The organism is Nocardioides sp. ChNu-99 (assembly GCF_029493445.1).
Lineage (GTDB): Bacteria > Actinomycetota > Actinomycetes > Propionibacteriales > Nocardioidaceae > Nocardioides.
The window spans coordinates 1-57,671 of record NZ_JAHWBL010000001.1 but is presented as its reverse complement, the minus strand read 5'-3'; the positions used below and the strand labels follow the sequence as shown (position 1 = coordinate 57,671).

At 74.2% G+C, this 57,671-nt stretch carries 48 protein-coding genes, 3 tRNA genes and 1 pseudogene; 44 read left to right on the top strand and 8 right to left on the bottom strand.

Translation table 11 applies throughout. From position 1 onward, the window contains the following. Positions 1 to 87: 87 nt before the first annotated feature. Together mptB and KK617_RS00255 are read left to right on the top strand one after the other, a co-directional pair. A complete protein-coding gene (mptB, locus tag KK617_RS00260; RefSeq protein ID WP_277497377.1) occupies positions 88 to 1,533 on the top strand; it encodes a polyprenol phosphomannose-dependent alpha 1,6 mannosyltransferase MptB in 1,446 nt (481 codons plus the stop codon). 204 nt (positions 1,534 to 1,737) lie between these two features. Beyond that, positions 1,738 to 3,375 (top strand): HAMP domain-containing sensor histidine kinase, encoded by a 1,638-nt coding sequence (locus KK617_RS00255; RefSeq protein ID WP_277497376.1) that lies wholly within the window; start codon positions 1,738 to 1,740, stop codon positions 3,373 to 3,375. Between the two features lie 29 nt (positions 3,376 to 3,404). On the opposite strand, the gene KK617_RS00250 is transcribed toward KK617_RS00255, so the two are convergent. Together KK617_RS00250 and KK617_RS00245 are read right to left on the bottom strand one after the other, a co-directional pair. Continuing rightward, entirely contained in the window at positions 3,405 to 4,112 is a 708-nt protein-coding gene (locus KK617_RS00250) for a hypothetical protein (protein ID WP_277497375.1), read from the bottom strand. A 68-nt stretch (positions 4,113 to 4,180) separates the two neighbouring features. Next, entirely contained in the window at positions 4,181 to 5,305 is a 1,125-nt protein-coding gene (locus KK617_RS00245; protein ID WP_277497374.1) for a glycosyltransferase, read from the bottom strand. A 120-nt stretch (positions 5,306 to 5,425) separates the two neighbouring features. Between KK617_RS00245 and KK617_RS00240 the strand changes: the two genes are divergently transcribed. Together KK617_RS00240 and KK617_RS00235 are read left to right on the top strand one after the other, a co-directional pair. Further along, a complete protein-coding gene (locus tag KK617_RS00240; RefSeq protein ID WP_277497373.1) occupies positions 5,426 to 6,430 on the top strand; it encodes a pirin family protein in 1,005 nt (334 codons plus the stop codon). Continuing rightward, a complete protein-coding gene (locus KK617_RS00235) occupies positions 6,427 to 7,077 on the top strand; it encodes a DNA-3-methyladenine glycosylase I (protein WP_277497372.1) in 651 nt (216 codons plus the stop codon). Before KK617_RS00240 ends, KK617_RS00235 begins: the two co-directional genes overlap by 4 nt. Here the strand turns inward: KK617_RS00235 and KK617_RS00230 are convergent. Further along, a complete protein-coding gene (locus KK617_RS00230) occupies positions 7,062 to 7,421 on the bottom strand; it encodes a hypothetical protein (protein ID WP_277497371.1) in 360 nt (119 codons plus the stop codon). The genes KK617_RS00235 and KK617_RS00230 overlap by 16 nt on opposite strands. A 70-nt stretch (positions 7,422 to 7,491) precedes the next feature. Between KK617_RS00230 and KK617_RS00225 the strand changes: the two genes are divergently transcribed. The 3 genes from KK617_RS00225 to KK617_RS00215 are packed head-to-tail and all read left to right on the top strand — an operon-like array spanning position 7,492 to position 10,107. Then, positions 7,492 to 7,920, top strand: coding sequence for a CidA/LrgA family protein (locus KK617_RS00225; protein WP_277497370.1), 429 nt, complete (start codon positions 7,492 to 7,494; stop codon positions 7,918 to 7,920). Then, a complete protein-coding gene (locus KK617_RS00220; protein ID WP_277497369.1) occupies positions 7,917 to 8,645 on the top strand; it encodes an LrgB family protein in 729 nt (242 codons plus the stop codon). The genes KK617_RS00225 and KK617_RS00220 overlap by 4 nt, the downstream gene beginning before the upstream one ends. A gap of 58 nt (positions 8,646 to 8,703) precedes the next feature. Continuing rightward, entirely contained in the window at positions 8,704 to 10,107 is a 1,404-nt protein-coding gene (locus KK617_RS00215; protein WP_277497368.1) for an amidase, read from the top strand. A gap of 12 nt (positions 10,108 to 10,119) precedes the next feature. Here the strand turns inward: KK617_RS00215 and KK617_RS00210 are convergent, their stop codons facing one another. Both KK617_RS00210 and KK617_RS00205 read right to left on the bottom strand, forming a co-directional pair. Then, entirely contained in the window at positions 10,120 to 11,442 is a 1,323-nt protein-coding gene (locus KK617_RS00210; protein ID WP_277497367.1) for a glycerate kinase, read from the bottom strand. Next, the gene (locus KK617_RS00205; protein ID WP_277497366.1) at positions 11,439 to 12,575 is read right to left on the bottom strand and encodes a LacI family DNA-binding transcriptional regulator; all 1,137 of its coding nucleotides are present in this window, start codon (positions 12,573 to 12,575) and stop codon (positions 11,439 to 11,441) included. Before KK617_RS00205 ends, KK617_RS00210 begins: the two co-directional genes overlap by 4 nt. Before the next feature lie 125 nt (positions 12,576 to 12,700). Between KK617_RS00205 and KK617_RS00200 the strand changes: the two genes are divergently transcribed. From KK617_RS00200 to KK617_RS00125, 16 genes are all read left to right on the top strand, one after another. After that, on the top strand, positions 12,701 to 13,948 hold the full coding sequence (locus tag KK617_RS00200) for an amino acid ABC transporter substrate-binding protein (protein WP_277497365.1): 1,248 nt from the start codon (positions 12,701 to 12,703) through the stop codon (positions 13,946 to 13,948). A gap of 7 nt (positions 13,949 to 13,955) precedes the next feature. Then, positions 13,956 to 14,840 (top strand): branched-chain amino acid ABC transporter permease, encoded by an 885-nt coding sequence (locus tag KK617_RS00195; RefSeq protein WP_277497364.1) that lies wholly within the window; start codon positions 13,956 to 13,958, stop codon positions 14,838 to 14,840. After that, positions 14,824 to 16,041: a branched-chain amino acid ABC transporter permease gene (locus tag KK617_RS00190; protein ID WP_277497363.1), complete on the top strand. Its 1,218-nt coding sequence runs from the start codon at positions 14,824 to 14,826 to the stop codon at positions 16,039 to 16,041. Before KK617_RS00195 ends, KK617_RS00190 begins: the two co-directional genes overlap by 17 nt. Further along, positions 16,038 to 16,817, top strand: coding sequence for an ABC transporter ATP-binding protein (locus tag KK617_RS00185; RefSeq protein WP_277497362.1), 780 nt, complete (start codon positions 16,038 to 16,040; stop codon positions 16,815 to 16,817). The genes KK617_RS00190 and KK617_RS00185 overlap by 4 nt, the downstream gene beginning before the upstream one ends. After that, on the top strand, positions 16,810 to 17,613 hold the full coding sequence (locus KK617_RS00180) for an ABC transporter ATP-binding protein (protein WP_277497361.1): 804 nt from the start codon (positions 16,810 to 16,812) through the stop codon (positions 17,611 to 17,613). Before KK617_RS00185 ends, KK617_RS00180 begins: the two co-directional genes overlap by 8 nt. Before the next feature lie 31 nt (positions 17,614 to 17,644). Then, positions 17,645 to 18,805 carry a Gfo/Idh/MocA family oxidoreductase gene (locus KK617_RS00175; RefSeq protein ID WP_277497359.1) on the top strand — a complete coding sequence of 387 codons (1,161 nt, stop codon included), beginning with the start codon at positions 17,645 to 17,647 and terminating at the stop codon, positions 18,803 to 18,805. Beyond that, positions 18,802 to 20,025 (top strand): dihydrodipicolinate synthase family protein, encoded by a 1,224-nt coding sequence (locus KK617_RS00170; RefSeq protein ID WP_277497358.1) that lies wholly within the window; start codon positions 18,802 to 18,804, stop codon positions 20,023 to 20,025. Before KK617_RS00175 ends, KK617_RS00170 begins: the two co-directional genes overlap by 4 nt. Next, positions 20,022 to 20,930 (top strand): sugar phosphate isomerase/epimerase family protein, encoded by a 909-nt coding sequence (locus tag KK617_RS00165; protein ID WP_277497357.1) that lies wholly within the window; start codon positions 20,022 to 20,024, stop codon positions 20,928 to 20,930. Before KK617_RS00170 ends, KK617_RS00165 begins: the two co-directional genes overlap by 4 nt. Before the next feature lie 55 nt (positions 20,931 to 20,985). Next, a complete protein-coding gene (locus tag KK617_RS00160) occupies positions 20,986 to 21,705 on the top strand; it encodes a hypothetical protein (protein WP_277497356.1) in 720 nt (239 codons plus the stop codon). 153 nt (positions 21,706 to 21,858) lie between these two features. Beyond that, positions 21,859 to 24,171, top strand: coding sequence for a PQQ-dependent sugar dehydrogenase (locus KK617_RS00155; protein ID WP_277497355.1), 2,313 nt, complete (start codon positions 21,859 to 21,861; stop codon positions 24,169 to 24,171). Positions 24,172 to 24,352: 181 nt separating this feature from the next. Beyond that, positions 24,353 to 24,425, top strand: a tRNA-Thr gene (locus KK617_RS00150). A 59-nt stretch (positions 24,426 to 24,484) separates the two neighbouring features. Further along, a tRNA-Met gene (locus KK617_RS00145) sits at positions 24,485 to 24,558 on the top strand. A 51-nt stretch (positions 24,559 to 24,609) separates the two neighbouring features. Continuing rightward, positions 24,610 to 24,780, top strand: coding sequence for a 50S ribosomal protein L33 (rpmG, locus tag KK617_RS00140; RefSeq protein WP_277497354.1), 171 nt, complete (start codon positions 24,610 to 24,612; stop codon positions 24,778 to 24,780). Positions 24,781 to 24,879: 99 nt separating this feature from the next. Continuing rightward, the gene (locus tag KK617_RS00135) at positions 24,880 to 25,284 is read left to right on the top strand and encodes a MaoC family dehydratase N-terminal domain-containing protein (protein WP_277497353.1); all 405 of its coding nucleotides are present in this window, start codon (positions 24,880 to 24,882) and stop codon (positions 25,282 to 25,284) included. A 20-nt stretch (positions 25,285 to 25,304) separates the two neighbouring features. Beyond that, the gene (locus tag KK617_RS00130) at positions 25,305 to 25,697 is read left to right on the top strand and encodes a MaoC/PaaZ C-terminal domain-containing protein (protein WP_277497504.1); all 393 of its coding nucleotides are present in this window, start codon (positions 25,305 to 25,307) and stop codon (positions 25,695 to 25,697) included. Between the two features lie 4 nt (positions 25,698 to 25,701). Continuing rightward, complete coding sequence (locus tag KK617_RS00125; RefSeq protein ID WP_277497503.1) at positions 25,702 to 26,799, top strand: UDP-N-acetylmuramate dehydrogenase; 1,098 nt, start codon at positions 25,702 to 25,704, stop codon at positions 26,797 to 26,799. Here the strand turns inward: KK617_RS00125 and KK617_RS00120 are convergent. Then, positions 26,796 to 27,851, bottom strand: coding sequence for an adenosine deaminase (locus KK617_RS00120; RefSeq protein ID WP_277497352.1), 1,056 nt, complete (start codon positions 27,849 to 27,851; stop codon positions 26,796 to 26,798). The two genes, KK617_RS00125 and KK617_RS00120, sit on opposite strands and share 4 nt — an antisense overlap. Before the next feature lie 149 nt (positions 27,852 to 28,000). Here KK617_RS00120 and KK617_RS00115 point away from each other — a divergent pair. The 12 genes from KK617_RS00115 to KK617_RS00060 all read left to right on the top strand — a co-directional run bounded on the left by KK617_RS00115 (position 28,001) and on the right by KK617_RS00060 (position 43,215). Then, a tRNA-Trp gene (locus KK617_RS00115) sits at positions 28,001 to 28,073 on the top strand. Positions 28,074 to 28,137: 64 nt separating this feature from the next. After that, entirely contained in the window at positions 28,138 to 28,398 is a 261-nt protein-coding gene (gene secE / locus KK617_RS00110; protein WP_346812509.1) for a preprotein translocase subunit SecE, read from the top strand. Between the two features lie 57 nt (positions 28,399 to 28,455). After that, complete coding sequence (gene nusG / locus KK617_RS00105; protein ID WP_277497351.1) at positions 28,456 to 29,298, top strand: transcription termination/antitermination protein NusG; 843 nt, start codon at positions 28,456 to 28,458, stop codon at positions 29,296 to 29,298. 109 nt (positions 29,299 to 29,407) lie between these two features. Continuing rightward, on the top strand, positions 29,408 to 29,836 hold the full coding sequence (rplK, locus tag KK617_RS00100; RefSeq protein ID WP_277497350.1) for a 50S ribosomal protein L11: 429 nt from the start codon (positions 29,408 to 29,410) through the stop codon (positions 29,834 to 29,836). 103 nt (positions 29,837 to 29,939) lie between these two features. Then, positions 29,940 to 30,653, top strand: coding sequence for a 50S ribosomal protein L1 (gene rplA, locus KK617_RS00095; protein WP_277497349.1), 714 nt, complete (start codon positions 29,940 to 29,942; stop codon positions 30,651 to 30,653). A gap of 352 nt (positions 30,654 to 31,005) precedes the next feature. Further along, positions 31,006 to 31,632, top strand: a complete 627-nt coding sequence (gene rplJ / locus KK617_RS00090; RefSeq protein ID WP_277497348.1) for a 50S ribosomal protein L10 — start codon at positions 31,006 to 31,008, stop codon at positions 31,630 to 31,632. 78 nt (positions 31,633 to 31,710) lie between these two features. Continuing rightward, positions 31,711 to 32,097 carry a 50S ribosomal protein L7/L12 gene (rplL, locus tag KK617_RS00085; RefSeq protein ID WP_277497347.1) on the top strand — a complete coding sequence of 129 codons (387 nt, stop codon included), beginning with the start codon at positions 31,711 to 31,713 and terminating at the stop codon, positions 32,095 to 32,097. A 229-nt stretch (positions 32,098 to 32,326) separates the two neighbouring features. Next, complete coding sequence (locus tag KK617_RS00080) at positions 32,327 to 33,277, top strand: ABC transporter ATP-binding protein (RefSeq protein WP_277497346.1); 951 nt, start codon at positions 32,327 to 32,329, stop codon at positions 33,275 to 33,277. A 250-nt stretch (positions 33,278 to 33,527) separates the two neighbouring features. Continuing rightward, positions 33,528 to 37,037 (top strand): DNA-directed RNA polymerase subunit beta, encoded by a 3,510-nt coding sequence (rpoB, locus tag KK617_RS00075; RefSeq protein WP_277497345.1) that lies wholly within the window; start codon positions 33,528 to 33,530, stop codon positions 37,035 to 37,037. Positions 37,038 to 37,122: 85 nt separating this feature from the next. Further along, a complete protein-coding gene (locus KK617_RS00070) occupies positions 37,123 to 41,019 on the top strand; it encodes a DNA-directed RNA polymerase subunit beta' (RefSeq protein WP_277497344.1) in 3,897 nt (1,298 codons plus the stop codon). A gap of 86 nt (positions 41,020 to 41,105) precedes the next feature. After that, positions 41,106 to 42,380 (top strand): geranylgeranyl reductase family protein, encoded by a 1,275-nt coding sequence (locus KK617_RS00065; protein WP_277497343.1) that lies wholly within the window; start codon positions 41,106 to 41,108, stop codon positions 42,378 to 42,380. Positions 42,381 to 42,426: 46 nt separating this feature from the next. Beyond that, a complete protein-coding gene (locus KK617_RS00060; protein ID WP_277497342.1) occupies positions 42,427 to 43,215 on the top strand; it encodes a lysophospholipid acyltransferase family protein in 789 nt (262 codons plus the stop codon). Here the strand turns inward: KK617_RS00060 and KK617_RS00055 are convergent. Continuing rightward, a complete protein-coding gene (locus KK617_RS00055; RefSeq protein ID WP_277497341.1) occupies positions 43,139 to 44,242 on the bottom strand; it encodes an acyltransferase family protein in 1,104 nt (367 codons plus the stop codon). The two genes, KK617_RS00060 and KK617_RS00055, sit on opposite strands and share 77 nt — an antisense overlap. A gap of 110 nt (positions 44,243 to 44,352) precedes the next feature. Between KK617_RS00055 and KK617_RS00050 the strand changes: the two genes are divergently transcribed. After that, a complete protein-coding gene (locus KK617_RS00050) occupies positions 44,353 to 45,258 on the top strand; it encodes an NUDIX domain-containing protein (RefSeq protein WP_277497340.1) in 906 nt (301 codons plus the stop codon). 59 nt (positions 45,259 to 45,317) lie between these two features. After that, on the top strand, positions 45,318 to 46,637 hold the full coding sequence (locus KK617_RS00045; protein ID WP_277497339.1) for a hydroxyacid-oxoacid transhydrogenase: 1,320 nt from the start codon (positions 45,318 to 45,320) through the stop codon (positions 46,635 to 46,637). Positions 46,638 to 46,697: 60 nt separating this feature from the next. Here KK617_RS00045 and KK617_RS00040 read toward each other — a convergent pair whose 3' ends face one another. Continuing rightward, complete coding sequence (locus KK617_RS00040) at positions 46,698 to 47,396, bottom strand: hypothetical protein (protein WP_277497338.1); 699 nt, start codon at positions 47,394 to 47,396, stop codon at positions 46,698 to 46,700. Between the two features lie 137 nt (positions 47,397 to 47,533). Here KK617_RS00040 and KK617_RS00035 point away from each other — a divergent pair, with 137 nt between their 5' ends. From KK617_RS00035 to KK617_RS00005, 7 genes and pseudogenes are all read left to right on the top strand, one after another. Then, a complete protein-coding gene (locus tag KK617_RS00035) occupies positions 47,534 to 50,419 on the top strand; it encodes an FAD-binding and (Fe-S)-binding domain-containing protein (RefSeq protein WP_277497337.1) in 2,886 nt (961 codons plus the stop codon). A 93-nt stretch (positions 50,420 to 50,512) separates the two neighbouring features. Continuing rightward, positions 50,513 to 51,637, top strand: coding sequence for an NADH:flavin oxidoreductase/NADH oxidase (locus KK617_RS00030; protein WP_277497501.1), 1,125 nt, complete (start codon positions 50,513 to 50,515; stop codon positions 51,635 to 51,637). Between the two features lie 143 nt (positions 51,638 to 51,780). Further along, a complete protein-coding gene (locus tag KK617_RS00025) occupies positions 51,781 to 53,007 on the top strand; it encodes an SAM-dependent methyltransferase (RefSeq protein ID WP_277497336.1) in 1,227 nt (408 codons plus the stop codon). Positions 53,008 to 53,012: 5 nt separating this feature from the next. After that, the gene (locus tag KK617_RS00020; protein ID WP_277497335.1) at positions 53,013 to 54,101 is read left to right on the top strand and encodes a hypothetical protein; all 1,089 of its coding nucleotides are present in this window, start codon (positions 53,013 to 53,015) and stop codon (positions 54,099 to 54,101) included. Next, positions 54,098 to 55,309: a winged helix DNA-binding domain-containing protein gene (locus KK617_RS00015; protein ID WP_277497334.1), complete on the top strand. Its 1,212-nt coding sequence runs from the start codon at positions 54,098 to 54,100 to the stop codon at positions 55,307 to 55,309. Before KK617_RS00020 ends, KK617_RS00015 begins: the two co-directional genes overlap by 4 nt. Then, complete coding sequence (locus tag KK617_RS00010) at positions 55,302 to 56,048, top strand: TIGR03936 family radical SAM-associated protein (protein ID WP_277497333.1); 747 nt, start codon at positions 55,302 to 55,304, stop codon at positions 56,046 to 56,048. Before KK617_RS00015 ends, KK617_RS00010 begins: the two co-directional genes overlap by 8 nt. Positions 56,049 to 56,294: 246 nt before the next feature. Further along, positions 56,295 to 57,671 (top strand): annotated as a pseudogene (locus KK617_RS00005) (hypothetical protein); the annotation flags it as partial.

Genomic DNA, 57,671 nt, shown 5'->3' with positions numbered 1-57,671 from the left:
CACGGGTCCCCGGGCGTTCACCGGACCGTCGTCCCGGGGTCGGTCCGGGGTCGGCCCGGCGTGCCCGGCCCGGCCTAGGTTCCGCCTGTGCTGTCGCGAGGAGTGGTGGGCTCGGTGCTCGTCCTGCTGGGCGGCTTCGTGGTCTCCACCCTCCCCGCCTCCTCGCCCGTCATGGAGCTGGACCTGCTCGCCGGCCTGCGGAGCACCATGACCGGCCGGATGGTCGGTCTCGCCGTGGTGATGGCCGGTCTCGGCCTGCTGGGCGCCGCCTGGCTCTCGCTGTGCCGCTCGGTGGTGCACGACGCGAGCGCCGAGGCGCTGGGGCACGTGCGGTGGTGCACCTTCCTGTGGTGCGCGCCCCTGCTGCTCGCCCCGCCGCTGTTCAGCCGCGACGGCTGGTCCTACGCGGCGCAGGGGATGCTCACGCACGTCGACGCGTCGCCGTACTCCCACGGCCCGGCGGTGCTCGCCGGCTCCGTCGTCGAGGCGGTGGACCCGCGCTGGATGGGCACGGTGACGCCGTACGGGCCCCTGCCGCTCGCCATCGGCGACGTGGCCGCGGGGGTGACCGGCAACCCGTGGATGCTCGTCGTGGTGCACCGGGTCGCGGCGCTGGCCGGCCTGGCGATGCTGGCGTGGGCCGTGCCCCGCATGGCCCGCTGGACGGGCGTGAACCCGGCCCTGGCCACGGCGGTCGTCATCGCCTCGCCGCTCATGATGGCCAACGGCGCGGGCGGCCTGCACAACGACCTGCTGATGGTGGGCCTCATGGCCGCGGCCCTCGTGGTCGCCGCCGAGCGCTCCTGGGTGCTGGGCGCCGTGCTCGGCGGCCTCGCCGCCGCGGTCAAGGTGCCCGGCGGCCTCGTCTGCATCGCGGTCGCGCTCGTCGCCCTGCCCGCCGCCGCCTCGATGGGCCGGCGGCTGCGGCGCCTCGCGGCCGTCGGGGTGCTCTCGCTCGGCACCCTCGTCGCGCTCGGCCTGGTGTGGGGCGTCGGTCTCGGCTGGGTCGAGGCGCTCACCGTGCCCGGCAGCGTCAACACGCCCCTGTCGCTGCCCACGGTGGTCGGCGGCGTCCTCGACGACCTCGCCGGCCTGGCCGGCCTCGGCACCGATCCCGCCACGTTCCTCGAGCTCACCCGCCTCGCCGGCAACGTCCTCGCGGTCGGGTACGCCGGGTGGGTCGCCCTGCGCTGGCCGACCGGCGACCGCGCCCGGGCGGTCGCGGCGACGACGGCCGTCATGGGCGTGCTCGTGCTGCTCAGCCCCGTGGTGCACCTGTGGTACTTCCTGTGGGTCGTGCCGTTCCTGGCCGCCCTGCGCCTGCACCGCCTCGGCGCGGTCGGGCTCGTCGCCGTGAGCGTCATCGGGGGCGTCGTCGCGCCGCTGGACTCGTCGCTGCACGGCGCCTACCTCGCCATCGTGATGGGCTCGATGATCGCGACCGCGATCGTCGGCGTCCTCTTCCTCACGTCCCGGGCTCGTGACCGGGTCGAGCGCATCGTCGCCCCCGACTGGATCCCCGCGCCGCGCTGAGCCCGGCAGCCCGGCAGCCCGGCAGCCCGGCGGCGGGGCGGGCGACGCGGGCCCGCGCCTCACCCGTCCGGGCCGACCGGACCAGACAACGGTCCCGACCGCCCCGCCCGTTCGGACGAACCCGTCGCCGCGCGGCCCGCCCGGTGCCACGATGCCCGGGCAGGCCCACGGACGGCGGTCGACGGGCGGGAGGGAGGTGCGCGCATGGACCTGGCTGCGACCGGGCTGGCCCCCACGCGTCACCACGTCGCCGACCCCGTCACCGACCAGGTCGGGGCCATGACGGCCGCGGCGGTGGGCCTCGTCACCGGGGCGCACGCCACGGTCCTCGTCGTGCTCGACGAGCACGGCGCCCGGGTGCTCGGGCGCGACGGGTCACCCCGGCCGGCCGAGGAGGCGCAGCTGCTCGCCGCGGTGCGCAGCGGGGCGCTGCCGGCCGGGGGGAGGGGACCGGGCGCCGGGGTGCTGCACGCGCTCGCCACCCGGGCGCAGCGCTGCTGGCTGTGGCTCGAGGGGGCGCCCGCGGTGGACCCGCCGCTCGACCGGTGCGCCGCCCTCGCCGGACGGGCGCTCGAGGTGGAGGCGGAGGCGCGCACCGTCACCGTCCGCGCCCACCTGGCCGGCGCCGCCCGCGACGTGGTGCGGGCGGCCGTCGCCTCCGACGCGCCGGCCGAGGTCGTCGTCGCCTCGGAGGCCGACATCCTCACCGGGCTGGGGGCACGGGCCATCAAGACCCGCATCTACGGCTCGACCGAGGGCATCGGCTCCTTCCACGCGCTGCCCGACGAGCTGCCCGGCCTGCCGGCCCCGCTCGCCGACGCCGTCCGCGTCGTGCTCCAGGGCTGCTGGGACCGCCAGGAGACGTGGAACGTGCGCGCCACCGAGGTCCGGGCCGGGCGGGCGCTGCCGCTCGGGGAGGAGCACCGCGACCTGCTCGCCGACTGGGTCGGCCTGCTCGCCGCGCGGGGCCTGGAGGACGTGCTGCTGGTGCCGATGGGTGCCGGCGCCGCCTGCGTCGGTCTGGTCGGGCTGTTCCGCGCGGCCGACGACCCCGCCTGGTCGGGGGCCGACCGCTCGGCCGCCCTCGACATCGGCCACGACCTGGGCCGGGCCGTGGCGACCGTCCGCGCCCGGGAGTCCGAGCGCCGGGCGCTGGCCGAGCTGCGCGAGGTCGACCGCTACCGCAGCCGGCTCGTGGCGACGCTGGCCCACGAGCTGCGCACCCCGCTCGCGACCATCACCGCGGCGCTCGAGCTGATGGGCCCGCCCCGCACCCCGGACGACCTCGACGCCGCGGCGTACATCGGACGGGCGGCCGGCTCCATCCGCGCGCTCGTCGACGGGCTCCTCGTCGTGGGGCGGGCCGACGGCCCGCCCGCCGCGCCGCTGGTGCCCGCCGACCTCGTGCCGGTGGTGTGCGGCGCCGTGGACGACGTGCGGATGACCGCCGCGGCGAGGGGCGTGCGCGTGGGGCTCACCACCGTCGAGGCGGCCCGGGTGGCGGCGGACCCCGGCGAGCTGGCGCTGCTCGTGTCCAACCTGGTGGCGAACGCGGTGAAGTACACCCCCGCCGGCGGCTGGGTCGCCGTGCGGCTGGAGTCCGGCGACGGTGTCGCCCGGCTCGTCGTGGAGGACTCCGGCATCGGCATCGCCGCGCACGACGTGCCGCACGTGTTCGCCGAGTTCTTCCGCTCCAGCGACCCGGACGCCGCCGCGCAGCCGGGCTCCGGGCTGGGGCTGGCCGTCGTGCGCAGCGTCGCCGAGCGCGCGGGCGGCCACGTCGCGGTCGCCTCCGAGCTCGGCGTGGGCTCGCAGTTCACGGTCGAGCTGCCGACCGCCTGACCCGGACGTCCCACGAGGGGCCGGTGCGCTCAGACCCGGACGTCGACCCGCGGGCACCAGCGCCGCGTGCGCTCCAGCGTCGCGACGTCGTACGCCGCCCCCGCGGCGTCGGCGTCCGCCGCCCGCAGGAGCCGCTCGGCGACCGACGGCTCCCCGTCGAGGCAGGCCCGCGTCGCGGCCAGCACGACGAGCGGCGGTGGGGCGCCCGCGCCGACCGTCTCGACGGGAACCTCGCGGTCGAGCGCCGCGTCGACGAGCCGCACCCAGGCGGCGGGGTCGTCCGCGGTCAGGCCGACGTGCAGCTCGGCGGCGGCGATCTCGTCGAGCGCCGCGCCCGCGCCGTGCTCGCCGACCTCGGCGGGCAGCACCAGCGTCACCGGCACCTCGTCGTCCAGCAGCCCCGCGGCCCGCGCCTGGTCGAGGGCGGCGAGCACCCGTCGTACGGCGCCCGCGGGGTCCCCGGGGTCGCGCACGGTCGTGCGCAGCCCGGCCACGGGCAGGTCGAGGCGCCCCGCCAGCCGCAGCGGGCCGTCCACCTGGGCGGCGCCGCCGGTGGTGACGAGGACGAGGGGCAGCGTCGTGCCGCGCAGCCCGGGCAGGGCGCGGTCGTCGACCGCGACCGCCCCCAGCAGGGGACCGAGCCGGGCGACGTCGGCGAGCGCGGCGAGGCCCGCGGGGGAGGGGTCCGCGACGAGCGCCGTGACGATGCCGGCCAGGGCGGGGGAGAGGTCGTCCACGGCCCCGAGGCTACGACGGGCCGGGGCGGCGGGACGGGTCAGGCGGGGACGGGTCAGGCGGGGACGGGTCAGGCGACGAGGCGGCGCTGGCCGGCGGGGTCGAGCCGGCCGTGCACCTCGAGCATCCGCTCGACGGTCGCCGACCACGGGAACTGCTCGGCGCGGCGACGCGCCCCGGCGCGGCGCTCGGCCTCGGGGCGGGCGGCGACGGCGAGCACGGCCTCGGCGAGGGCGGAGGGCCGCGGCGGCGCCCAGGCGCCCGAGCCGGCGTCGACGAGCTCCCGCGCGCCCCCCGCGGACGCGGTGACGACGGGCGTGCCGCAGGCCAGCGCCTCGAGCACCGCCAGCCCGAAGGTCTCACCGGGGCAGACCGACAGGGCGACGTCGGCGGCCGCCACGTGGGCCGCGAGCCGGGCCCGGTCGGCGACGTGGCCGTGGAACGTGACGGGCGCCCGGCCCGCGATGGCGCGCAGCTCGTCGAGGTGGGGGCCGTCGCCGTACACGTCGAGGCGCACGTCGACGCCGCGGCGGTGCAGCTCGACGGCGGTCGCGACCGCGAGGTGGGGCGACTTCTCCCGCGACAGGCGCCCGACGTGCACGAGCCGCAGCGGCCCGCCGTCCGCCCGCGGCGTCGTGCGCGGGTGGAACGTCGTGAGGTCGACCCCCAGCGGCACCCGCACGAGCGGACAGCCGGCGCCCGCGGCGGCCAGCCGGAACTCGGCGCGCGCGAAGCCCGAGGTCACCACCACGGTGTCGAACTGGCGCACCAGCACGCGGTTGTAGATGCCGATGGGCACGCGGACGCTCGTGTCGAGCCCGGTGCGCATCGAGAGCATGTGGTCGAGGCGCTCGTGGGAGAAGAGCACGGAGCCGACGCCGTTGCGGCGGGCCCACCGGGTGACCGGCAGGAGCGTCGACTTGTCGTTGACCTCGATGGTCGTGGGCGCGAACTCCTCGAGCACGTCGGTGACCCGCCACGGCTCGACGATGAGGCGGTAGCTCGCACCCACCCGGGGGGCCCGCAGCTGCACCACCGGGCCCAGGGGCGTCTCCGTGCGGGCGTCGGTGGGGCCGGGGACGACGAGGAGGCGCTGGGCACCGGCCGCGACGTACCCCTCGGCGAGGGCCTGGACGGCCGTCTTCATGCCGCCGGAGGCCGGTCCGATGAAGTTGGCGAGCTGAGCGATGCGCACGCGGCACGACGCTGCCGTGGCGGTGTGAACGAGCGGCGAGGCCCCGGTGGCCGCGAGGTGGCGGCTCGGGACCCGTGCAGTCCGGCCCGCGCGGCCGCCCGGTGCGGGAGGATGGACCCCATGAGCAACCTGGACACCCGCCCCGACGAGGTCGAGTGCCGCGCGGGCGGCGCCGCCCCCGCCGGCGTCGAGCTCCTGACGCCGCGCGACGTGCCGCTCGGCGGCCCCCGCGCGATGCTGGTGCGTCGCACCCTCCCGCAGCGGCAGCGCTCCCTCATCGGCGCCTGGTGCTTCCTCGACCACTACGGCCCGGACCTCGTGGCGGAGTCCGGCGGCATGAGCGTCGCGCCGCACCCGCACACGGGGCTGCCGACCGTCTCCTGGCTGTTCACCGGCGAGATCGAGCACCGCGACTCGGTCGGCTCGCACGCGATGGTGCGTCCCGGCGAGGTCAACCTCATGACCGCGGGGCGCGGCATCAGCCACTCGGAGGTGTCGACGCCGGGCACGACGACGCTGCACGGCGCCCAGCTGTGGGTGGCGCTGCCCGACGCGCAACGCGACACCGCGCCCGCCTTCCAGCACCACGCGCCGCCGCTCGTCACGGCGCCGGGCGTCGAGGCCCGCGTCTTCCTGGGCTCGCTGCTCGGCTCCACCTCGCCGGTGGCGACCTTCACCCCGCTGCTCGGCGCCGAGCTGGTGCTCGAGCCCGGCGCGGACCTCCCGCTCGACGTGGACCCGACCTACGAGCACGGCGTGCTCGTCGACCGCGGCGCGGTCGCGGTGGAGGGCCTGCCGGCGGCGCCGGCCGACCTCGCGTACGTCGCGCCCGGCCGCGAGAGCCTGCGGCTCGTGGCGGGTCCGGAGGGCGCGCGGGTGCTGGTGCTCGGCGGCCCGCCGTTCGGCGAGGCGATCGTCATGTGGTGGAACTTCGTGGGCCGCACCCACGAGGAGGTCGTGGCCTACCGCGAGGCGTGGCAGGCCCAGGTCACCGCCGGCGGCCCGGCCGTCGTGACCGACTCCCAGGACGTGGCCGACGGCCGCTTCGGCGTCGTGCCCGACGACCACCTGCCGCCCATCCCGGCGCCCCCGCTGCCGAACGCGCGGCTGCGCGAGCGCCGGTGACCGACGGCCCGCCGCCCGACGGCACCGTCCTCGGCGAGGACGGGGTGCGGCGCTGCCCCTGGGCCGGCGTTCCCGGCCCGATGCGGGCCTACCACGACACCGAGTGGGGCGTCGCCGTGACCGGCACGGGCCGGGCACGGGAGACGGCGTACTTCGAGCGGCTCACGCTCGAGGCGTTCCAGTCGGGGCTGTCCTGGGCCACGATCCTCGCCAAGCGCGACGCCTTCCGCGAGGTGTTCGCGGGCTTCGACGCCGCCGTCGTGGCCGGGTACGGCGCGACCGAGCGCGCCGCGCTCCTCGCCGACGCCCGCATCGTGCGCAACCGGGCGAAGGTCGACGCGACCATCCGCAACGCGGCCGCGGTGCTCGCGCTGCGCGCGGACGGGCCCGACGCGTTCGCCGCGCTGCTGGAGTCGCACGCACCGGCGGAGCAGCCTCTGCCGCGGGTGCCCGCCGAGGTGCCGACCACCTCGCCGGGGTCGCTCGCGCTGAGCCGGGCGCTGAAGCGGCGCGGCTTCACGTTCGTGGGGCCGACGACGATGCACGCGCTCATGGAGGCCACGGGCCTCGTCGACACCCACCTGCTGGGGTGCCACCGCCGGGGCGTGCGGGCCGGTACGGCCGGTGCGGGTCAGAAGACCCAGTAGCAGCCGATCAGCGCCGGCAGGAGCCCGAGCAGGACGAGCGGGTGGACCGGCGAGCGCCGGTGGATCGCCAGGCCCGCCACCATGCCGAGGACGCCCACGGCGGCCGCGATGACGACGAGGCCGATGCGCGCGTCGAGGTGGCCGTCGATGGCCGCGGCCGCGACGACGAGACCGCCCGCGAGGTGGGAGGTCGTCGTCACGGTCAGCACCGACATCACCCACTGCTGCACCCGGCTCAGGCGCGCCTCCGCCTCCTGCGCGGCGCGCGGCGCCGGCGGGTTCGAGAAGTCGATGAGGTGCTTGGCCTTCCTGGGGGCGCGGGGCACCGGGGGCTGCGAGGACACCCCGCCACCGTAGCGCCGCCCCCGCGCCCACCGGCACGCGCCGTCCGGGCGCGGTGCTTCAATGCCCGCCATGTCCCGGCCCCCCTCCCCCTCCCCGTCGTCCCCGCCGTCGCGGCCGGGGTCGGTCGCCTTCCTCGACGGCCTGCTGCAGCTCGTCGGCGCGTGGCTCGCGGGCGAGGTCGTGGTGCGGACGCTCGGGCTGCCCGTGCCGGGCGCGGTCGTCGGGATGCTCGGGCTGCTGGTGGTGCTGCAGGTGCGGCGACCCGGGCCGTCGAGCGCGGTGCTCCACGCGGCCGACGGGCTGCTGGCCCACCTGCAGCTGCTGTTCATCCCCGCGGGGGTCGGCATCGTCGCCGTGCTGGCCGTCGTGCGCGCGGAGGCGCTCCCGCTCGTCGGCGGCCTGCTGGTGTCGTGGGCGGTCGGGCTCGTCGTGGTCGGCTGGGTGGTGGCGCTCCTGCTGCCGCGCCGGCGGCCCGACCGGGGGAGGGGCGCGTCGTGACGCTCCTGCTGGCCTGGCAGCCGGGGGAGACCGCGGACTGGCTGCGCACCTCCCCGCTGCTCGGCGTGCTGCTGACGCTCGGCGGCTACCGCGTCGGGCGCGCGGTGCACGCCCGCTGCGGGCGTCACCCGGCGACGCAGCCGGTGCTGGTCGCGGTCGTGCTCGTCGGCGCCGTGCTGCTGGCGACGGGCACGTCGTACGCCGACTACTCCCGCGGCGGCGACCTCGTCGCCTTCCTCCTGGGCCCCGCGACCGTGGCGCTCGCCGTCCCGCTGCACCGCCAGGCCCACCACCTGCGTCGGCTCCTGCTGCCGCTGCTCGTCGCCATCCCGCTCGGGGTGGTGCTCTCCATCGTGCTGGGGTACGGCGTCGTGCGCCTCCTGGGCGGCGACGACGAGCTGGCGACGACGATGGCGCCGAAGGCCGCGACGACGCCGGTGTCGATCGTGCTCTCGGCCGACGCCGGCGGGATCGTGGCGCTCACCGCCGTGCTCACCATCGCCGTCGGCATCGTCTCCGCCGTGCTCGGCCCGTGGCTGCTCACCCTCGCCCGGGTGCGCCACCCCCACGCCCGGGGCGTCGCCATGGGCACGGTCTCCCACGGGATCGGCACCTCGCGCTCGCTGGCCGACGACCCGGAGGAGGGGGCGTTCGCCGGCCTGGCGATGGGGCTGACCGCGTTCACGACCGCGGTCGCCCTGCCGCTGCTGCTGCGCGTGCTGTGAGGGCGGGGGCCGCGCGGGGGATTCCGCCCGGGGTGACCCGCCAGTAGCCTCACGCCGCATGACACATGTGCACGCCTTCGGCGACGACGCCCTCGGCACCCTGGACGCCGTCGGGCTCGTCGAGCAGCTGGCCGCCGGCCGGGTGTCGGTCCCCGAGGTGGTCGACGCCGCCATCGAGCGCTGCGAGCGGGTGGACGGCGCGCTGAACGGTCTGGCGCACGAGGCCTTCGAGCGCGCCCGCGCCGAGGCGCGGGCGCCGCGGGCGGGCTTCTTCTCCGGCGTGCCCACGTTCGTGAAGGACAACGTCGACGTGCGCGGGCTGCCCACCCAGGACGGCTGCGACGCCTACGTGTCGGCGCCGAAGGCGGCCGACGGCGACTTCTTCCGCATGTACGGCGCGACCGGCCTCCTGCCGCTGGGCAAGACGCAGCTGTCCGAGTTCGGGTTCTCGGCCGCCGCGGAGCACCCGCGCCTCGGCGCGGTCCGCAACCCGTGGAGCACCGACCACACGGCGGGCGCCTCGTCGGCCGGCTCGGCCGCGTTCGTCGCGGCGGGCGTCGTGCCGATCGCGCACGCGAACGACGGCGGCGGCTCGATCCGCATCCCGGCGGGCGCCTGCGGGCTCGTCGGCCTCAAGCCCACCCGCGACCGGTTCGCCCAGGACGAGGTGCACCGCGGCATGCCGGTGCGCATCGTCGCCGACGGGGTCGTGACCCGCAGCGTGCGCGACACCGCGGCGTACCTGCGGGAGGCCGAGAAGGTCTACCGCAACCTGCGCCTGCCCCCGGTCGGGGACGTGACGCGCCCCGGTCACGCGCGGCTGCGCGTCGCGGTGGTGACGACGTCGGTCGACGGCGGGGCCACCCCCGAGGTGCGGGAGCGGACCCTCGAGGTCGCCCGGCTGCTGGAGAGCCTGGGCCACCACGTCACCGAGCTCGACACCCCGCCCGTGCCGGCGTGGTTCAAGGACGACTTCCTCCTCTACTGGGGGTTCCTGTCGACCTACCTCGTGCGCACCGGCCGGTTCACCCGGCAGCAGTGGGACCCCACCCGGCTCGACAACCTGACGCTCGGGCTCGCCCGGTACTCGGCCCGGCGCGTCCACCGGCTGCCGCGGGCGATCGCGCGGCTGTCGGCGTCGCACCGCGTCACGGCCCGGCTCTTCGCCGAGCACGACGTGGTGCTCACCCCGACGGTGGCGGGGCCGACCCCGCTCGTGGGCCACCTCGACCCCACCCAGCCGTTCGAGACGGTCATCGAGCGGCTCATGGAGTGGGTGGCGTTCACGCCCCTGCAGAACGCCACCGGCGACCCCGCGATCTCCCTGCCGCTCGCCACCGACGCCGACGGCCTGCCGCTGGGGATGATGTTCAGCGCCGCGCGCGGGCGCGAGGCGCTCCTGCTGGGCCTGGCCCTCGAGCTGGAGGACGCCCGGCCCTGGCGCCACCTCCACGAGGCCTAGGCGGGGGCCCGGTCAGGAGGCCGGGTCGACCGCGTCCGCGACGTCGCCCAGGCGCCCGGCCACGCGGGCCAGGAGCCGGCCGGCCAGGGCGTCGGCCACCCGGGCGCCGAGCACCTCGACGTACGCCGCGGCCTCGCCCATCGCGCGGGCGGGGTCGGGCTGCAGGTCGGCGACGGCGTGGACCGCGGCGAAGCCGGTCGCGGCGAGCGTCGCAGGGTCCAGCGTGGTGCGCCCGCAGACCGCGAGGGTCGGTACGCCGGCCCGCGTCGCCGCCGCGAGCACCCCGACGGGCGCCTTGCCGTGGAGCGACTGCTCGTCGAGCGAGCCCTCGCCGGTGACGACGAGGTCGGCCCCGGCGACCACGTCGTCGAACCCGACGAGCCCGAGCACCGCCTCCACGCCGGAGGCCACGGTCGCCCCGGCGCCGGCGATCGCGCCGTACCCCGTGCCGCCGGCGGCCCCGGCGCCCGGCACCAGCGCGCTGCCGGAGAGCCCGGCGGCGACGTCGAGCACGTGGGCCCAGCGGACGAGCTCGCGCTCGAGGCGGTCGACGTCGTCGGGGGTGGCGCCCTTCTGGGGACCGTAGGTCGCGGCGGCCCCGTCGGGGCCGAGGAGCGGGTTGTCGACGTCGGTCGCGAGCACGAGCCGCCGGCCGTCGAGCAGCGCGCGCACCGGCACCAGGTCGACGTGGGTCGCCGCCCGCAGCGCGACGCCGTCCACCGCGGCGCTCGCGCCGAGCAGCTCCGCCGTCCCCAGGCCGGCGCCGAGCAGGTCGGGCGGGGCGTCCGGCCCGGCCCGCAGCACGGTGCCCAGCGCCGTGCCGAGCCCGGCGCCGAGGCCGAGCAGCAGCCCGGCCCCGCCGTCGGTCGAGCTGCTCCCGCCGAGGCCGAGCAGCACCTCGCGGCACCCGGCGGCGAGGGCGGCGGCGACGGCCTCGCCGGTGCCGGTGGTCGCCGCGGCCAGCGCGGTGTCGCTCGTGGGCCCCCCGGGCAGCCGGAGCAGGCCCGAGCAGTCCGCGAGCTCGACGACGGCGTGGTCGCCGCGGCGCGCCCACGCGGTGTCGACGGGGTCGCCCAGCGGGCCGGTCACCGTCACGGGAACCCGCTGGAAACCGGCGCTCAGCACGGCGTCGAGCGTGCCGTCGCCGCCGTCGGCCACCGGCACGCGGCTCACCTCCGGCTCGACGCCCGCGGGCACCTCGCCGGCGGCGGCCAGCTCGGCCCACCGGCGGCGCAGACCGGTCTCGAGGGCGTCGGCCACGTCCGTCGCGGTGAGCGACCCCTTGAACTTGTCGCTGGCCAGGACGACGCGGGGCGCGCCGTGCGCCGCGCTCACCGGGCGGCCGCCGCGCTCGCCCGCCGGCCGGTCGTCGTGCTGCTCGCCGTGCTGCTCGCCGTGCTGCTCGTCGCGCCGGTCGCCGTGCTGGGGGCGACGGCCGGGGCCGGCGCCGCGGCGGTCGACCCGCGCACGACGAGCCGGCCCGCGACGGGGTGCCGGCGGGGCCGGGTGGTCGGTTCCTTCAGCGCGAGCATCAACGCGTCCTCCCCCATCTGGGCCATCGGCAGCTTGTACGTCGTGAGCGCGGGGCTCAGGTCCATCGCCACGGCGACGTCGTCGAAGCCCGTCACGGACATGCGGCCCGGCACGGAGACGCCCGCCTCGCGGAGCACCGACAGGCAGCCGATCGCCATGTCGTCGTTGAGGGCGAGCACGGCGGTGGTGTCGGGGTGCTCGGCGAGCACGCGGCGGGCGCACTCGCGGCCACCGTCGCGGGTGAACGCCGCCTCGATGACGGGGACCGAGGCCGGGTCGACGCCCGCGTCGGCGAGGGCCGCGTGGACGCCGCCCATGCGGTCGGCGATGGTCGTCAGCGAGGGGGAGCCGGTCACGATGGCGAGCCGGCGGTGCCCCAGGCCGAGGAGGTGCTCCGCGACGGCCCGGCCGCCGGTGCCGTTGGGCGGGATGACGGCGTCGGAGCCGAGGTGGTGGCGCCCGATGACGGCGACGCGGCCGCCCTTCTCGGCGTACCGCTCCAGCTCGCGGCGGATGGGCAGCTCCACCTCGGGGTCGACGAAGCCCGAGCCGGAGACGACGATCGCGGCGACCCGGTGGGCGGCCAGGGTGCGGACGTGGCGCAGCTCGGCCTCGGGGTCGCGGCCGGTGTGGCAGACCTGGAGGGACAGCCCCTCGGCGTCGGCGAGGCGCAGGAGGCCGCTCGCGATCTCGGAGAAGTAGGGGTCGCCGATCTCGTGGACCACCAGGCCCACGGTGCGGTTGTGCCCGCCCGCCAGCGTGCGGGCGTGCACGTTCGCGACGTACCCCAGCTCGTCCGCGTGCCGGCGCACCGCCTCGGCCACCGCCGGACGCACGCCGGGGGTGCCGGCCAGGGCCCGCGACGCGGTGGCGATCGAGACGCCGGCCGCCTGCGCGACGTCGATGAGCCGGGGCCCGCCCTCCTTGCCCGCCATGCGTCCACCTCCGGGACCGTTCTCGAGAATTCGTCGATTGTGACCCTTGCCACAAGCAGCGTGCTCCGCCTACCTTACCGGAAGCGCTTACGTAAGCGCTTTCATCGACGAAGGGCAGCACGACCATGAGGCTTGGACCGACGAGGCGACCCACCCCGCGACGCACGGGCGTCGCCGCCACGGCCTGCGTCGCACTCGCGAGTGTCGTCGCGGGCTGCGGGCTCGGCGGGGGCGCCGGCAGCGAGGGCGGCGACGACGAGATCGTCATCGGCATCTCGCTCCCGCTCACCGGCGACTTCAGCGAGCCGGGCAAGGGCGTCCAGCGCGGCTACGAGGCGTGGGCGGACTACACGAACGAGAACGGCGGCCTGCTCGGCAAGCAGGTGCGGCTGGTCATCCTCGACGACCAGTCCAACGCCGACCGCGTGGCGTCCGACTACGAGCGGCTCATCAACCAGGAAGGCGCCGACCTGATCTTCGGCCCCTTCTCCACCCGCCTCGTGGTGCCCGCCGCCCAGGTGGCGCAGGACTACGGCTTCCTCTTCGTGGAGCCGGCCGGCGCCGCGGACGAGGTCTTCGAGCAGGGCTTCGACAACCTGTTCTACGCGGCCCCGGCGGTCGCGGACGACCACTACAACCTGCTCGCCGAGCACATCCTGGCGATGCCGGAGGACCAGCGGCCCAAGACCGCGGCGTACGCGACGATGGACGACCCGTTCGCCCAGGGCACCGCCTACGGCCTGCGCGACAAGCTGGCCGCGGCCGGCGTCGAGACCGTGGTCGACGAGGTCTACCCGCCGAACACCACCGACTTCTCCAACATCGCGGCGCAGATCGCCGACTCTGACGCCGACATGGTCGTCGGCGGCACGCAGTACCAGGACGCGGTCAACCTCATCGTGTCGCTGCAGCAGCTCGGCTACCAGCCGGACCTGGCCGCCTTCTCCACGGCGCCGACCAACCCCGAGTTCCCGGCCGCCATCGGCGACAAGGTCGACGGCATCGTCTCGCCGACCGGGTACACCCCCGAGGCGGCGTTCCCGGAGAACCAGGAGTTCGTCGAGTTCTTCACCGAGAAGCACGGCCACGCGCCGAGCGAGGACGAGGCGAACGCCTGGACGACGGGCGAGGTCGTCGCGGCCGCGGTGGAGGGCGCCGACTGCGCCGACCCGTCGCCGGAGTGCCAGCAGAGCCTCATCGACCACCTGCGCGAGAACGAGGTCGACACGGTCGTCGGCCCGCTCACGTGGGACGCGCAGGGTCGCCCGCAGAGCGCGCACCTCATCCAGCAGTACGTCGACGGCGAGATCCGCATCGTGATGCCGACCGAGCAGGCCGAGGCCGACTTCCTCTTCCCGAAGCCGGCGTGGTGAGGCGACGGTGTCCGCATCCCTGCTCCTCCAGACCCTCGTCCTCGGCGTCCTGCTCGGTGGTCTCTACGCCCTCCTCGCCGCCGGCCTGACCCTCTACTTCGGCGTGATGCGGGTCGTGATGATCGCCCACTCGGCGTTCCTCATCCTCGCGGCCTACCTCGCGTGGTTCTTCCACCGCGAGACCGGGCTCGACCCGCTCCTGTCTCTGGTGGTGACCGTGCCGCTGTTCTTCGTGGTCGGCTACCTCCTGCAGCGCGGGCTCATCTCCCGCCTGCGCCCGGCGACGCTGACGATGATGTCGGTGCTGCTGACCTTCGCGATCGCCCTGACCATCGAGGGCCTGCTCGGCTTCTTCTTCACCGGCACGCAGCGCCGCATCAACCTCGGCTACTCGGGGTCGAGCGTCGAGGTGTTCGGCGCCCACATCGCAGTGGTCAAGCTGATCGCGTTCGCCCTGGCGGCCGCCGCGCTCGTCGCGCTCTTCGCCCTGCTCAAGCTCACCCGCTTCGGCCAGGCGCTGCGCGCCACGATCCAGCACCCCGAGGCGGCCCGGCTGCTCGGCGTCAACACCGACCGCATCGCGGGCTTCGGCTTCGGCCTGGGCCTCGCCACCGCCGCGATCGGCGGCACGGCGCTCGCGCTGGACTCGACCATCTACCCCTCGCTGCACTGGCACTGGATCGGCCCGCTCATGGCGATCATCGTCGTCGGCGGCCTGGGCAGCATCCCGGGCGCGGCGATCGCCGCCCTGCTGCTCGGCGTGGGCCAGAGCCTGCTGCAGATCCCCATGGGGACCACGTGGGCGCAGACGGTCTTCTACATCGCGCTCTTCGCCACGCTCCTCGTCCGTCCCCAGGGATTCTTCGGAGGTCGTCTTGCCCAGCGCTTCTGACACCACCACGGGTGCCGCGCCGGCCGGCGCCGCCCCCGGCGGCGCCACGGAGCGCCGCTCCCGCTTCGACACCACGCTCCTCGGCGGCAAGATCGCGCTGCTGGTCGTCGTCGGCGCCCTCGTGCTCGTCTTCCCGCAGATGGCCGCGGACCCGTTCATCCTCTCGGTGGGCGTCGTCATCGCCAGCTACGCGGCGCTCGCCGTGTCGTGGAACTTCGTCGGCGGCTTCACCGGCTACATCTCGCTCGGCCACGCGGCGTACTCGGGCCTCGGCGGCTACGCGACGGCGCTGTTCATCACCCGCGCCGACCTGAACCCCTGGGTCGCGCTCATCGGCGGCGGCCTGCTCGTCGCGGTGCTGGCGGTGCCGATCGGCATCGCGTCGCTGCGGGTGCGCGGCGCCTCCTTCGTGATCGTCTCGATCGCGCTGGTGCTCATCCTGCTGCTGGTCGCCCAGTCGTGGGCGTCGCTGACCGGCGGTGCCCAGGGCCTGCGGGTCCCGCGGCCCTTCGGCGAGGACGTGCTGCGCCCCGAGCAGCACGAGCGGTTCTTCTACATCCACGTCGCCTTCGTCGTGGTCGCGCTCGCCCTGTGGTGGGCCATCGACCGCTCGCGCTTCGGGATGGGCCTCAAGGCGATCCGGGAGGACGAGGACAAGGCGCAGGCGCTCGGCGTCCCGACCGGTGGCTACAAGCTGACGGTCTTCGTCATCTCCGCCTTCTTCACGGCGGTCGCCGGCGGCCTCTACGCGCTGTGGTTCGGCTACCTCGACCCGATCTTCCAGTTCTCCATCCTCATCGGGTCCTACATGGTGCTGATGAGCCTGCTCGGCGGCCTGCGCAGCCTCATGGGCCCGGTGCTCGGCGCCGTGGTCGTGGGCTACTCGCTGGAGTTCTTCAAGGTCCACTACGGCGACTCCCAGTTCCACCTCGTCGCCCTGGGCCTGCTGCTCGCGCTGGTCGTGCTCTTCATGCCCGACGGGATCCTCCCCGCGGTGGGGGCGCTGGTCGACCGGCTGCGCCCGGAGAAGCGCACCTCCATCCGCGAGATGACCGCCGAGGACCTGCTCGAGCACAACCGTCGCCTCGACGGCGGGACCGGTACGCCGGAGGGCACGGCCACGCCGGCCGGCTCCGGCCCCGGTGCCACCGACGCCGAGCGCGACCTCGCGACCGTCCCGCCCCGAGAGGAGCAGCGATGACCAGCACCGCCCCCGTCGGCGGCGCCACCGCCACCGCCACCACCGAGCCGTCGCTCGAGACGCGCGGCCTGACGAAGAGCTTCGGCGGCGTCCGTGCCGTCGACGGCGCCGACGTCACCTTCCACCGCGGCAAGATCAACGCCCTCATCGGGCCCAACGGCTCCGGCAAGACGACGTTCTTCAACTGCGTCACCGGGATGATCAAGCCCGACAGCGGGAAGGTCACGCTGGGCGGCAACGACATCACGGGCAAGCCGCCGCACCGCATCGCCGCCGCCGGCATCGGCCGCAGCTTCCAGCTGTGCCGGATCTTCCCGCGGCTCACGGTGCTGGAGAACATGCTCGTCGGCGTGCGCTCGCCGTCGGTGCTGCACCGCATGGGCGGTGCCCGCAACGGTGACGACATCGCCAAGGCGCGCGAGCTGCTGCGCCGGGTCGGCATCGACCACCTCGAGTCCTCCGAGGCCCGGGACATCTCCTACGGCCAGCAGAAGCTCCTCGAGCTCGCCGGCGTGCTGATGGTCGACCCCGACACGATCATGCTCGACGAGCCGGCCGGCGGCGTGAACCCGGCGCTCATCGGCCGCATCGGCACGCTCGTGCGCGAGCTCAACGCCGAGGGCCGCACCTTCGTCATCGTCGAGCACAACATGGACATGGTCATGAGCCTGTCCGACCACGTCGTCGTCTTCGACCGTGGCCGCCCCATCGCGGAGGGCCCGCCCTCCGTCGTCCAGAACGACCCACGAGTCCTGGAGGCCTACCTTGGTGTCTGACGCCCCCCGCCACGCCGCTCCCGCCACCGCGGGAGCCGCGGGCGGCACCCCCGCCGAGCGCCCGCTGCTCGAGCTCGTCGACGTCGAGGCCGGCTACGGCCGGGCCGCCCTGGTGCTGCGCGGGCTCACCGTGCGGGTGCCCGCGGCCACCATCGTGTGCCTCGTCGGCCCCAACGGCGCCGGCAAGTCGACGGTGCTCAAGGTCGCCAGCGGCATGCTCACCCCGCGCTCCGGCAAGATCCTGGTCGACGGCCAGGACGTCACCCGCAACGGCGCCCAGGACATGATCCGGTCGGGCCTGTCGCACGTGCTCCAGGGCCACTCGGTCTTCAAGGAGATGACGGTCGCGGAGAACGTGGGCCTCGGCGCCTACACGGTGCGCGACAAGAAGCTGATCGCCGAGCGCACCGACTTCGTCAAGACGCTCTTCCCGATCGTCGCCGAGCGCTGGGGCGACCTGGCCGGCTCGCTCTCGGGCGGCCAGCAGAAGCAGGTGGAGTTCGCCCGCTCGCTCATGGTCAGCCCGAAGGTCGTCCTGCTCGACGAGCCCAGCATGGGCCTCGACCCGAAGCGCACCACGGCCATGTTCGAGCAGATCGTGCGCATGCGCGACGCGGGCATCGCGGTGCTCCTGGTGGAGCAGAACGCCCGCCGGGCCCTCGAGACGGCCGACATCGGCTGCGTCCTCGACCTGGGCCGCGTCCACATCACCGGTCCCGCGCCGGAGCTCCTGGCCGACCCGCGCCTCGCCGAGCTGTACCTCGGCGGCCGGCCCGCGGTGTCCGCCGGCGCCTGACCTCCCCGAACCCAGCAGGAAGTAGAGACGAATGACCGTCCACACCCAGCGCATCATCATGAACGGCGTCACCGGCCGCATGGGCTACCGCCAGCACCTGCTGCGCTCCGTGCTCGCGATCCGCGACGAGGGGGGCATCGAGCTGCCCGACGGCGACCGCATCCAGGTCGAGCCGATCCTGGTCGGGCGCAACGCCGACAAGCTGCGCACGCTGGCCGCGCAGCACGACGTGGCCGACTGGACCACGGACCTCGACGAGGCCATCGCCGACGACACCGCCGACGACACCGCGGCGATCTACTTCGACGCGCAGGTCACCTCCGAGCGCAAGAAGGCGATCCTCAAGGCGCTCGCCGCCGGCAAGCACGTCTACACCGAGAAGCCGCTGGCCGAGAGCGTCGAGGAGGGCCTCGAGATCGCGGAGGCCGGCTCCGCGGCCGGCACGATCAACGGCGTCGTGCACGACAAGATCTACCTGCCGGGCCTGGTGAAGCTGAAGCGCCTCATCGACGGCGGCTTCTTCGGCCGCGTGCTGTCGGTGCGCGGCGAGTTCGGCTACTGGGTCTTCGAGGGCGACTGGCAGCCCGCGCAGCGCCCGAGCTGGAACTACCGGGCGCAGGACGGCGGCGGCATGGTCCTCGACATGTTCTGCCACTGGAACTACGTCTTCGAGCACCTCTTCGGCCGCGTGGACGCCGTCATGGCGAAGGCGGTCACGCACGTCCCCGAGCGCTGGGACGAGCGAGGGGAGCGGTACGACGCGACGGCCGACGACGCGGCGTACGGCATCTTCGAGATCGGCGACACCATCGTGTCGATGAACTCCTCGTGGGCCACCCGTGTGGAGCGCAAGGAGCTCGTCGAGTTCCACGTCGACGGCACCCACGGCTCGGCGGTCGCCGGCCTCTTCGGCTGCCGCATCCAGCCCCGGGAGCGCACGCCGAAGCCGGTGTGGAACCCCGACCTGCCGACCGACATCGACTTCCGCGCGCAGTGGGACGAGGTGCCGGACAACCAGGTCTTCTCCAACGGCTTCCGCGCGCAGTGGGAGGAGTACCTGCTCGACGTGCACCTCGGTCGTCCGCACCCCTACGGCTTCATGTCGGCGGTCCGCGGCCTCGAGCTCGTCGACGCCGGGCTCACCTCGTCGCGCGAGGGCCGTCGCGTGGTGATGGAGACGAGGACCTCGTGACCTCGAGCACGACGACGCTCGCCGAGCCGGGCACGACGCTCTCCGCGGGGGAGAGGACGGACGGTCCGCTCGTGCGGGTGCCGCGCCGGGACGGCACGCTGCACGCCCTGCGCCTGGGCGCCCCCGGCGCCTGGGTCGACCACCCGGGCCGCTACGCCAGCCGGGAGGTGTTCGCGGCCGCGCACGTGGTCGCGGACCCGTTCGGCGACAACACCCCCGGTGCGCCCGCCGCCATCGACTGGGACGCGACACTGGCCTTCCGCCACGAGCTGTTCCGCTACGGCTTCGGCGTGGCCGAGGCGATGGACACCGCGCAGCGCAACATGGGCCTGGACTGGGCCGGCACCCAGGAGCTGGTACGACGCTCCGCGGCGCAGGCGCGCTCCGTCGGGGCCCGCATCGCCTCCGGCGCCGGCACCGACCACCGGGGCGTGCTGACGACGCCCGACGAGGTGCTCGAGGCCTACCTCGAGCAGGTCGCGCACGTCGAGGACTGCGGCTCGCAGGTCATCGTGATGGCCTCGCGCCAGATGGCTGCCGTCGCCCGCGACGCCGCCGACTACGCCCACGTCTACGGCCGGATCCTCGAGCAGGTCTCCGAGCCCGTCGTCCTGCACTGGCTGGGGGAGGCGTTCGACCCGCTGCTGGCCGGCTACTGGGGCAGCGGCGACGTCGACGAGGCCACCGCCACCTTCCTGGCCGTCGTGCGCGAGCACGCGGCGAAGATCGACGGGGTCAAGGTCTCGCTGCTCTCCGCCGAGCACGAGCGGGGCCTGCGGGCCGCGCTCCCCGCCGGCGTGCGCCTCTACACGGGCGACGACTTCAACTACCCCGAGCTCATCCGCGGCGACGGCACGCACCACTCCGACGCGCTGCTCGGCGCGTTCGCCGCCGTCGCCCCGGCCGCGTCGGCGGCCCTGACCGCCCTCGACGCGGGGGACCTCGCGACGTACGACGCGGCGATGGCCCCGACGCTGCCGCTCTCGCGCCACCTGTTCGAGGCGCCGACGTTCCACTACAAGACGGGCATCGCGTTCCTCGCCTGGCTCAACGGCCATCAGCGCGGCTTCACGATGCTCGCCGGCCTGCAGGCGGGGCGCGACGCGGTGCACCTGGGTCGCGTCGTCGAGCTGGCGGACGCCGCCGGCCTGCTCCGCGACCCGGAGCTCGCCGCGGCGCGCTGGACCGAGCTCGCCGGGGTGCTGGGGGTCGAGGGATGAGCGCGCCCCTCGCCCAGCCCGTCGACCAGCCCCAGGGCGCCCCCGCCCGCGTGCCCACCCCGGAGCCGGGGGACCCGCGCCTGGCGCGGCTCTCGCTCAACCAGCGCACCACGGCGTCGTGGTCGCTGGCCGAGGCGGTCGAGGGCTGCGTCGCGGCCGGGCTCCCGTCCATCGGCGTGTGGCGCGAGCCCGTCGCCGAGGTGGGTCTCGAGAAGGCCGTGCGGATGGTCTCCGACGCCGGCCTGCGCGTCTCCTCGGTCTGCCGCGGGGGCTTCTTCACCGGACCCGCGGCCACCGCGCGGGCGGCCCACGACGAGAACCTCCGGGCGCTCGACGAGACCGCCGCGCTCGGCGCGCCGGTGCTCGTCCTGGTGCCCGGCGGGCTCCCCGACGGCGACCGCGACCTCGCGGGCGCCCGGGGCCGGGCCGCCGAGGCGGTCGCCGCCCTGGTGCCCGAGGCGCAGGCCCGGGGGGTGCGGCTCGGGATCGAGCCGATGCACCCCATCTTCGCGGCCGACCGCGGCGTCGTCTCGACGCTCGCGCAGGCCCTCGACCTCGCCGAGCAGCACCCGGTGGACGCCGTCGGCGTCGTGGTCGACACGTTCCACCTGTGGTGGGAGCCCGACGTGCTGGCGCAGGTGGCCCGCGCGGGGGACCGCGTGGCGTCGTACCAGCTCGCGGACTGGATCACGCCGCTGCCGCCCGACGCCCTGCTGTCGCGGGGCATGGTCGGCGACGGGCACGTGGACTTCGCCTCGTTCACCGCCGCGGTGGCCGCGACCGGCTACACCGGCGACGTCGAGGTGGAGATCTTCAACGCGGACTTGTGGGCCGCCCCTGGTGACGAGGTCGTGGCCACCCTCGCGCGCCGCTACGTGGAGCTCGTGGAGCCCCACCTGGCCTGAACCGCTCCACCCCCGCCGGTCGGGTCCGGCGGGGTTCCTCTCGGGAAGGACCACCATGAACGGTCGCAGCGCGTCCACCGTCGTACGCCGTCGCACCGCCCTCCTCGCCCCGGTCGCCCTGGCGGCCGGGGCGGTGGCGGGGCCCCTCGCCGCCCCCGCCGCCGCGGGGGGCGGGCGCCGCCGTACCGCCCTCGTGCGGCCCCGGGCCCGCGCGGGCGACTGGGCACCCGTCACCCCCGCCAAGTGGGCCTTCACCGGCCGCGACGTCGTGCTCGTCGAGCGCGGCACGGCGCCGAGCGGCCCCCGCCGCCCCTTCGAGTACGCCGTGGTGACCCGCGGCCCCGCCCTGTCGTCGTTCCAGCTGACGGCCGAGGTGCGCATCGACGAGCCCGTCACCCGCGACGACCGCGACGTCGTGCTCGTGTGGAACTACACGTCCCCGACGCGCTTCCACTACGCGCACCTGTCGCAGGACAACACGATCTACCCCCACAACGGGCTGTTCCGCGTCGACGACGCTGACCGCCTGCGCATCGACGACCAGTGGGACGGCACCGTGGGTGCACCCCCGGCCATCGACGACACCGACTGGCACCGCGTGCACCTGGGCTTCGACGCCCGCACCGGCCGCATCGCCGTGCGCCTCGACGGCGCGCGCGAGCCGCTGCTGACCGCCACCGACCGCACCTTCACGGGCGGGCGGATCGGCTTCGGGTCGTTCGACAACCACGGCCGCGTCCGCGGTCTCGTCGCGCTCGGGACCGTCGCGGTCTGAGCGCCCGCGCCGCACCGGGGACCCCGGGCGGCGCCCACCGAGCACGCCGCCCCCGGCCCGAGGGGTCGGGGACGGCGCGGCTGCCGGCGGCCACCGGCAGCGGTTTCATCAACCACCCCCACGGTAACGCGGGGGAGACGAGGAGCACGTCCGATGAGAAGTACCCGAAGGTGGGCCGCAGCCGCGGCCACCGCGCTGGTCGTGGGGCTGATCGGCCCCACGACCAGCGCCGGGGCCGGGACCGACGACCGGATCGCCGACCCCGTGCCGAACGACCCCGCGCAGGCCGCCCTGGGCCTCGTGCTGGAGGAGCACCACCAGTTCCCCCGGACCGAGACGGTCCCGCCCGCGACCGACTACCGCCTCCAGCGCCACGCGCGCATCAACCACATCGGCGACGTGCCCGACGGCTCCGGCCGCCAGTTCGTGCCCGACCTCAACGGCCCGCTCTACTTCCTCGAGGACGGCGAGGAGCAGGTCTACCTCGACGTGCGGGCGCAGTTCCCCGACTTCTTCTCGGGCCGCGGCATGGGGACGGGCTTCGGCTTCGCGACCTTCCACCCGGAGTTCGAGACCAACGGGGTCTTCTACACGGTCCACAGCGAGCAGTTCGGGGCCATCGGCACCAAGCCGCTGACCTACCCGGGCCAGAGCCGCGAGTTCTCGCACTCGGTGGTCACGGAGTGGACCGCCGAGGACCCGACGGCCGACACCTTCACCGGCACCCGGCGCGAGGTCATGCGCCTCGGGTTCTTCTCCCAGATCCACGCGATCCAGCAGATCGACTTCAACCCGACGGCCCGGCCGGGCAGCGCCGACTACGGCCTGCTCTACCTCGCGGTGGGCGACGGTGGCGCCGCCCTGGGCACCGACGTCCCGCAGGACCCGGCGACGCCGTACGGGAAGATCCTGCGGATCGACCCGACGGGCACGAACGGCCCCAACGGCCAGTACGGCGTGCCCGCCGACAACCCGTTCGTCGGCCAGGAGGGGTGGATCGGCGAGATCTACGCCCTCGGCATGCGCGACCCGCACCGCTTCTCGTGGGACAGCGCGCGGCCGCACCGGATGTACCTCGGCCACATCGGCCAGCGCGCGATCGAGGCCGTGTACGAGGTCCGCCCCGGCGACAACTTCGGCTGGAGCGAGCGCGAGGGCCGCTTCACGTTCGACCCGGCCGACGAGTGCGCCCTCTACCCGCTGCCCGAGGACGACGAGCAGCACGGCTACACCTACCCGGTCATCGCGTACGACCACGACCCGCCGGCCGGCTGGCCGTGCGCGGCCGACTCGGGCCACGCGATCGGTGGCGGCTACGTCTACCGCGGTCGCCTGCCGCACCTGCGCGGCAAGTACGTCTTCGGTGACATCGTCGACGGCCGCGTCTACTGGGCCCGGGCCGACCAGATGCGCCAGGAGCGCGACCGTGAGGCCGACCTCAACGAGATGCAGCTGTTCGACACGTCGGGCCGCCGCCTGCGCATGACCGACCTCGCGGGCGACACCCGCGTCGACCTGCGCTTCGGCACCGACTCCGCCGGCGAGCTCTACCTGCTGGCGAAGGCGAACGGCAAGGTCTGGAAGGTCGTCGGCACGAAGATCGCGCCGCGCGTCGACCCGGTCTCGCCGTCGGTCGCCGACGACGTGGTGGCGCGCTACGACTTCGAGCACCCGCTCGCGGTCGACGGCACCCGGGAGGAGGACGCGGGCGCGTCGGGCACGCTGCTCAACCTGGTCAACGGGGGCAAGCGGCAGCGGGTGCTCGACCCGGCCTTCGGCGGCAGCATCTCGTCGCTGCAGACGCAGCAGGTGAACCCCGCCCAGGCGGGCAACGACGACTGGCGGGCCGGGGTCTACGACCCGAACGGCGTCGCGAGCCTCGACCGGTTCGCCGGTGCCGAGCAGATCACCGTGATGGGCTGGTTCAAGATGAGCGGGGACCAGTACCCGCTGCTGAACTCGAACACGCCCGCGCCGGACGACCGCTACAACGCGGTCGGCCTCGCCGGGGTGCTGAGCGGCAACTCGGACGGCCACGGCGTCCGCGCGCTGCTGGAGCTCATCAACGTGGACGGGCAGCTCAAGCTGGTCGCCCTCGGCCGTCGCCTCGACGACGGCGCCTCCAAGACCCTCGCGGCCCACGCCGACTGGCGCACGATCCTGCCGGCGGACACCTGGGTGCACCTGGCGGCGACGTTCGACTACACGACGGGCGAGATGCGGCTCCACCGCAACGGGCTGCCGCTGCGGGCGTCGTACACGGCCACGGGCGACCCGTGGCAGGTCGACGGCACGGGCACCAGCCCGACGCTGCCGCGCGGCCTGAAGATCGGCGGCTCGTACCCGCAGAACACCCGCGAGCAGAACCCGTGCAACTGCCGCATGGACGAGCTCGTGTTCCTCGACCGGGCCATCCGCCCCGGCGAGGTCGCGGCGCAGTACGCGCGCTACCGCATCTCGCGGTGACGCGCTGAGCACCTGAGCGTCCGCCCCGTGCGGGAGGCGCGGAGACCCCGGGCCGACTGCGCGGGGCGGACGTGCGCGTGGTAGGAAAGTGCCTGGTGAGGGCGTCGTACGACGCTGTCGCGAGGGCATCCGGAGTCGATTTCTCGTTCCCGACCCGCGTGTGTATGCTTCCTCGTCGCTTGCCCCTTTAGCTCAGTCGGCAGAGCGTCTCCATGGTAAGGAGAAGGTCTACGGTTCGATTCCGTAAAGGGGCTCTGGGTTGGATTCCCGGGTCCGGTCGTGCGACCGGACCCGGGAGCCCTCCGCCCGGAATGGCGGGGTAGCTCAGGTGGTTAGAGCACACGACTCATAATCGTGGTGTCGCGGGTTCAAGTCCCGCTCCCGCTACAAGACCTGACGCAGCAACACGACGCAGCAACGACCAGAAGGACTTCACCCGTGGCCTCCAAGAGCTCCGACGTTCGCCCCAAGATCACGCTTGCGTGCGTGGACTGCAAGGAGCGCAACTACATCACCAAGAAGAACCGTCGCAACGACCCCGACCGCATGGAGCTGAAGAAGTTCTGCCCCCGCTGCCGGACGCACACGGGCCACCGCGAGACCCGCTGACGGTCCCACCGCTCGGCTCGAGACGGCCGCTCCCCGCACCGGGGGGCGGCCGTCTCGCCGTTCGCGGGGGACCCGGCGGTAACCGCTAGCGTGAGACGCATGAGCCTGGACAGCACGCTGGTGGGGCGCACGTTCCCCGCGACCAGCCCGTACCGCGTCAGCGAGGAGAGGGTGGCGGAGTTCGCCGCCGCGAGCGGCACGCCGTACACCCCCGGCGGGCAGGTGCCCGCGACGTTCCCCATCGTGCTGGCCTTCGCCGCCATGAACGACTTCCTCGACGAGGTCGGCGTCGACCTGTCCCGCATCGTCCACGGCGAGCAGAAGTTCGCCTACGCGCGTCCGCTGGTGGTCGGCGACGTGCTCACCACGGCCCTGACGGTCGCGTCCCTGCGTCAGATCGGCGGCAACGACATCATCGGCACCCGCAGCGACGTCACCGACGCGGACGGCGTCGCGGTGTGCTCGACGAGCGCCGTCCTCGTGCACCGGGGCGGTGCCGCGTGAGCGCCTCGCCCAGCGCCGGCCTGGCGGCCGGGCAGGTGCTGGAGGCCCGCACGTACGCCGTCACCCGCGCCGACCTGGTCCGCTACGCCGGGGCGAGCGGCGACCGCAACCCGATCCACTGGTCCGACCGCGTGGCGGCCGCGGTCGGCCTGCCCGGCGTCATCGCCCACGGCATGTTCACCCAGGCCCTCGCGGCCCGCGCCGTCGCCGAGTGGACCGACGGCGCCGAGGTCGTCGAGCTCGGCGCCAAGTTCACGAACCCGGTCGTCGTGCCCGACGACGACACGGGCGTCGAGGTCGTCTTGGCCGGCACCGTGCGCTCCGTCGAGGACGGCCTGGCGCACCTGGCGCTCGAGGTCACCTGCGGGGGCACCAAGGTGCTCGGCAACCCCCGGGCGGTCGTCCGTGCCTGACCCCGTGCCCGACCCCGTGCCCGACCCCGTGCCCGCCCCCGTGCCCGCCCCCGTGCTCCTGGCGGACCACACGACGCTGCGTCTCGGGGGCCCGGCGCGCCACTTCGTCGAGGCCACGACCGAGACCGAGCTCGTGGCCGCCGTGCGCGCGGCCGACGCGGCGGGGGAGCCGGTGCTCCTCGTGGCGGGCGGCTCCAACCTCGTGGTGGCCGACGCGGGCTTCGACGGCACGGTCGTCAAGGTCGCCACGCGTGGCGTCGTCGCCGACCACGACGGCGAGGGCGGTGACGCGGCCAGCTGCAGCGGGGTGAGCGTCGCGGTCGCGGCGGGGGAGCCGTGGGACCCGTTCGTGGCCCGCGCCGTCACCGAGGGCTGGGTCGGGCTCGAGGCGCTGTCGGGCATCCCGGGCGCCGTCGGGTCCACCCCCGTGCAGAACGTCGGCGCCTACGGCCAGGAGGTGGCCGACACGATCGCGTCGGTGCGCACCTGGGACCGCGTCGAGGACCGCCAGCGCACCTTCCCCGCCGCCGACTGCGGGTTCGCCTACCGCCACAGCCGGTTCAAGGCCGAGCCCGACCGCTACCTGGTGCTCGAGGTGACCTTCCAGCTGCGCGTGGGCCGCCTCGGGGGGCCCGTCCGCTACGCCGAGCTCGCCCGCACCCTGGGCGTCGAGCCGGGGGAGCGCGCGCCGCTCGCCGACGTGCGCCGCGCCGTCCTCGCGCTGCGCACGGGCAAGGGGATGGTGCTGGACGACGCCGACCCCGACACCTGGAGCGCCGGGTCCTTCTTCACCAACCCGATCCTGGACGCCGCGCAGGCGGCCGCCCTCCCGGCCGAGGCGCCGGCGTTCCCCCAGCCCGACGGGCGGGTGAAGACCAGCGCCGCCTGGCTCATCGACCACGCCGGGTTCGGCAAGGGGTACGCCGTGCGGCCCGGCGCCCGCGCGAGCCTGTCGACCAAGCACGCGCTGGCGCTGACCAACCGCGGCGGGGCGACGACGGCCGAGCTGCTGGAGCTGGCCCGCGCCGTGCGTGACGGCGTCGAGCAGGCGTACGGCGTGCGCCTCGTCAACGAGCCCGTGACGGTGGGCTGCGCCCTCTAGGCGCCTCCAGCCGCGCTGCCGACCCCGGCGGGGGCGGCCAGCCAGGCGTCGACGTCGGCCAGGCAGGCGGCGCGGAGGTCCTCGGGCATGCGCGCCGCCCGGAACGACATGCGCGCCAGGTCGGCCAGCACGTCGTCGCCCAGCTCGTGCGCCGCGCGCATCGTGGCGTACTGCCCCGCCAGCTGGGAGCCGAACAGCAGCGGGTCGTCGGCGCCGAGCGCGACGGTCGCCCCCGCCGCGAGCAGCTCGGGCAGCGGCACCGAGGTGAGGTCGGAGAACACCCCCAGGGAGACGTTCGAGGTGGGGCAGACCTCGAGGGCGACGCCGGCCGCGACCACGCGGTCGAGCACCCGGGGGTCGTCGGCCGCCCGCACGCCGTGGCCGATGCGGTCCGCGCCGAGGTGGTCGAGCACCGCCGTCACCGAGGCGGGGCCCAGCAGCTCGCCGCCGTGGGGCACGAGCGCCAGGCCCGCGCGGCGGGCGATCGCGAAGGCGCGGGCGAAGTCCGCCGTCGTGCCGCGCCGCTCGTCGTTGGACAGACCGAAGCCGACGACGCCGCGTCCGGCGTACTGCGCCGCGAGGCGGGCCAGGGACCGTGCGTCCAGGGGGTGCCGCGTGCGGTTCGCGGCGACCACGAGGGCCATGCCGAGCCCGGTGGCGGCCGACGCCTCGCGCACGGCGTCGAGCACGAGGTCGGTGAAGGCGGTCATGCCGCCGAACCGCGCGCCGTACCCGCTGGGGTCGACCTGGATCTCCAGCCAGCGACCGCCGTCGCGCACGTCGTCCTCGGCCGCCTCCCGCACGAGCCGGCGGACGTCGTCGGGGGTGCGCAGCACCGAGCGGGCCACGTCGTAGAGCCGCTGGAAGCGGAACCAGCCCTTCTCGTCGCCGGCCGAGAGCCGCGGCGGCCAGTCGCGCACCAGGGCGTCGGGCAGCGCGACCCCGTCGCGCTCGGCCAGCTCGAGCAGCGTCGCGTGCCGCATCGAGCCGGTGAAGTGCAGGTGCAGGTGGGCCTTCGGCAGGGTGGTGATCGAGCGGGCCGGGGCGTCCATGGCCCTCACCCTAGGTGGGCCCCCGAGCAGCCCCCGCGACGCATTTGGACGCGGCGTGACCCGAGCCCCTACACTCGGCTGCTGGTGGTCCTGCCACAGGATCCGCTGCGCCCGGGAGACCGGGGGCGCCGGGTGCGCGAGGCCGCCGTAGGGCACTAGCTCAACTGGCAGAGCATCGGTCTCCAAAACCGAAGGTTGGGGGTTCAAGTCCCTCGTGCCCTGCGAGGAACACCGTGGTCCCGGTCCCCGGGAGCGCGGACGCACTAGGCGACGAAGGGTGGACAGCGTGTCGGACGAGAGCGCGGTGCGCAGCTCGAGGGACGACGACGCTCGTGGTCCGGAGGAGCGCAAGCCCCGGACCGGTCCGCTGACCTACTACAAGCAGGTCGTCGCCGAGCTGCGCAAGGTGGTCTGGCCGACGCAGCCGCAGCTCGTCACCTACTTCATCGTGGTGATGGTCTTCGTGCTCGTCATGATGGTCCTCGTCTCGCTCCTCGACCTCGGCTTCGGAAGGCTGAGCTTCGAGATCTTCACGACGAGCGAGTGACCGCGGGTCCACCGACCCCTGTCGCAGACCGCGACATCCCCAGCAGTAGAAGGACAGATGACGGAGCAGAACGTGTCGGAGCAGCACGACGCCCTCGGTGACGAGGAGACGACGGTCGAGACCACGCCGGAGGCGGAGGACGCGACCCTCGTCCTCGACGAGGAGGCCGACGACGTCGAGGTCGACCTCGGCGACGACGCTGTCGACGCTGCCGACGACCTCGGCGAGGAGTCGGACGCCGACGCGGGGACCGCTGACGCGGACGCCGAGGAGGAGGACCCCCTCGAGCAGTTCCGCCGCGAGCTGTGGGCGAAGCCCGGCGACTGGTTCGTCGTGCACACCTACTCCGGCATGGAGAACCGGGTGAAGGCCAACCTGGAGAACCGCATCATCTCCCTCAACATGGAGGACTACATCCACGAGATCGTGGTCCCCACCGAGGAGGTCGCGGAGATCAAGAACGGCCAGCGCAAGCTGGTGCGCCGCACCGTGCTCCCCGGCTACGTCCTCGTCCGCATGGACCTGACCGACGAGTCGTGGGCCGCCGTGCGCCACACGCCGTCGGTGACCGGGTTCGTCGGCCACAGCAACCAGCCGGTGCCGCTGAGCCTCTCGGAGGTCGAGAGCATGCTCGCCCCGGCGGTCGAGGCCAAGGCCGCGGCCGACGCCCAGGCCGCGGGCATCCCCGCCGCCGCCGGCGCGCCGCAGACCAAGCGCCCCGTCGAGGTCGCCGACTTCGACGTGTCCGACTCGGTGATGGTGGTGGACGGCCCGTTCGCCACGCTCCACGCGACGATCACGGAGATCAACGCCGAGTCGCAGAGGGTCAAGGCCCTCGTCGAGATCTTCGGCCGGGAGACCCCGGTCGAGCTGAGCTTCAACCAGATCCAGAAGGTCTGACCGCAGGTCGGACCCGCTGGCTCCGGTCGGAGCCGCGACACCAGGTGGCAGAGGACGGCGCACGCGCCCGACTCGTCAAGACCACGAGAACAGGAAGAGGACCCAGGACATGCCTCCGAAGAAGAAGATCGCTGCACTCGTCAAGGTGCAGCTGCAGGCCGGCGCCGCGACGCCCGCCCCGCCGGTCGGTACCGCGCTCGGTCCGCACGGCGTCAACATCATGGAGTTCTGCAAGGCGTACAACGCCCAGACGGAGTCCATGCGCGGCAACGTGGTGCCCGTCGAGATCACGATCTACGAGGACCGCTCGTTCACCTTCGTCACCAAGACCCCGCCGGCCGCGGAGCTCATCAAGAAGGCCGCCGGCCTGAAGAAGGGCTCGAGCGTCCCGCACAAGGACAAGGTCGCGAACCTGACGAAGGACCAGGTCCGGGAGATCGCCACGACGAAGCTCCCCGACCTGAACGCGAACGACATCGACGCCGCGATCAAGATCGTCGAGGGGACCGCCCGCTCCATGGGCATCACCACCGACTGACCTCGCCCGTCGACCGGTCCCGACCGGTCACGAGCCCCCCATCGCACCTGTGGCAGAGCCGCGCTGGCTCGACGACCACACCTGGCAGGAAAGAGACCCAGACATGCAGCGCAGCAAGACCTACCGCGCAGCGGCCGAGGCGTTCGACAAGGACGAGCTCCACAGCCCGCTGCAGGCCATCACCCTCGCGAAGTCGGTGAGCAAGAAGAAGTTCGACGAGACCCTGGACGTCGTCATGCGTCTCGGCGTCGACCCCCGCAAGGCGGACCAGATGGTGCGCGGCACCGTCAACCTGCCCCACGGCACCGGCAAGACCGCCCGCGTCCTGGTGTTCGCGAACGCCGACAAGGCCGACGCCGCCCGTGAGGCCGGCGCCGACTTCGTCGGTGGCGACGAGCTGATCGAGAAGGTCAGCGGCGGCTGGACGGACTTCGACGCCGTCGTCGCGACGCCCGACATGATGGGCAAGGTCGGTCGCCTCGGCCGCGTGCTCGGCCCCCGTGGCCTCATGCCGAACCCGAAGACCGGCACCGTGACGCCCGACGTCGCGAAGGCCGTCACGGAGATCAAGGGCGGCAAGATCGAGTTCCGCGTCGACCGCCACTCGAACCTGCACTTCATCATCGGCAAGGCCTCGTTCTCCGAGTCGCAGCTGGCGGAGAACTACGCCGCGGCCCTCGAGGAGGTGCTGCGGCTCAAGCCGTCGGCCTCCAAGGGTCGCTACATCAAGAAGGTCACCGTCTCCACGACGATGGGCCCCGGCATCCAGGTCGACCCCAACCGCACCAAGTCGGTCGCGACCGACGAGGAGGCCTGAGCGCCCCGGCGCTCGCCGACACCGCACGCAGCACGCAGGCCCGTCCCGGTTCGCCGGGGCGGGCCTGCGTCGTACCCGGCCCCGTCGTCCCGCCCCGTCGTACCGACCCCGATTAGGTACGGCGGCGCCCGCGCCGTACAGTTCCCTCTTGCAACCAGAGACCGCCGGTCGTCGCGTCGTGCCCCCGGGCCCGGAGCGATCGAAGGTTCCGCAGCAGCGGACGACCAGCGCAGGTGCGGAGAGTGAGAACCGGTGCGCGAGCGCCGCTGCCCACGCCCCGAGCCTGCGCTCGGGGCGTTCGTCGTTCCGGGCCGGGCGACGGTCTCGACGACCGTAGTTCGGAAGGAGACCCATGGCGCGGCCAGAGAAGACTGCCGCCGTCGCGGAGATCGTTGAGTCCTTCAACGATGCCGCCGGCGCTGTGCTGACCGAGTACCGCGGTCTCACCGTGAAGGAGCTGCAGACCCTGCGGCGCTCCCTCGGCGAGAACGCCAACTACGCCGTGGTCAAGAACACGCTGGCCAAGATCGCCGCCAACGAGGTGGGCATCGACGGCTTCGACGACCTGCTGACCGGCCCGACCGCGATCGCCTTCATCAAGGGCGACGTCGTCGAGGCGGCCAAGGGTCTGCGTGACTTTGCCAAGGCGAACCCCGCCCTCGTCATCAAGGGCGGCGTCCTGGACGGCAAGCAGCTCGACGCTGCCGAGATCGCCAAGCTGGCCGACCTCGAGTCCCGTGAGGTGCTGCTGGCGAAGGTTGCCGGCGCGCTGACCGCGACGCTGTCCCAGGCGCTCTACGCGTTCAACGCCCTCCCCTCGCAGACCGCCCGGCTCGCCGCGGCCCTGCAGGAGAAGGCCGAGAACGACCCCACAGTCCTCGCAGGTGGTGCCGGTGAGCCGGCCGCAGCCGCTGCCGAGGAGTCCCCGGAGGAGCCCGTCACGGCGGACGCCACCGAGGACACCCCCGCCGAGGCCTGAGGCCGAGGCACCCCACCACCTGAGATAACCCGGTCCGTCGGTCGTCCGCCGCGGGCCTGAGAAGGAAGGAACGCCACCATGGCGAAGCTCAGCACCGACGAGCTCCTCGAGGCTTTCAAGGAGCTCACCCTCATCGAGCTCTCCGAGTTCGTGAAGCAGTTCGAGGAGACGTTCGGCGTCACCGCCGCCGCCCCGGTCGCCGTCGCGGCCGCTGCCGGCCCGGGCGCCCCCGCGGCCGAGGCCGAGGCCGAGAAGGACGAGTTCGACGTCGTCCTCGAGTCCGCGGGCGAGAAGAAGATCAACGTCATCAAGGAGGTGCGCGCCCTGACCTCCCTCGGCCTGAAGGAGGCCAAGGAGCTCGTGGAGTCGGCCCCCAAGGCCGTCCTCGAGGGCGCCAACAAGGAGACGGCCGAGAAGGCCAAGGAGGCCCTCGAGGGCGCCGGCGCCACGGTCACGCTCAAGTGACTCCTGCCCGGGTCGGTTGACCCGGGCCCGTCGGGACCTCGTCCCGGCACCAGCCGCGAGGGCGGCCACCCCCAGGGGTGGCCGCCCTCGTCGCGTCCGCGGACGGCCTCGACCCGTCGTGAGTGATGCGCGTAACATCGGGTGTCATCGGCAGTTGTCCACCCGGGTGGACCGGTCGCGACCGCGCGACGAGGGTGCCGTGGACCCGAACGCTGAGGGAGTGTCACGCATGGGTGTGGAGATCAAGGTCGACGGACTGACCAAGTCCTTCGGCAAGCAGGTCATCTGGCGCGACGTCAGCCTGACGGTCCCCGCCGGCGAGATCTGCGTGATGCTCGGCCCGTCGGGCACCGGGAAGTCGGTCTTCCTCAAGGCCCTCATCGGCCTGCTCAAGCCCGAGACGGGCTCGATCGTCATCGAGGGCACCGACATCGCCACCTGCTCGGAGAAGGACCTCTACGAGATCCGGAAGCTCTTCGGCGTGCTGTTCCAGGACGGCGCGATGTTCGGGTCGATGAACCTCTACGACAACGTCGCCTTCCCGCTGCGCGAGCACACCCGCAAGTCGGAGTCGGAGATCCGCGACATCGTCATGGAGAAGATGGACCTGGTGGGTCTCATCGGCGCCGAGGACAAGCTGCCCGGCGAGATCTCGGGCGGCATGCGCAAGCGTGCCGGCCTGGCCCGCGCGCTCGTGCTCGACCCGGAGATCGTCCTGTTCGACGAGCCCGACTCGGGCCTCGACCCGGTGCGCACCGCGTTCCTCAACCAGCTGATCGTGGACCTCAACGCCCAGATCGACGCGACCTTCCTCATCGTCACGCACGACATCAACACCGCCCGGACGGTCCCGGACAACATCGGGCTGCTCTACCACAAGCACCTGGCGATGTTCGGCCCCCGCGAGATGCTGCTGAGCTCGGAGGAGCCGGTGGTGCGCCAGTTCCTCAACGCGCAGCGCGTCGGGCCCATCGGCATGTCGGAGGAGAAGGACGCGGGCGAGCTCGCGGCCGAGGCCGGCCAGGAGCTGCCGCCCCTGCCGCCGATCCCGCTGCAGCTCGAGCCGTCGAACGGCATCCCGCGGCGCAGCCAGCGCGAGCCCGGGTCGTGGCTGCGCGAGCACGGCCTGACCGCCCCGCCGGGCTCGTTCGAGAGCCAGTCGGCGGCGCTCGCGCGCTGAGCCTGCCGGCCCCGTGCGGCCGGGGAGCCCGTCGTACGGCGGGTTGTCTTGACGCCTCCGCGCCACGGGGGTCATGATCGGCGGCGACGTCGGGCTGCCGGCGGCGCCTGGTGCGCCGTGTCTTGCGCGCCCTTGACGAACAGGGTAAGTTTGCGCTTTGCGCCTGCCCTCATATGCCGATCGCCTGCCCGGTGGCTGATCGAGTGGTCGGCCGGCGCCACCCTTCCGTGATTACCCCGAAGGAATGGTCTTGGCCGCGAGCAACCACGCTGGTAACAACCCCCGTCGCATCTCTTTCGCGAAGATCAGCGAGCCGCTGGAAGTCCCCCAGCTGCTCGACCTGCAGATCAAGAGCTTCCAGTGGCTGATCGGTGACGAGGGCTGGGAGGAGCAGGTCCAGGCCCGGCTCGACGCCGGCGAGGACGTCTCGCCCAAGTCGGGTCTCGAGGAGATCTTCGAGGAGATCTCTCCCATCGAGGACTTCTCCGAGACGATGTCGCTCTCGTTCGAGAACCCGGTGTTCGTCGACCCGAAGTACACCGAGGACGAGTGCAAGGAGAAGGACTTCACCTACTCCCGGCCGCTCTACGTCTCGGCCGAGTTCACCAACAACGAGACCGGTGAGATCAAGGGCCAGACGGTCTTCATGGGCGACTTCCCCATGATGACCCGCAAGGGCACCTTCATCATCAACGGCACCGAGCGCGTCGTGGTCTCCCAGCTCGTCCGCTCCCCGGGCGTCTACTTCGAGCGCACCGCCGACAAGACCTCGGACAAGGACATCTACACGTCCAAGGTCATCCCCTCGCGCGGTGCCTGGCTCGAGTTCGAGATCGACAAGCGCGACATGGTCGGCGTCCGCCTCGACCGCAAGCGCAAGCAGAACGTCACGGTCCTCCTCAAGGCGCTCGGCTGGACGAACGAGCAGATCCGCGAGGAGTTCGGCCAGTACGAGTCGATGATGCTGACCCTGGAGAAGGACAACACCACCAACCAGGACGACGCGCTCCTCGACATCTACCGCAAGCTGCGCCCGGGCGAGCCGCCGACGCGCGAGGCCGCGCAGACGCTGCTGAACAACTACTACTTCAACCCGAAGCGCTACGACCTGGCGAAGGTCGGCCGCTACAAGATCAACAAGAAGCTGGGTGTCGGCCAGGCCTTCGACCAGCAGACGCTGACGATCGACGACATCGTCGCCACGGTCCGCTACCTCGTGCAGCTGCACGAGGCCGGCGTGCCGCAGGAGGCCCCCGACTTCACCGACGCCACCGGGCAGGTCGTCGTCGGTCCGGACGAGAAGCCGGTCAAGGTCTCCGCGGACGACATCGACCACTTCGGCAACCGCCGCATGCGCGCCGTGGGCGAGCTGATCCAGAACCAGCTCCGCACCGGTCTGGCCCGCATGGAGCGCGTCGTGCGCGAGCGCATGACGACGCAGGACGTCGAGGCGATCACGCCGCAGTCGCTCATCAACATCCGGCCGGTCGTGGCGGCGCTGAAGGAGTTCTTCGGCACCTCGCAGCTGAGCCAGTTCATGGACCAGACCAACCCGATCGCGGGCCTGACGCACAAGCGTCGCCTCTCCGCGCTCGGCCCGGGTGGTCTCTCGCGCGACCGCGCCGGCATGGAGGTCCGCGACGTCCACCACAGCCACTACGGCCGCATGTGCCCGATCGAGACGCCGGAGGGCCCGAACATCGGCCTCATCGGCTCGCTCGCGTCGTTCGGCCGCATCAACCCGTTCGGGTTCGTGGAGACGCCGTACCGCAAGGTCGTCGAGGGTCAGGTCACCGACCAGATCGACTACCTGACGGCCGACGACGAGGACCGCTACGTCATCGCGCAGGCGAACGCCCCGCTCGACGACGACATGCGCTTCGTCGAGGAGCGCGTCCTGGTCCGCCAGAAGAACGGTGAGGTCGACGCGATCCTCGCCGACGAGGTGGACTACATGGACGTCTCGCCGCGCCAGATGGTGTCGGTCGCGACGGCGCTCATCCCGTTCCTCGAGCACGACGACGCCAACCGCGCGCTCATGGGCGCCAACATGCAGCGCCAGGCCGTGCCGCTCATCCGCAGCGACTCGCCGTTCGTCGGCACGGGCATGGAGCTGCGTGCCGCGGTCGACGCCGGCGACGTCGTCGTCGCCGAGAACGCGGGTGTCGTCAAGGACGTCTCCGCGGACTCCGTGGAGACGATGAACGACGACGGCACGTACTCGACGTACCGCCTCGCGAAGTTCAAGCGCTCGAACCAGGGCACGTGCATCAACCAGCGCCCGCTCGTCAACGAGGGCGACCGCGTGGAGGTCGGCACGCCGATCGCGGACGGTCCCTGCACCGACGACGCCGAGATGGCGCTGGGCGCGAACCTGCTCGTCGCGTTCATGCCGTGGCAGGGCCACAACTACGAGGACGCGATCATCCTCAGCCAGCGCCTCGTGCAGGAGGACATGCTCACCTCGATCCACATCGAGGAGCACGAGGTCGACGCCCGCGACACCAAGCTCGGCCCCGAGGACATCACGCGGGACATCCCGAACGTGTCCGAGGAGATGCTGGCCGACCTCGACGAGCGCGGCATCATCCGCATCGGCGCCGAGGTCACGACCGGTGACATCCTCGTCGGCAAGGTGACGCCCAAGGGCGAGACCGAGCTGACCCCCGAGGAGCGCCTGCTCCGCGCGATCTTCGGCGAGAAGGCGCGCGAGGTGCGCGACACCTCGATGAAGGTGCCGCACGGCGAGTCCGGCACGGTCATCGGCGTCCGCGTCTTCGACCGCGAGGAGGGCGACGAGCTGCCCCCGGGCGTGAACCAGCTGGTCCGCGTCTACGTGGCGCAGAAGCGCAAGATCTCCGTGGGTGACAAGCTCGCCGGCCGTCACGGCAACAAGGGCGTCATCGCGAAGATCCTGCCGATCGAGGACATGCCGTTCATGGAGGACGGCACGCCGGTCGACGTCGTGCTCAACCCCCTGGGTGTGCCGCGACGCATGAACATCGGCCAGATCCTCGAGCTGCACCTGGGCTGGCTCGCCAAGCAGGGCTGGGACCTGAACCTCTCGGGCGACCCGGACTCCGCCGACTGGAAGCAGCGCCTGATCTCGATCGGCGCCGACCAGGCGAACCCGAACTCGAAGGTCGCGACGCCGGTCTTCGACGGTGCGCGCGAGGACGAGATCACGGGCCTGCTGGGCGCGACGATCCCGAACCGCGACGGCGTCCGCATGATCGACTCCACCGGCAAGGCCAACCTGTTCGACGGCCGTTCCGGTGAGCCGTTCCCGGCGCCCGTGTCGGTGGGCTACATGTACATCCTCAAGCTCCACCACCTGGTCGACGACAAGATCCACGCGCGCAGCACGGGTCCGTACTCGATGATCACGCAGCAGCCGCTGGGCGGTAAGGCCCAGTTCGGTGGCCAGCGCTTCGGCGAGATGGAGGTGTGGGCCATGGAGGCGTACGGCGCGGCCTACGCCCTCCAGGAGCTGCTCACCATCAAGTCCGACGACGTGCCGGGCCGCGTGAAGGTGTACGAGGCGATCGTCAAGGGCGAGAACATCCCCGACTCGGGCATCCCGGAGTCGTTCAAGGTGCTCGTCAAGGAGATGCAGTCCCTCTGCCTCAACGTCGAGGTGCTCAGCCAGGACGGCTCGATGATCGAGCTCCGCGACGCGGAGGAGGACGTCTTCCGCGCCGCCGAGGAGCTCGGCATCGACCTGTCGCGGCGCGAGCCCAGCTCGGTCGAGGAAGTCTGAGGTGCGGCCGGGGCGCGTCGTACGGCGCGCCCCGGCCCCCTCGGTCAAGTCGTGATCGCACAGAACTAACGAAGGACAACCCAACGTGCTCGACGTGAACTTCTTCGACCAGCTCCGCATCGGGCTGGCCAGCCCGGACGACATCCGTGCCTGGAGCCACGGTGAGGTCAAGAAGCCCGAGACCATCAACTACCGCACGCTCAAGCCGGAGCGTGACGGCCTCTTCTGCGAGAAGATCTTCGGTCCCACCCGGGACTGGGAGTGCTACTGCGGCAAGTACAAGCGGGTCCGCTTCAAGGGCATCATCTGCGAGCGCTGCGGCGTCGAGGTGACGCGCTCGAAGGTGCGCCGCGAGCGGATGGGCCACATCGAGCTCGCCGCCCCGGTGACCCACATCTGGTACTTCAAGGGTGTTCCCAGCCGGCTCGGCTACCTGCTCGACCTCGCCCCGAAGGACCTCGAGAAGGTCATCTACTTCGCGGCGTACATGATCACCTCCGTCGACGAGGAGGCGCGTCACCGCGACCTGTCCTCGCTCGAGGGCAAGGTCTCCCAGCAGCGCGAGCTGCTCGAGAAGCGCCGCGACACCTCGGTCGAGGACCGCGCGCGCAAGCTCGAGGAGGACCTGGCGGCCCTCGAGGCCGAGGGTGCCAAGGCCGACGCCAAGCGCAAGGTGCGCGACGGCGCCGAGCGGGAGATGAAGCAGCTGCGCGACCGCGCGCAGCGCGAGATCGACCGCCTCAACGAGGTGTGGGACACCTTCAAGAGCCTCAAGGTCCAGGACCTCATGGGCGACGAGATGCTCTACCGCGAGATGAAGTCGTGGTTCGGCAAGTACTTCGAGGGCTTCATGGGCGCCGCCGCCATCCAGCGCCGCCTCGCGGACTTCGACATCGAGGCCGAGGTCGAGTCGCTGCGCGACACGATCGCCAACGGCAAGGGCGCCAAGAAGGTCCGTGCGCTCAAGCGCCTCAAGGTCGTCGACGCGTTCCGCAAGACGGGCAACCAGCCGGTCGGCATGGTCCTCGACGCCGTCCCGGTGATCCCGCCGGAGCTGCGCCCGATGGTGCAGCTCGACGGTGGTCGCTTCGCGACGTCGGACCTGAACGACCTGTACCGCCGCGTCATCAACCGCAACAACCGGCTCAAGCGCCTGCTCGACCTCGGCGCGCCGGAGATCATCGTCAACAACGAGAAGCGGATGCTGCAGGAGGCCGTGGACTCGCTGTTCGACAACGGTCGCCGTGGTCGTCCGGTGACGGGCCCGGGCAACCGGCCGCTGAAGTCGATCTCCGACATGCTCAAGGGCAAGCAGGGTCGTTTCCGCCAGAACCTGCTCGGCAAGCGCGTCGACTACTCGGGCCGCTCGGTCATCGTGTCGGGCCCGCAGCTGAAGCTGCACCAGTGCGGTCTGCCGAAGCAGATGGCGCTGGAGCTCTTCAAGCCGTTCGTGATGAAGCGCCTCGTGGACCTGTCCCACGCGCAGAACATCAAGTCGGCCAAGCGGATGGTGGAGCGCGCCACGTCGGGCGCCCGCTACGCCGTGGTCTGGGACGTGCTGGAGGAGGTCATCACCGAGCACCCGGTGCTGCTCAACCGCGCACCCACGCTGCACCGCCTCGGCATCCAGGCCTTCGAGCCGCAGCTGATCGAGGGCAAGGCCATCCAGATCCACCCGCTCGTGTGCGGCGCGTTCAACGCCGACTTCGACGGTGACCAGATGGCCGTGCACCTGCCGCTGTCCGCGGAGGCGCAGGCCGAGGCCCGCATCCTCATGCTGTCGACGAACAACATCCTCAAGCCGTCGGACGGCCGTCCCGTGACGATGCCGTCGCAGGACATGATCATCGGCCTCTTCTGGCTGACGACCGACCGCGAGGGCGAGCCCGGCGAGGGTCGTGCGTTCCGCACGCCGTCCGAGGCGATCATGGCGTTCGACCGCGGCGAGATCACCCTGCAGAGCAAGGTCACGATCCGTTTCGACGACGTCGTGCCGCCGCTCGGCGAGGAGGTCGAGGGCTTCGAGCCGGGCCGGACCGTCGCGCTGACGACGACCCTGGGCCGCGCAATCTTCAACGACACGCTCCCGGGCGACTACCCCTTCGTGAACTACGAGGTGGGCAAGAAGCAGCTGGGCGCGATCGTCAACGACCTGGCCGAGCGCTACAGCAAGGTCGAGGTCGCGGCGTCCCTGGACGCCCTGAAGGACACCGGCTTCCACTGGGCGACCCGCTCGGGCGTGACCGTCTCGATCGACGACGTCACGACCCCGGACGCCGAGAAGGCCGAGATCCTCAAGGGTTCCGAGGCGCTCGCGGAGAAGATCCAGAAGCAGTACGAGCGTGGTCTGATCACCGACGACGAGCGTCGCCAGGAGCTCATCGAGATCTGGACGCAGGCGGCCGACAAGGTCGGTTCGGCGATGGAGAAGAACTTCGACCGGGCCAACCCCATCTACATGATGGTCGACTCGGGCGCCTCCGGGAACATGAACCAGATCCGTCAGGTGGCGGCCATGCGAGGTCTCGTGGCCAACCCGAAGGGCGAGATCATCCCGCGGCCGATCAAGTCCAACTTCCGCGAGGGCCTGACGGTCCTGGAGTACTTCATCGCCACCCACGGTGCCCGCAAGGGTCTGGCCGACACCGCGCTGCGGACGGCCGACTCGGGCTACCTGACGCGTCGTCTCGTCGACGTGTCGCAGGACGTCATCATCCGTGAGGACGACTGCGGCACCGAGCGTGGTCTGCCCAAGCAGATCGGCGAGCGCGGCGAGGACGGCGTCGTCCGCAAGGCGGAGAACGTGGAGACCGCGGCGTACGCCCGCTCCGCGTCGACCGAGATCACCCACCCCGAGACCGGCGAGGTGCTGGTCGAGGCGGGCGGCGACCTCGGCGACGTCAAGATCGCGCAGCTCGTCGAGGCCGGCATCGAGGAGGTCCGGGTCCGCTCGGTGCTCACCTGCGAGGCGGCCACCGGCACCTGCGCGAAGTGCTACGGCCGCTCGCTGGCGACCGGCAAGCTCGTGGACATCGGCGAGGCGGTCGGCATCATCGCCGCCCAGTCGATCGGCGAGCCCGGCACGCAGCTGACGATGCGTACCTTCCACACGGGTGGTGTGGCCTCGGCCGACGACATCACGCAGGGTCTGCCCCGCGTGGTCGAGCTGTTCGAGGCGCGCTCGCCCAAGGGTCGTTCGCCGATCGCCGAGGCCGCCGGCCGCGTGCGCATCGACGACACGGACAAGGCGCGCACGGTGGTCGTCACGCCGGACGACGGCTCCGAGGAGCAGGAGTACCCGGTCTCGAAGCGCCTGCGCCTCCTGGTCGCCGACGGCGACCACGTGGAGGTCGGCCAGAAGCTGACGCTGGGCACGGAGGACCCGCAGGACGTCCTGCGCATCCTCGGCGTGCGTGCCGCGCAGAAGCACCTGGTGGACGAGGTCCAGCGCGTGTACCGCAGCCAGGGCGTGGCGATCCACGACAAGCACATCGAGATCATCGTGCGGCAGATGCTGCGTCGCGTGACGGTCATCGAGTCGGGCGACACCCACCTGCTGCCCTCCGACCTCGTCGACCGCGTGCGGTTCGAGACGGAGAACCGGCGCGTGGTGTCCGAGGGCGGCAAGCCGGCCTCGGGTCGTCCGGTGCTGATGGGCATCACGAAGGCCTCGCTCGCCACCGAGTCGTGGCTCTCGGCGGCCTCCTTCCAGGAGACCACCCGGGTGCTCACGGACGCGGCGATCAACGGTCGCTCCGACAGCCTGCGCGGCCTGAAGGAGAACGTGATCATCGGCAAGCTGATCCCGGCGGGCACCGGTCTCGAGCGGTACCGCAACGTGCGGGTGGAGCCCACGGAGGAGGCCCGCGCGGCGGCGTACTCGGTCCAGGGCTACGACTCCTACGACTACGAGTTCGGCAACACGGGTGGCGGCCAGGCCGTCGCTCTGGACGACTTCGACTTCGGGTCCTACCAGGCCTGATCGACGCGTCAGACCGACCGGCCCGTCCCCGCAGCACGCGGGGGCGGGCCGGTCCGCGTCCGGGGGCTGCGTGGGAGGATGGGCCGGTGACGCAGACCCTCCCGGAGCAGACCGACGTGCTCGTCGTCGGCGCCGGCCCCGCCGGATCGGCGGCCGCCACGTGGGCCGCGCGCCACGGGCTCGACGTCGTGCTCCTCGACGCCGCCACCTTCCCCCGCGACAAGACCTGCGGCGACGGCCTGACGCCGCGCGCGGTGGGGGAGCTGGAGCGCCTGGGCCTGGGCGACTGGCTGCGCACCCACCCCGTCAACCTCGGCCTGCGCGCGCACGGCTTCGGGCAGACGCTGCTGCTGCCGTGGCCGGGCGGCTCGTTGCCGAACTGGGGCTCCGCGGTCCCGCGCACCGAGCTCGACGACCGGATCCGCGCCCTCGCCGTCACGGCGGGCGCGGTGGCCGTCGACGGCGCCCGCGCGGTCGGGGTACGGCGCGCCGCGGGCGACCGCGGGGCCGTCACCGCCGTGGTGGTCGAGCGGGCGGGGGAGGACGGCACCCCGCAGCGGGCCGAGATCCGCTGCCGCCGCCTCGTCGTCGCCGACGGCGTGCGCTCGCCGCTGGGCAAGCAGCTGGGCCGGGAGTGGCACCGCGACACGGTCTACGGCGTCGCGGGCCGCTCGTACGTCTCCTCGGCCACGCACGCCGACGACCCGTGGATCAGCTCGCACCTCGAGCTGCGCGGTGCGGACGGCGAGGTGCTGTCGGGCTACGGCTGGATCTTCCCGCTCGGCGACGGCGAGGTGAACCTCGGTGCCGGCACCCTGGCGACCGCGAAGCGGCCGGCCGACGTGGCCATCCGCCCCCTCATGGGCCTGTACGCCGACCAGCAGCGCGCGGCGTTCGGCCTCGGCGAGGAGCTGCGGATGCCGGCCTCGGCCCTTCTTCCGATGGGTGGCGCCGTCAGCGGCGTGTCCGGTCCGAACTGGGCGCTCGTCGGCGACGCCGCGGCGTGCGTGAACCCCCTCAACGGCGAGGGCATCGACTACGGGCTCGAGACCGGCCGCATGGTCGCGGACCTGCTCGCCCAGGGCACGCACCGGGACCTCACCGACGTGTGGCGCGAGCAGCTGGTGGGGCACTACGGCGAGTCGTTCTCCGTGGCCCGCCGCCTGGCCGGGCTCGTCACCGTCCCCGGGCTCCTCGCCCGCCTCGGACCCGTCGGCATGCGCTCGCGCCTCGGCATGACGCTCGCCCTGCGGTGGATGGGCAACCTCGTCGACGACGAGGACCGCGATCTCGCCGCACGCCTGTGGCGCGGGGCCGGTCGGCTGTCGATGGCCCGGGACGCCCGGGCCCCGTTCGCCTGACGCGGGCCCCACCGATCCGCGCCGGCCCTCCCGCCGAACCACCACCGTGCCTGCCGAGCTGACCTACCGCGCGACGACCGTCGCCGCCCGCGCCGCGTTCCGCGCGCTGCGCCTCGACGTGCACTGCGAGGGCGCCGAGCTCGTGCCGCGCGAGGGTCCCGCCATCCTCGTGGCGAACCACGCGTCGTACCTCGACTTCCTGTTCCTCGGGGTGCCGGCCCACGAGCGGGGCCGCCGTCCCCGGTTCCTGTGCCGCGAGGTCATGTGGCACACGCCGGCGGCGTGGCCGCTGGACCGCATGGGGCACGTGCCGGTCGACCGCGACGCCCCCGCGGCGGCGTACCTGCGGGCGCGCGAGCTGCTGCGCCGCGGGGAGGTCGTGGGCCTGTTCCCGGAGGCCGGGATCTCGTACTCCTACACGGTGCGCGGGCTCATGCGCGGCGCCGCGGCCCTGGCCCGCGACACCGGCGCGCCCCTCGTCGTGGGCGGCCTGTGGGGGGCGCAGCGGATCTGGACCGTCGGTCGCACGCCGTGGGGTGCCGAGCCGCCGCCGGACTTCAGCCGGCGCGGTCGACGTGTCGACATCCGGCTCGACACCACGCTCCGCGTCGCGCCCGACGCCGACCTCACGGCCACGACGGTCGACCTGGGCCACCGGCTCACCGCGGTGCTCGAGGAGCTGCAGACCCGGCCCCACCACCGGCCGCGGCCGGGGGAGCACGCGCCGTGGTACCCCGCCCACCTCGGCGGGGACGCCCTCACCCCCGAGCAGGCGCGGGAGCTCGACCTGCTGCCGCGGAGCGCGGTGCGCCCGGTGTGGCGTCCGCGGGGCTGAGCCCCTCGCCGGCCGGTACGGCGGGCAGCACCCGCGGCCGGGCGCGCAGCTCGCGCGCCGACCCGACGGGGTCGACGAACCAGCGCAGCGCGCGGACCGCCGGGGGAGTGGCGAGCCCGATCGCCACCGCCGTGCCCAGCACGACGCCCGCCAGGAGCGCCGGGCCGGCGTCGAGGTCGGCGAGGAGCTCGTCGTACTGGACCGCCTGCACCACCAGCGTGTGGGCGAGGTAGACGGTCATCGACCGGGCGCCGAGGGCCGTGAACCACCGCTGCCCGGTCGGCACGAGCGCCAGCACGGCGAGGGCGCCGGCGAACGACAGCGCGAGGAGCATCGCGCGCGTCGCCACCCCGGCGGAGAAGTCGACGCCCAGCTCGGCGTAGGCGTGGTCGTTGAAGAGCCACTCGGTGCCGGCCCAGCGGTCGAGGTGCGCCGTCGCCGCCCAGACGCCGAGCAGCGCGAGCACGGCGAGCACCCGGGCGAGCGGCTGGTGGAGGCGCTCCAGCCACTCCCGACGCGCGTGGAGGCCGACGACGAAGAACGGCAGGAACTGCAGCACGCGCTCCAGCGCGAGCACGTCGAGGCTCCAGGCGGGGGCGGTCAGCGCCACGACCACCGAGGCCGGGACGACGAGCGGGTGGGCGCGCAGCAGCGGCGTCGCCAGGCGCCACACGACCAGGGCGGCGAGGAACCACATCGCCCAGAACGGCTCCAGCAGCAGCCGCTCCTCCGTGCCCTCACCCGTGTGCGCCCGGCGCAGCCCCCACAGCAGCAGCGAGAACACGACGTACGGGACCACCATGGTCGTGAGGAGGGAGCCGAGGTGGCGGCGCGTCCACCCGGCGCGGCGCGAGAGGTAGCCCGTGACGAGCAGGAACGCCGGCATGTGCACGACGTAGAGCGCGTCGTAGAGGTGGTCGCGGAACGGGTCCGGCACCGTCAGGACGGCCAGGACGTGCCCGACCACCACGGAGGTGACGAGCAGCATCTTGGCGTTGTCGAGCCAGGGGTCCCGGGAAGCGGACATCCCTCGAACATAACGGGGGCGCTCCACGGACCCCACCCGGTGTGGGAGGCCTCACGGCGGCCCTCCGGGGCTGGTCGGGGCCGCGCCGGGGGCCCCGTTAGGTTGGGGTGGTGAGCTCCCTCCCCCGTCGCCAGCGCGTCGCCGCCTACGCGGTGATCGTGCGCGACGGGCACGTCCTGCTGAGCCGGCTGGCGCCGCGCGTGACGAAGGACGAGCTGTGGACGCTGCCCGGCGGCGGCCTCGACCACGGCGAGGACCCGCGCGACGCGGTGGTGCGCGAGGTGCACGAGGAGACGGGGCTGCGGGCCGAGGTCGGGGACGTCGCCCGGGTCTACTCCGCCCACCTGCCCGGCGCGTGGCGCGAGGGCCGCCGGGTCGACGCGCACGCGCTGCGGATCGTGTACGCCGGCCGGGTGCCCCCGGACTCGCCGGAGCCGCGCGTCGTCGAGGTCGACGGCTCGACGGTCGAGGCGGCGTGGGTGCCCCTGGCCGCGGTCCGGGCGGGCGAGGTGCCCGTCGTACCGATGGTGACGGAGGCGCTGGCGGACCTGCTGCCGCAGCGGCGCCAACGCGTGGGCGCGTACGCCGTGGTGCGGCGCGGCGGGCCGCAGGACCCCTCGGGTCGCTCGCGCGACGAGGTGCTGCTGACCCGCAACTCGGTCCGCGGACCGCACCCGGGGCAGTGGGCGCTGCCGGGCGGCGGTGTCGAGCACGGCGAGCCGCCGACAGTGACGGTCGCCCGCGAGGTGCGCGAGGAGACCGGCGTCGAGGTCGAGGTCGGCAACGTGCTCGGCGTGCACGACACCCACTTCGTCGGCACGGCGCCGAACGGGGCGACGGAGGACTTCCACGGCGTGCACCTGCTCTACGCCGCGCGCGCGGTCGACGACGCCGTCGAGCCGCGCGTGCTCGACGAGGGCGGCACGACGGACGCCGCGGCCTGGCACGCGGTCGAGGACGTGCTCTCCGGCGCGGTCGACGTGCGCGACACCGTGCGCTACGCACTGGGGCTGTAGGGCGGATCGCCCACGGCGGTGCCGCTGCCCCGGGGTGTGACGCCCGCTACGTTGGGCGCATGGCCGAGAGCTCCCGCGAGACCGTCTTCACCTACGCCGCCCCGAGCCTGAAGTTCGGGTCCGGCGCCTCCGCCGAGATCGGGCACGACCTGCGCGCGTACGGCGTGCGCCGCGTCCTGCTCGTGACCGACCCCGGGGTCGAGGCCACCGGGCACCCCGCCCGGATCGCGGAGCAGATCACCTCCGCCACCGGCGCCGAGGTGGTCGTCTTCGCCCGCGCCCGGGTCGAGCCGACGGACGCGTCGATGATCGAGGCGGTCGAGTTCGGCCGCGCCGAGGGCCCGTTCGACGCCGTCGTCGCGGTCGGCGGGGGCTCGGCCATCGACACCGCGAAGGCCGTCAACCTGCTCGTGACGAACCCGGGCGACCTCATGGACTACGTCAACGCGCCGGTCGGCCGCGGCCAGGCGCCCGAGCACCCGCTGCTGCCGCTCGTCGCCGTGCCGACGACGACCGGCACGGGCGCGGAGTCCACGACGATCTGCGTGCTCGACGTGCTGGCGCTCGAGGTGAAGACGGGCATCAGCCACGCGCGGCTGCGCCCCACGATGGCGGTGGTCGACCCCGACCTAACGCTGACGCAGCCGGCGATGGTGACGGCGAGCGCGGGGATGGACATCCTCTGCCACGCGCTGGAGAGCTACACGGCCCGCTGGTACGCCGACTACCCGGCCAAGCAGGCCGAGCAGCGCGTGCCCTACTGCGGGTCGAACCCGATCTCGGACGCCTGGAGCGAGAAGGCGCTGTCGATGCTCGCCGGCTCGTTCCGCGGCGCCGTCAACGCGGCCCGGGCCGGCGACGACCCGAGCGAGGCACGCACGGTGCGCGAGCAGATGGCGATGGCCGCGACGTTCGCCGGTCTCGGGTTCGGCAACGCCGGCGTGCACATCCCGCACGCCTGCGCCTACCCGGTCGCGGGCCGCGTCCGCGACTACCGCCCCGAGGGCTACGCGGTGCTCGACGGCGACGACGCGCCGATCGTGCCGCACGGCATGGCGGTGTCGCTGACCGCGCCCGAGGCCTTCCGGTTCACCTTCGACGCCAGCCCGACCCGGCACCTCAAGGCCGCCCGGCTACTCGACCCGCAGGGCGCCGTCGCCGCGACGGAGGGCCCCGACCTGCTGCCCGCCGTCGTCGCCACCCTCATGCGCGACATCGGCATCCCCAACGGGCTCGGCGCGGTCGGGTACGGCGCGGGCGACGTCGACGGGCTCGTCGAGGGCGCCTGGGCCCAGCAGCGGCTGCTCGCCACCGCGCCCCGCGACGTCACGCCGGAGGACCTGGCGGGCGTGATCGGCGCGTCGCTCGAGCACTGGTGAGCAGCGCGGCCGCCTGAGCGCGGGGGCTCAGGCGGCCGCGTGGAGCCCGTGGCGGGTGGGTCAGTCCTGGTCGCGCGAGGCGCGGGCGGTGCGGTACGCCGGGCGGCGCAGGCGAGCGACGACGGGGTACTGCTCCAGGCCCGGGATCTTGTTCTGCACGGGGTCGAACGACAGCTGCTCGTCGCTGCCGGACAGGTCGTCGTCGACGGCGCGCTCGAGGTCCAGCCGGCCGAACTCGTGCCACGGGCCGAGGCCGCGGGCCCACGAGAGGGTCCAGGCCGAGCCGCCGTCCTCCTCGGCCGGCGGCACCGGCCAGGCGCCGAGGACCACGGGCCCGGTCGGCGTGCGGTAGGGCAGCAGCGTCGTCAGCGGGCGCTGGCCGCCCTCCCACCGCGGCACGAGCAGGTGGCGCAGCGGGCCGTTCCAGCCGGTGCTGGCGAAGAGCAGGTCGCCGGTCTCGCCCTCCTGGGTCAGGCGCAGCGCGAGGCCCCAGACGTCCGGCACCGGCTTCGGCAGGCCGACTCCGCGGGAGAGACGGGCGGTGACGGCCGTCTGGCCCGGGCGGTCGAGCAGGTCGACCCCCGTCTCGGCGCCGTCCTCGGCGCCGTGCCGCGTCAGCACCCCCTCGACGACGGTGCCGGCGGGGTGCAGCGGCTTGCCGGCCGGGCGCACGGCGGCGACGGTGCGGGTCGCGCCGGCGAGCGCGCCTCCGGCGACGCTGGCGAGGGTGCGGACGGTGCGCTTGGCGGGGTCGATCACGGTGCCTCCTGGGAGGGTCGGTGGTGCCCGGGCGCGACGGGGGCCGCCGGGGAGGAGCCCGGGCGGGGCTCGGGTACCGGTGCCCGAGGGCCGGGACCCCATGCCTGTGATCCTCTGCGCACACGCACAATGGGGGAGTGACGGTGGACGTGCGGGTGGACGATCGGGCGGTCCCCGCGACCGCCGACGTGGTGGCGGCGCTCGCGCGCCGGGGCGTGGACGACGTCGACGTCTCGACGGTGACGCGCGCGGCGTTCTCCTCCGACGCCTCCCTCTACCGCGTCGTCCCGCAGGCCGTGGTGCGCCCGCGGCACGCCGACGAGCTCGCGGCGGTCGTCGACGTGGCACGCGAGCTGCGCGTCCCGGTGACGATGCGCGGCGCCGGCACCTCGATCGCCGGCAACGCGGTGGGCCCCGGCCTCGTGGTCGACACGCTCAAGCACCTGAACAAGGTGCTCTCGGTCGACGCCGAGGCCGGCACGGCGGTCGTCGAGCCCGGCACGGTGCACGCCGTGCTGCAGCGCGCCGCGACCCCGCTCGGCTGGCGCTTCGGCCCCGACCCCTCGACCCACACCCGCTGCACGATCGGCGGGATGATCGGCAACAACGCGTGCGGGTCGCGCGCCCTGGGCTACGGGCGCATGGTCGACAACGTCGAGGGCCTCTCCGTCGTGCTGGGCACGGGCGAGGAGCTGCGCCTCGACGCCGGTACGGCGGCCCGCGACGCCGGCGGCTCCGTCGCGGCCCTCGACCGGCTCGCGGCCGAGAACCTCGGCCCCATCCGCACCCAGTTCGGGCGCTTCACGCGCCAGGTGTCGGGCTACTCCCTCGAGCACCTGCTGCCGGAGAACGGCCGCCGCGTCGACCGGTTCCTCACGGGCTCCGAGGGCACGCTCGGCGTCGTCACCCAGGCGACCGTGCGGCTCGTGCGCGACGCTCCGGCCCGCACGATGGCGGTGCTCGGCTACCCCTCGATGATCGAGGCCGCCGACGCCGTTCCCGCGCTGCTGGCCCACCCGCTCGTGGCCTGCGAGGGCCTCGACGCCCGGATCGTCGACCTGGTGCGCGCGGCCGGGAAGTCCGTGCCCGACCTGCCGCGCGGGGCGGGCTGCCTGTTCGCCGAGGTCACCGGCGAGACCGTCGCGCAGACGCAGGCGGTGCTCGCCGAGGTGGTCGCCGCCTCCGGCGCCCTCGACAGCCGCATCGTGCTGGATCCGGCCGAGTCGGCCGCGCTGTGGCGCATCCGCGAGGACGGGGCCGGGCTGGCGAGCCGCTCGCTGAGCCGGCCGGCGTACTCGGGGTGGGAGGACGCCGCCGTGCCCCCGCAGCACCTCGGCGCCTGGCTCCGCGACTTCGACGCGCTGCTGCGCGAGTTCGACCTCGACGGCGTGCCCTACGGCCACTTCGGCGACGGCTGCGTGCACGTGCGCATCGACTTCCCCCTGGCGCGCGGCGCCGCCTCGCCCGAGGAGGGCCGCGCGGTCTTCCGCGGGTTCATGGAGGCCGCGGCCGCCGCGCTCGCGACGTACGGCGGGTCGCTGTCGGGCGAGCACGGCGACGGCCGGCACCGCTCCGAGCTGCTGGCGACGATGTACGACGCCGAGGCCCTCGCGCTGTTCGGCCGCGTCAAGGCGATCTGCGACCCGCTGGGCGTGCTCAACCCCGGCAACATCACCGACCCGGCGCCGCTCGACGCCGACCTGCGTCTGTCGCGCCCACGCCACCGCGAGCCGCTGCCGCTCCTGCGCTTCACCCACGACGAGGGCTCGATGGGCGACGCCGTGCACCGCTGCACCGGCGTCGGCAAGTGCGTCGTCGGCGGCACCGGCCCCTCGACCGGGGTGATGTGCCCGTCGTACGCGGCCACCCGCGAGGAGAAGGACTCCACCCGCGGGCGGGCCCGCGTGCTGCAGGAGGCCCTGTCCGGCGGCTTCGTCGACGGCGTGGAGGACCCGGCGGTCCACGAGGCGCTCGACCTGTGCCTGGCCTGCAAGGGCTGCGCCAACGACTGCCCGACCGGCATCGACATGGCGACGTACAAGTCCGAGGTCCTGCACCAGACGTACGCCGGGAGGCGCCGCCCGCGCAGCCACTACGTGCTCGGCCGCCTGCCCATGTGGGCCCGGCTGACCGCGCCCGTCGCGGGCCTGGCCAACACCTCGCTCAAGGCGGGCCCCGTGGCGCGCCTGGCCCGGTCGGTGGCCGGCGTCGACCAGCGCCGCAGCCTCCCCTCGTTCGCGTCGCGCACGCTGCGCCGCTCGGCGCGCTCGCAGGGCACCGCCGCGCGGCTGGGCGCGGCCGAGCAGCCGGACGTGTGGATCTGGGCCGACTCGTTCACCAACCACTTCCTGCCCGCCAGCGGTCTCGCCGCGGTGCGCTTCCTCGAGGCGTCCGGCCTGCGGGTGCGCGTCATCGACGAGCGCGCCTGCTGCGGCCTGACCTGGGTGACGACCGGCCAGCTCGACACCGCGCGCAGGATCGCGGGGCGCACGGCCGCCACGCTCGCGCCGTACGTCGCCTCCGGCGTGCCGGTCGTCGGGATCGAGCCGTCGTGCACCGCGACGCTGCGCTCCGACCTGGAGGAGCTGAGCGACGCGCCCGAGGCCGCCGCGGTGGCCCACGGGGTGCTGACGTTCGGCGAGCTGCTGGCGCGGCTCGTCGAGGAGGGGCGCGTGACGCTGCCCGACCTGACCGGCACGACGGTCGTCGCCCAGCCGCACTGCCACCAGGCGTCGATCACCGGGTGGGACGCCGATGAGCGGCTGCTCAAGGCCATGGGCGCCGCGGTGACGCGTGTCGGCGGGTGCTGCGGGCTCGCGGGCAACTTCGGCGTCGAGCAGGGGCACTACGAGGTGTCGGTCGCGGTCGCCGAGACCCAGCTGCTGCCCGCCGTGCGTGCGGCGCGGGAGGAGGACCCCGCCACCGTCGTGCTGGCCGACGGCATGAGCTGCAAGATCCAGCTCGACGACCTCGCCGACGTGCCGGCGCTGCACCTCGCCGAGCTGCTGGCCAGCCGCGTCTGACAGCGGCGCCCCACCGGCGGAATGCCGGCGGGGCGCGCGACGTTCGCACCCACCGTGACCGGACCAGCGAACGCGACCGAGCCCACCGACGCCCTGCCCGACGGCGAGACCACCCCGCTGCTCTTCACGCCGACGACGCTGCGGGGCGTGACGTTCCCGAACCGGGTGTGGCTGGCGCCGATGTGCCAGTACTCGGCGACGGACGGGGTGCCGAACGACTGGCACCTGGCCCACCTCGGCGCGCGCGTCACCGGCGGCTTCGGCCTCGTCCTCACCGAGGCGGCCGCGGTCGTGCCCGAGGGGCGGATCAGCCCCGAGGACGCCGGCATCTGGAACGACGAGCAGGTCGCCGCCTGGCGCCGCATCACCGACTTCGCGCACACGTGGTCGCCCTTCGGCTCCACCCCGATCGGCATCCAGCTCGCCCACGCCGGCCGCAAGGCGTCGACCTGGGCGCCGTGGCGGGGCGGGCAGGACGGCTCGGGCCAGGGCCGCGGCTCGGTGCCGCTCGACCAGGGCGGCTGGGTCACGCAGGCGCCGAGCGCCGACGCCTTCGAGGGCTTCGCCGAGCCCGCCGCGCTCACCACCGACGAGGTCGCCGGGGTCGTGCAGGCCTTCGCGGACGGCGCCCGCCGCGCCGACGAGGCCGGCTTCGACGTCGTCGAGCTGCACGCGGCCCACGGCTACCTGCTGCACCAGTTCCTCAGCCCGCTGTCGAACCACCGCGAGGACGCCTACGGCGGCTCGTTCGAGAACCGCACCCGCATCGTCGTCGAGGCCGCCGCCGCCGTGCGCGCCGTGTGGCCCGAGCACAAGCCGCTGCTGGTGCGCATCTCCGCGACCGACTGGGTGGAGGGCGGCTGGACCACCGAGGAGTCCACGCGGCTCGCCGGCCTGCTGGCCGAGCACGGTGTCGACCTCGTCGACGTCTCCTCCGGCGGTCTCGACGCCCGCCAGCAGATCGAGGTCGGCCCCGGCTACCAGGTGCCCCTGGCCGCCGCGGTGCGCGCGGGCGGGCTGCCCGTCGGCGCCGTCGGCCTCATCACCGAGCCCGACCAGGCCGAGCAGGTGCTCGCCGAGGGCCACGCCGACGTGGTGCTCCTGGCCCGCGCCGCCCTGCGCGAGCCCGCTTGGCCCCAGCGCGCCGCGCACGAGCTCGGCCTGACGTGGCGGGACGCGCCGTACCCCGACCAGTACACCCGCGGCGCCTGGCGGTGAGGCGCCGATCGGCGGCGATGGGGGCCGACCCGGGGCGCGACCTAGACTCGGCCCCGTGAACCCCCGCCACCGCCGCCTCGTCATCCCCCTGGCCCTGGTGGCACTGCTCGTCGTGGTCGTCGTCGCCGCGATCGTGTGACGCCGTGACCGAACCCCTCCTGCGCGTCCTCGCCCGCATGCGGTCCTACGTGCTCGACCCCGACGTGCTGGTGCGTGCCGTCGCCTCGGGTCGCCAGAAGGGCACCGAGCCCCGCTGGCGCCGCGCCGAGCTGCGGTACGTCGACCTCAAGGCCGGGCGCCACCTGCAGGTGACGACGTACGACGCGACGCAGGCCCACACGAGCAACCACCCGGCCGGCTCGGTCGCGGCCCGCGAGGCGGTCGACGCGCTGCTCGACGAGCCGTTCGCGAGCTGGCACGTCGACACCACCACGCAGCAGCACCAGGTGCGCGTCACCAAGCGCCTCGAGGCCGTGGTGCACACGACCGACCGCGAGGAGGAGGTCGAGCCCGAGCGCGGTCACGACCGCGACAAGGACCGTCTCCTCGCCCCCGACGACCCGGTGCTGTGCGCCCTCGGCATCGCCGACGCGCAGGGTCGGGTCAAGCCGAGCCGCCAGGCGAAGTACCGCCAGGTCGAGGAGTTCTGCCGGCTGCTCGACGCGGCCGTCGGCGACGCCCTCGCCAAGGGGCACCTGCGCCGGCCCACCGCGGCCGAGCCGCTGCGCATCGTCGACCTCGGCTGCGGCAACGCCTACCTGACCTTCGCCGCGCACCGCTTCCTCACCCACGTGCGGGGACTGCCCGTCCACCTCGTCGGGGTGGACGTCAAGGAGCAGTCCCGCGAGCACAACACGGGCGTGGCCGCCGCGCTCGGCGTGGCCGACGAGGTGGAGTTCGTCGTCGGCACCATCGCCGCGGCCCAGCCCCCGGAGCGCCCCGAGGTCGTGCTGGCCCTGCACGCGTGCGACACCGCCACCGACGAGGCCCTCGCCCGCGCGGTCGAGTGGGACGCCTCCCTCGTGCTCGCCGCCCCCTGCTGCCACCACGACGTCGCCGCGCAGCTGCGCAAGGCGCCGACCCCCGCGCCGTACCAGGCCCTGACCCGCCACGGCATCCTGCGCGAGCGGTTCGCCGACACCCTCACCGACGGGCTGCGGGCCTCGCTGCTGCGGCTGTCGGGCTACCGCGTCGAGGTCGTGCAGTTCGTGGAGAGCCAGCACACGCCGCGCAACACCCTGCTCCGCGCCGTGCGCACCGGCTCGCCGGTGAGGGGCGGCGGCGCCCGCAAGGAGTACGACGAGCTCGTCGCCACCTGGAGCATCCGCCCGCGCCTGGCGGAGCTGCTCGAGGCCGCCGGCCGGCGGTGAGGGCGGTGCTCCTGCGGACCGCGGCCGTCGGGCTGCTGGCGCTGCCGTTCGCCGTCGGCGCCGCCACCGCACCCGCCCCCGTCGCGGAGGAGGGCACCGAGGTCACCCGCTTCACCGACTCCCGGATCAACGAGTCGAGCGGGCTGGCCCTGGTCGACGGCCGCCTCGTCACCGTCAACGACTCGGGTGACTCCGGGCGGGTGTTCGTCGTCGACCCCGCGACGGGCGACACGGTCGGCGTCACCTCGTGGGCCGCCGAGCCCCGCGACGTCGAGGCCCTCGCCCCGGCGTACGACGACGGCGAGCCGACGGGCGAGGTCTGGGTCGCCGACATCGGCGACAACCGCGCGGTGCGCGAGACGGTCGAGCTGCTGCGCGTGCCCGTCGGCACCGGTGACCGCGAGGTGGAGCCGGAGGCCTTCACGCTGACCTACGCCGACGGCCCGCGCGACGCGGAGTCGCTGCTCGTCGACCCCGCCACCGGCGACCTCGTCGTCGTCAGCAAGGGCGTGCTCGGCGGGTCGTTCTACCGGGTGCCGAGCCCGCTCGACCCCGACGGGCCCAACGTGATGGAGCCCCTCGGGCCCGCGGTCGGCATCGCCACCGACGCGGCCTTCCTCCCCGACGGGCGCCACCTCGTCGTCCGCACCTACGGCGAGGCCGTCGTCTACTCCTGGCCCGACCTCGCCTCCCGGGGGCGCTTCGCGTTGCCGGACCAGCCCCAGGGCGAGGCGGTCGCCGTCGATCCCGCCGACCCGGACGCGCTGCTGGTGACCAGCGAGGGCGTCGAGCAGCCGGTGCTGCGGGTCGCGCTGCCGCCCGCGGTGCTCGCCACCGTCGGCGGCCCCGCGCCGGGCACGTCGGACGGGTCCGGCGGGCCGGGCGGGACGGGTGAGACGGGCGGGTCCGGTGAGAGCGAGGCGCCCACCGGCTCGGCCGGGTCGGCGACACCGTCCGACGGCCCCCAGTGGGGGTGGCTCGCGGGCGGGGTGGCCGTCGTGCTCCTGGCGTCGGCGGTGCTCGTGCTGGTCGGCCGGCTCGCGCTGGGCGCCCTGCGGGCGGCGCGCCGCGGGACGCCGGGGCGACGCCGGTGAGCGCCGTACCCGTCGTCGACGACGCCGAGCGGCGCGCCCGCCTCGGCCGGCGGCACGGGATCGCGCCCGCCCACCGCGCGCCCGACGCCGTCGCGGCGGTGCGGGCGATGACGGTGCTGCACGCCACCGAGCCCGCCACCGTGCACCTGTCGCTGCACGCGCGGGTCGACGGCCTGACGAACGCCGACGTCGACCACGAGCTCGAGACCAGCCGCGCCCTGGTCAAGCAGCTGGCGATGCGCCGGACCCTCTTCGTGTTCCCGCGCGACCTGCTGCCCGCGGCGTGGGGGTCGGCCAGCGCCCGCGTGCTGGCGGCCGAGCGCAACCGCATCGCGAAGGACGTCGTGGCCCTCGGCGTCGCGCCGGACGGCCACGCCTGGCTCGACGCGGTCCGCGCCCGCGTCCTCGACCTCCTCGCCGACGCCCCCGACGGCCTCACCGCCCTCGAGCTGCGCCCGCTGGTGCCCGAGCTGGCCACGCCGGAGGCGCTCGCGGCGGGCGCCGGCCAGCTGGCCTCGCGCGTCGTCACCAACCTCGGGCTCTCCACCCACCTCGTGCGCGGCGCGAACACCCAGCACTGGCGGCTCTCCCGGCCGCGCTGGACGCTGATGGACCGCTGGCTCGACACGGTGCCCGCCCCGATGGACGAGGCCGCCGGGTACGCCGTCCTCGTCGACCGCTGGCTGCGCACCTTCGGCCCCGGCACCGAGGCCGACCTGGTCTGGTGGCTGGGCGCCACCAAGGGCGCGGTACGACGCGCGCTCGCCGATGTGGCCGCGGTGCCCGTCGCGCTCGAGGGCGGGAGCGCGGGCTGGGTCGCCGCCGACGACCCCGTGCTGGCGGGGGAGCGGACCGAGGTGGAGCCCTGGGCGGCGCTGCTCCCGGTGCTCGACCCGACCGTCATGGGGTGGCGGGAACGCGACTTCCACCTCGGACCCCACCAGCCGGTGCTCTTCGACCGCAACGGCAACGCCGGCACGACGGCCTGGTGGGACGGTCGCGTCGTGGGCTGCTGGACGCAGGACCCGGACGGCGCGGTGGCGGTGCGTCCCGTCGTACCCCTGCCGCCGGAGCCGGTCGCGGCGCTGCGGGTCGAGGCCGCCCGGCTGACCGCCTGGCTGGCGGGTGTGCGGGTCGGCACCGTCTACCCCTCCCCGGCCATGCGCGCCGACGAGGCGGACTGTCCGTACCCTGTGCTCCGTGCGTGAGCAGCCCGAGCAGCAAGCCCCTCCCGTCCAGCGGCTGCGGATCCGCTACGCCAAGCGGGGGCGGCTGCGCTTCACCAGCCACCGCGACTTCAGCCGGGCCTTCGAGCGGGCGGTGTTCCGGGCGCGGATCCCCATGGCCTACTCGTCGGGCTTCAACCCGCACCCCCGCATCTCCTACGCCAACGCGGCGCCGACGGGGTCGGCGAGCGAGGCGGAGTACCTCGAGATCGCCCTGGCCCAGCGCCTCGACCCCACGGCGGTCCACGCCGAGCTGGTCGAGGCCCTGCCCGTCGGCCTCGACGTCCTCGAGGTCGTCGAGTCGCCCGGCGGTTCCCTCGCCGACCTGCTGCAGGCCAGCCACTGGCGGATCGGTACGACGGCCCCCCTCGCCGTCGCCCGCGCCGCGGTCGAGGCGTTCCTCGCCGCCGACGAGGTGCTCGTCGAGCGGATGATGAAGAAGGGCCTGCGCGAGTTCGACTGCCGCTCCGCGGTCGTGCGGCTGGCGGTCGTGGAGCCGGCCGACGGGGATGACGCCGGGGGCGACGGCGGCACCGCCGAGCTCGACCTCCTGCTGCGCCACGGCGTGCCGTCGGTGCGCCCCGACGACGTGCTGACCGGCCTGCGCAACCTCACCGGGCTGGAGGTGGGGGAGGCGCCGCGCCTGACCCGCCTGGCCCAGGGGCCGTTCGACGAGACCGCCCAGGAGGTCGGCGACCCGCTCGCCGCGGGCAGGGCCTGACGACGTCGGTCGTGTGCGATACTCGCCGAGGCGTGGGTGTTCGGACAGCCCGCCGCGACGTGAGGCACGGAGCCGGTGACAGCGGCCCACGAGCCCGCGACCGCGGCAGCACCGCGACACCGCGCTGGCGGCACCGCCACCTGGCGGAGCGGCCCACGACAGGCTTAGCGCCCGCGCACCGGGCCACCGTTGCGCGAGCGACCCGACCACCCCGGGCGCCCGGCGTCCGGGGTCGACAGGAGCACAGTGCTCGAGAACCAGGTCGACCCGACCAACGACGAGACCCGCACCACCGACGGCACGGCGCAGGACGCGCCCGCCGCCCCCGAGGCGGCGCCCCCTCGGAAGCGTGCCCCCCGCAAGACCGCCTCCCGCGCCACGACGGCGCCCGCCGAGCCCGCGGACGAGGCCGCGCCCGACACGGCGCCGGCCGACGGCGATGCCCCCGAGGCCCCGGCAGCCCCCGCGAAGAAGGCCGCCGCCCGCAAGACCACCCGCGCGCCCCGCAAGAAGGCGGCTGCGGCTCCCGAGACCACCGCGCCCGAGGTGGCCGCGCCCGAGGCTGCCGCGCCCGAGGCTGCCGCGCCCGAGGTGGCCGCGCCGACGGCCGCCGCGGAGGCGGAGCTGACCCCCGAGGTCGCGCCCGAGGCGGCAGCGCCCGCGAAGAAGACCGCGCGCAAGAGCGCCGCCAAGAAGTCGACGCGCAAGCGGGCCGCCGCGCCCGCCGCGCCCGCCGAGCAGGCGGGTGAGCAGCCGGTCGAGGTCGCCGTCGACGCTCCCGTCGCCGTGCCCGTCGCCACCCCCGGCACCGAGGTGCTGGTGGTCGACGCGCCCGCCGAGGTGACCGGCGAGGCCGAGCAGGCCGGCGACGCCGTGCCGGCGAAGAAGGCCGCGACCCGCAAGACCGCCGCGCGCAAGACGGCAGCGAAGAAGACCACGGCCAAGAAGGCCACCGCGCGCACCCGTGCCGCCGAGGTCGCCCCCGAGGGCGCTGCCGAGGTCGCCCCCGAGGGTGCTCCGGAGGCCCCGCAGGCGCCCGAGGTCGCCGGTGCGCCGGGCGCCGCCGGCGTCCCGCTCTTCCAGGTGCCCGACGCCACGGCGACCCCGCGTCGGCGTACCCGCAAGCAGGCGGAGGCGCCCGCGCCCGTCGAGCCGCCCGTCGAGGTGGAGGACGAGGAGCTCGAGGACGCCGAGGCGGCCGCGGAGGCCGAGGCCACCGAGAGCACCGAGGCGACCGAGGTCGCCGGCATCGTCGAGTCGCTCGGCTCCGCGGGCGGGACCGACGCCGAGGGCTCCGACGACGCCGAGGACGCGGACGACGAGTCCGCGGACCGCGCCGACGACGGCTCCGACGACCAGGGCGAGGGGGGCGGCGCGCGCCGTCGTCGCCGCCGGGGCGGACGCCGCCGGCGCAAGTCGGGTGGCGGGGACCAGAACGGCGACCAGGGCGGTGACCAGGGCGACGGCGGGAACGACGGCGCCTCCGGCGACGCCGCCACGGCCGACACGTCCGGCGACACCTCCACGGACACCCCGGCCGGAGACGCCGAGGGCGGCGCGGGCCAGGCCGAGGGCGACGAGCCCGCCCAGGGCGGGCAGCGCCAGGGCGGGCGGGGTGGCCGC

What these genes read in the sequence shown, in the direction of transcription:
- KK617_RS00200 (WP_277497365.1), top strand. Translation starts at nt 12,701, where the DNA reads ATGAGGCTTGGACCGACGAGGCGACCCACCCCGCGACGCACGGGCGTC.
- KK617_RS00215 (WP_277497368.1), top strand. Translation starts at nt 8,704, where the DNA reads ATGACACATGTGCACGCCTTCGGCGACGACGCCCTCGGCACCCTGGAC.
- KK617_RS00205 (WP_277497366.1), bottom strand. Translation starts at nt 12,575, where the DNA reads ATGGCGGGCAAGGAGGGCGGGCCCCGGCTCATCGACGTCGCGCAGGCG.
- KK617_RS00255 (WP_277497376.1), top strand. Translation starts at nt 1,738, where the DNA reads ATGGACCTGGCTGCGACCGGGCTGGCCCCCACGCGTCACCACGTCGCC.
- KK617_RS00165 (WP_277497357.1), top strand. Translation starts at nt 20,022, where the DNA reads ATGAGCGCGCCCCTCGCCCAGCCCGTCGACCAGCCCCAGGGCGCCCCC.
- KK617_RS00185 (WP_277497362.1), top strand. Translation starts at nt 16,038, where the DNA reads ATGACCAGCACCGCCCCCGTCGGCGGCGCCACCGCCACCGCCACCACC.
- KK617_RS00080 (WP_277497346.1), top strand. Translation starts at nt 32,327, where the DNA reads ATGGGTGTGGAGATCAAGGTCGACGGACTGACCAAGTCCTTCGGCAAG.
- KK617_RS00225 (WP_277497370.1), top strand. Translation starts at nt 7,492, where the DNA reads ATGTCCCGGCCCCCCTCCCCCTCCCCGTCGTCCCCGCCGTCGCGGCCG.
- nusG (WP_277497351.1), top strand. Translation starts at nt 28,456, where the DNA reads ATGACGGAGCAGAACGTGTCGGAGCAGCACGACGCCCTCGGTGACGAG.
- KK617_RS00155 (WP_277497355.1), top strand. Translation starts at nt 21,859, where the DNA reads ATGAGAAGTACCCGAAGGTGGGCCGCAGCCGCGGCCACCGCGCTGGTC.
- KK617_RS00045 (WP_277497339.1), top strand. Translation starts at nt 45,318, where the DNA reads ATGGCCGAGAGCTCCCGCGAGACCGTCTTCACCTACGCCGCCCCGAGC.
- KK617_RS00135 (WP_277497353.1), top strand. Translation starts at nt 24,880, where the DNA reads ATGAGCCTGGACAGCACGCTGGTGGGGCGCACGTTCCCCGCGACCAGC.
- KK617_RS00160 (WP_277497356.1), top strand. Translation starts at nt 20,986, where the DNA reads ATGAACGGTCGCAGCGCGTCCACCGTCGTACGCCGTCGCACCGCCCTC.
- KK617_RS00175 (WP_277497359.1), top strand. Translation starts at nt 17,645, where the DNA reads ATGACCGTCCACACCCAGCGCATCATCATGAACGGCGTCACCGGCCGC.
- rplK (WP_277497350.1), top strand. Translation starts at nt 29,408, where the DNA reads ATGCCTCCGAAGAAGAAGATCGCTGCACTCGTCAAGGTGCAGCTGCAG.
- KK617_RS00120 (WP_277497352.1), bottom strand. Translation starts at nt 27,851, where the DNA reads ATGGACGCCCCGGCCCGCTCGATCACCACCCTGCCGAAGGCCCACCTG.
- KK617_RS00055 (WP_277497341.1), bottom strand. Translation starts at nt 44,242, where the DNA reads ATGTCCGCTTCCCGGGACCCCTGGCTCGACAACGCCAAGATGCTGCTC.
- rplL (WP_277497347.1), top strand. Translation starts at nt 31,711, where the DNA reads ATGGCGAAGCTCAGCACCGACGAGCTCCTCGAGGCTTTCAAGGAGCTC.
- rplJ (WP_277497348.1), top strand. Translation starts at nt 31,006, where the DNA reads ATGGCGCGGCCAGAGAAGACTGCCGCCGTCGCGGAGATCGTTGAGTCC.
- rplA (WP_277497349.1), top strand. Translation starts at nt 29,940, where the DNA reads ATGCAGCGCAGCAAGACCTACCGCGCAGCGGCCGAGGCGTTCGACAAG.
- KK617_RS00240 (WP_277497373.1), top strand. Translation starts at nt 5,426, where the DNA reads ATGAGCAACCTGGACACCCGCCCCGACGAGGTCGAGTGCCGCGCGGGC.